Below are 57,443 nucleotides of genomic sequence, written 5' to 3'. Positions count from 1 at the left end.
CCCGTGATCGCGCTGCTGAACGCGGTGGCCAACCGCATCGTGCGGCTGCTGGGCTTCGAACCGGCTGACGAGCTGGCGTCCGCCCGCACGCCCGGTGAACTGGTCTCCCTCGCCCGGCACTCCGCCCGCGCCGGCGCCCTGGAGCAGGACACCGCCGACCTGTTCGTACGCACCCTCTCCCTGGCCGTCCTCACCGCACAGGACGTGATGACCCCGCGGGTGCGGGTCAGCGCGCTCCAGGCCGCCGCGACGGCCGCCGACGTCCTCAACCTCACCCGGGCCACCGGCCTCTCCCGCTTCCCCGTCTACCGCGAACGCATGGACGAGATCGTGGGCATGGTCCATCTCAAGGACGCGCTCGCCGTGCCTGCGCACGAACGGCTGCGCACCCCCGCCGCCCACATCGCCGTACCGGCCCTGCTGGTCCCCGGCACCCTGCCGGTGCAGCCCCTGCTGGAGCGGCTGCGCAGCGAGCAGCCCATCGCCGTGGTCGTCGACGAGTACGGCGGTACGGCGGGCGTGGTCACCCTGGAGGACGTCGTCGAGGAACTGGTCGGCGAGGTCCGGGACGAGCACGACGGGCAGAGCCCGCCCGAACTGGCCGCCCACCCCGACCCCGAGGGCCGCCCGGCCTGGGAGGCCGACGGCGGCTGCCGCGTGGACACGCTGAGCCGGATCGGCCTGACCGCGCCGGACGGCCCGTACGGGACGGTGGCCGGGCTGGTCGCCGAGGTGCTCGGCCGCATCCCCGCGGTGGGGGACACCGTGCCGCTGCCGGGACCCGGCGGCTGGCAGCTGCGGGTGCGCAGCGTCGCCCACCACCGGGCCGAGCGGGTCTGGCTGGTGCGTACGGGGGCGGAGGTGCCGTCGTGACGAGCCTGCTCCAACTCCTCCTTGCCGCTTTCCTGGTGCTCGTCAACGGCTTCTTCGTGGGCGCCGAGTTCGCCCTGGTCTCGGTGCGCCGCAGCCAGGTGGAGCCGCTGGCGGCGCAGGGCTCGGTGCGCGCCCGCCGGGTGCTGACCGGGCTGGAGAACCTTCCGCAGATGATGGCCGCCGCGCAGTTCGGCATCACCGTCTGCTCGCTCACGCTCGGCGCGGTCGCCGAACCCACGGTCGCCAGGCTGCTGGAGCCCCTCTTCCACGCCGTGCGGATGCCCGGGGCGCTGATCCATCCGCTGGGCTACGTCCTCGCGCTGGCCTGCGTGGTCTGCCTGCACCTGGTCATCGGGGAGATGGTGCCCAAGAACCTGGCGATGGCCGCGCCGGAGCGCACCGCGTTGTGGTTCAGCCCGGCGCTGGTCGCCTTCGCCCGGCTGTGCCGCCCCGTGACCGCCGCGCTGGGCGCCTGCGCGCGGCTGATCCTGCGGCTGTTCGGGGTCGAGCCGAAGGACGAGGTGGACGCCGTCGTCACGAGTGCGCAGCTGACCGACCTGGTCGAGGACTCCCGGCAGGCCGGGCTGCTCGCACATGGCGCACACGCCCGGCTGTCCGACGCGCTGGAGCTGGGCTCCCGGCCGGTGACCGACGTCCTGCTCGACCCGGCCGACCTGGTCACCGTCGACCCCTCGATCACCGCACCCGAGGTGGAGGCCCTCACCGTCAGGACCGGCTACTCGCGCTTCCCGGTGCGCGGCGACGGCGGCGGCTTCCCCGGATACCTGCACGTCAAGGACGTGCTCGACCTTGAGGACGGCGACGGCCCGGTGCCCCGGCGCGCCTGGCGGCCGATGACCGCGCTGCGTGCCGAACTGCCCCTGGACGACGCGCTGACCGCCATGCGGGCCGCCGCGACCCACCTCGCGGTCGCCGTCGGGGCGGACGGGCGGGTGCGGGGGATCGTCATGCTGGAGGACGTACTGGAGAAGCTGGTCGGCGAGGTCCGCGACCCGGCCCACCGCGACCCGGCATCCGGCCTCGGCGGAGCACCCGGTGCCGCCCGGCCGAGGCCGCACAGCGGCCCGCCGCCCGCCCGGCGCGGTGCGGCAAAGGAGCCGGAGGCGGCCCTGTACGACGCGCGGGCGCACGCCGCCGCACCCGAGAGCGTGCCGCGCAAGGGCGCCGCCCGGCCCGCCCGGACCGGCCCGGCCGCAGCAGGCCCCTGAGGACAACCCGGAGTTCACCTTCGAGAGTGCCCGCTCGCCGGCCGCGCACGACCGCGCGGACGCGTGCCCCTGCGCCCCGGAGGGCTCTCAGGGCAGGGTGTTCTCCGGCCCGCGGCCGGAGAGCACCTCGCCGTACGCCTGCATCAGGTCGGGCAGCCGCAGCGTCGCCAGGTCGTCGCGCGTCGGCGTGCCCGGATAGCCGGACAGCCGCAGGTCGCGGTAGGCGCAGCTCTTCTCGTACAGCGTCCGCAGGAAGCGCCCGTTGCCCAGCTCGTCGATCCAGCCCTGGTCCACGACGTGGCCGCCGATGCTGCGCAGTTCGTCGAGCGCCTCCGTGTCCCACCTGTCGCCGTTCTCCGCCGCCAGCACCTCGCCGATCGCGGTCAGCTCCAGCGGGCGGTAGCTGGGGAAGTCCACCCGGGTCGTGAAGCGGGAGCCGAGCCCCGGATTGACCGCCAGCAGCCGGTCCATGCCCTCGGGGTAGCCCGCCAGGATGACCACCAGCCGGTCGCGGTTGTCCTCGGCACGCTTCAGCAGCACCTGGAGCGCCTCGTCGCCGTACGCGTCGCCCTTGCTGTACCCCGTGTTCGAGAGGGCGTACGCCTCGTCGACGAAGAGCACCCCGCCCAGCGCCGAGTCGATCAGCTCGTTCGCCTTCACCGCCGTCTGGCCCAGGAACTCGCCCACCAGATCGGCCCGTTGCGCCTCCACCAGGTGGTCACCGCCGAGCAGCCCCAGGGCGTAGAAGGCCCGGCCCAGGATGCGGGCCACCGTCGTCTTGCCGGTGCCCGAGGGCCCGGAGAAGATGAAGTGCCGCTTGGGCGGCTGCACCGGCAGGCCCTGGCCCGCCCGCAGCCGCGCCATGTGCAGCTGCGCCGAGAGCGCCCGCACCTGCCGTTTGACCGGCTCCAGACCGACCATCCGCTCCAGCTCGTCCAGCGCCCGGGCCAGCAGCACCGGATCGGCGGGGCCGGCGGGCAGCCGGTCCGCCTCGGCGCCCGTGTGCAGCAGCGCCGTCCGATCCCGTACGAGATCGGCGTCGGTGCGGGCGGGCTCGGCCGGATCGCCGGAATCCTCCCGCCGCAGCGGGTCACCGCCCGGCACGGACCCCAAGCCGCCGTCCGCGGTCTCCGGGCCGCCCGGCGGCTCCGGCACCTCGAGGATGTCGCCGCCGGGGTCTCCACCGGGGTCACCGCCCGCGTCGGAGGCCGGGTCGCCGCCTGCGTCGGCTCCCGCGTCCCGCAGGTCCTGGCTGCCCGCGCCCGTCAGTGTCATCGCCGCCGCGAAGCCGGAGCCGTCACCGAGGCCGTCGCCCTCGGCGATGGCCGTCAGCCGCGCCGCGGTGTCCATGAACGTCGGGTCGATCCGGTGCACCGCCCGGTACAGCGGCAGTGCCGCCGCGCTGCGCCCGGTGCCCTCCCGCGCCCGGGCCAGCCAGTACCGCAGCTCCTTGCGCTGCGGCTGCTCGCTGCGGCAGCGCATCAGCGCCGCCGAGAGCAGCGGCTCGGCCTGCGTGTACATCTCCAGCCGCACCCGCGCCATGCCCGCGAACAGCCCGGCCTCGATACCCAGCAGCGGATCGTCGACCAGCGGCTCGGTGTGCCGCACCAGCCGGTCCCAGTCCTTGGCGAGATAGGCGCGGCAGGCGTGCAGGAAGCGGGCCTGCTGGTCGGTCTCCACCGGCGGACAGTCGGCCAGCGCCCGGTCCAGCTCGGCCACGTGCCGCCCGTCCAGCCAGTGCGAGGTGTGCGCCAGCAGCAGATCGCGGCCCGTCTCCAGCACCGGCTGCACCCACCAGCCCAGCCAGTACCAGGAGTTGAGCGTACGGCCGTGCCGCTTGCGCTGCTCCCCGAAGCGGTCGCGGTGCTCGTACATCCGCAGCAGCGCCACGGGGGTGTCGGCGCGGAGCGCGTGCAGGCCCAGCCAGCCGTCCGCCATGCCCGGGTCGAGGCGCACCGCCGTACGGAACTCCTCCTCGGCCTGGGTGTATCCGCCGACCGTGTAGGCGTCGACCGCCCGCAGCCACGCCAGATCGGCGGGGGCGTGCAGGCCATGGGCGTCCTGCCTGCCGAAATCCATCACATCCCCCACGAAACGTCCCCCCGATGTCCGCCGACGGCCCTGCGCCCGTCCGCCGGGCCGAAAGCCGGGCGAACAGCCGTACCACGGGCGGGAGTTGCCGTTGGTGATCCGGAACGGACGTGCTCCCGCGCTCCTTCGCATCGTACCTGCGCAGGCGGCGCGGCCGTAGGGTGCCGTGGCGCGCGGGGTCCGGGGGCCGCCGTTACGTGACGGGGTATCAGGAGTGACGGAGGGTGAGGGTACGGCGGGGGCTGCCTGCCGCACGGGGCGGAACGAGGCCCCCGGTCACGGGGGAACGACCGGGGGCCTCGCGCCCGATGCGGCCTGTACAGACCGCATGTTGAGAACGTAAATCCTGTACCGGCCCTCGGTCAAGGTGCACTCCCCGGCCTCCTGGCCGGAAGGGCGGGCGAGGCCGAAGGGATCACCGAGGGTGATCCGGAAGGCCCCTCACCGCTTCCCCCGGGGGCCCGGCAGCACCTCATGCCCCCGCCCTCGCTCGCGCACCAGGAAATCGGCATGCGGAAGCGAGGGGTCGGCCGCGAAATGGCGGGCCTCGGCGCGCCGCCAGCCGTCCCAGAAATCCGCCTGTTCCGGCCCGTCACGCCGCATTCCGCGGGCGTGGGCCGCCGCGGCGGGCACGTCCATCCACAGCAGGGCGGCCAGGAGCGGGCGGAGCGCGCGCCGCCCGGCGCCCACGCCCTCCACCAAGACGGCCCGCGCAGGCGGCAGTTCACCCGTACGAGTGAAACTGCGGTGCTGCCAGTCGTAGATCCCGAAGCGCGCGGTGGTGCCGCGCGACAGCGGTTCGGTCACCTGTGCGGCCAGCCGCTCCGTCCAGTCGAAGAGCGCCCCGTGGCTCGCCAGGTCGTCCAGATGCAGCACCGGCGCACCGCTCAGCGCAGCCGAGAGCCGCGCGGCGAAGGTGGTCTTGCCCGATCCGGCGTGCCCGTCCACCGCGACGAGCCGGACCGGACCGCAGGACGGCGACAGGGCGGCGAGCAGCCGGGCGAGGCCGCCCAGGTCACCGCGATCGCCGAGGTCACCGCGGTCTCCGGCGTCACCGGGGCCGCTGAGGTCTCGGGGGGCGGTCATACCCGCAGCCTACGAGGCCGCCGAGCCCCGCCGGAGGGCAGCGCCATTGGTCGGCCCAATGTCCGTTCGGCCCGGCGGGCGCGCCGGACGTGCCCGGCACTGGCCCCGGAGTCCGGTCAGCGGCAATAGTTGACTCGCCAAGCGAGTCGCTGCCTACCTCCGCCGCACTCTTCGGACTACCGACTGGGGGCTTCACCTCATGACCAGCAGACCAGCCAGGCGCCGCACCGTGCTGGCGGCGGCCCTCGCGACCGCCGCCGCCGGGGCCTCCTCCGCGTCCGCCGCGGACGCGCACACCGCCGGGAACAGGCCGGACCGGCCGAGGAAGGACGACCTCATCGACTACCGCGCCTGGACCACCGCCGGTGACTGGCGGTCGGGCACGCACCGCGGCACCCGCACGGTGGGCGGGGCGCGCGCGGGCATCGTCTTCGGCAAGCCCGCGGGGACGGTCGAGTACCGGGACCCGCACACCGGCCGGAGCGCCGAGTGGGAGTACGCGGCCTGGACCTCGCCGCGCCACGCTCCCGACCAGCCCGCCGGTGAACTGATCGCCTCCTGGAACGCCGCCACCCCCGAGGGCACCTGGCTGCGCGTCGAGGCGCGCGGCACCTACACGAACGGCACCGACACGCCCTGGTACACGCTCGGCGTGTGGACGTCCGGGGACGGCGACACGGTGCCCCGCCGTACCTCCGTGCCGGACCAGAGCGACGGCCGCAGCACCGTGTGGACCGACACCCTCTCGATCGACGACCTCACCGCCGGCGACCGGCTCGCCGGGTACCGGCTGCGCGTGACGCTCTACCGCACGCCCGGCGGCGACGAGAGCCCCACCGTATGGCTCCTCGGCGCGATGGCCTCGGACATCCCGGACCGCTTCGAGGTCCCGGCCAGCGAGCCGGGCGCCGCCAGCGGTGTGGAACTGTCCGTGCCCCGCTACTCGCAGAACATCCACGAGGGTGAGTACCCGGAGTACGACGGCGGGGGAGAGGCGTGGTGCAGCCCCACCTCCTCCCAGATGATCATTGAGTACTGGGGCCGCAAGCCGACCGAGGAGGATCTGGCCTGGGTCAACCCCGACTTCCAGGACCCGCAGGTCTGCCACGCCGCGCGCTTCACCTTCGACTACGAGTACCAGGGCTGCGGCAACTGGCCCTTCAATGCGGCCTACGCCGCCACCTACCGGGACATGCGGGCCGTGGTCACGCGCTGCGCCTCGCTGGCGGACGCCGAGCGGCTCGTCGCGGCGGGCATCCCGCTGATCACCTCGCAGTCCTTCATCGAGTCGGAACTGGACGGCGCGGGCTACGGCACGGCCGGGCACCTGATGACGGTGGTCGGTTTCACCGAGGACGGCGACGTCATCGCCAACGACCCCGCCTCACCGGACAACCCCTCGGTGCGGCACGTCTATCCCCGGCGGCAGTTCGAGAACATCTGGCTGCGCACGAAGCGGTACGACGCGGCGGGCAAGGTCAGGAGCGGCACGGGCGGGGTCTGCTACCTCTACTTCCCCGCCGACCCGGCACCGCGTCAGCGCCGGGTGCTGCGCCGGCTCGGGCTGTGCTGAGCGGCGGGTAGCGGGCGCACGTACCGCCCAACTCGGCGGAGATGGTGGGGGTCTTGGTCTGTACCAAACCATCTCCGCCCCCGTATCCTCGCCCGCAGCCAGTCGCACTCCCCACCCCCACCAGGCTGCGTGCCGGCGCGGGCAACCCGTCGCCCCCTGTCAAGCATCCGGGTGACTCCCCCCCCACTCGCCGCCTCAAGGAGGATCACGGTGAACGTTCGCACCAGAAGCTCGGCAGTTGTCGGCGCCGTCTGCCTCGTCGCCTCTCTGGCGCTGACCACGGCGTCCGCAGACGAGACCGACGTGCCACCTCGGGCGGCGAAGGTCGCGCTGACCAAGGTGGCCACTGCCAAGACCCCCATCGCGGGGGCCGCCGGCCCCCGCGGCACGGTATGGATAGCAGAGCGCGAGGGCACCGTAAGGATTCTGAAGGGCGATCGGCTCAGCGCGCCCGTCCTCGACCTCACCAGCAAGATCAGCACTGCGGGCGAGGGCGGCCTGCTGGGCGTCGCGTTCGACAAGGGATTCCGGCACTTCTACGTCTCCTACACGGATCTCGAAGGCACCAGCACCGTGGACGAGTTCGCCCTCCGGCACGGGAAGATCCGGCCGAGCACCCAGCGCACCGTCCTCACCCAGCCGCAGCCGTACACGAACCACAACGGCGGCGACATCAAGTTCGGCCCCGACGGCTACCTCTACATCGCGCTCGGCGACGGCGGTGCGGGCGGCGACCCGCACGGCAACGGGCAGAACCTCGACTCGCTGCTCGGCAAGATGCTGCGGATCGACCCGAGCGGTGAAAGCGGCGGCAAGCCGTACGCCGTCCCGGCGGACAACCCGTTCGTGGGCGACCCGAAGGCGAGGGACGAGATCTGGGCGTACGGGTTGCGCAACCCGTGGCGCTTCTCCTTCGACTCGGGCACGGGTGACATGTTCATCGGTGACGTCGGCCAGAACGAATGGGAGGAGATCGACCGGGCCCCGGCGGACAGCGAGGGCGGCGAGAACTACGGCTGGGCCCGGATGGAGGGCACCCATCCCTTCCGGGGCGCCACGGAGCCCGCGAACCACGTGCCGCCGGTCCACGAGTACGACCGCACCGGGCTGGCCTGCGCGGTCACCGGAGGATTCGTCTACCGGGGAGCGGCGATCCCGGACCTCCGGGGCCAGTACCTGTACAGCGACTCCTGCGACGGCACCGTCCGCTCCCTGGAGATGGAGGACGGCGAGGTGACGGCTGTCAACGATCTCGGAGTCAACGGCGGCGAGGCCATCTCGTTCGCGCAGGCCGGCAACGGGGAGCTGTACGTGTTCGCGCTCAACGGCACCGTCTCCCGCATCGATCCGGCGTGACGGCCATGACCGGGTAGCCCCCTGCCGACCGGATCACCTCCGCGGACTCCGGCCCGCCTGAGTCCCGCCCCTCGGCGGGACTCAGGCGGCAGGCCGTGCATGCCGTGCGCTCCACCCGCGCGACACCTCGCGGGCTCGACGGTGGACGTCGCGTCCTCGGGCCGTGGCACGGCCACCGCGTCACGTTGTCGCCCGGTAGGTCCCTGTGCCGTCGGCGTCCTCCGCGTAGCGGCCCGGGGTGCAGCCGTACTCCTTCGTGAAGGCCGCCACGAACGCGGAGGCGCTGGCGTAGCCGACGAGGTGCGCGACCCGGGTGACCTGCTGGTCGCCGAGCAGCACGCGCGCCGCCCGGAGCCGCAGCGCGGTGCGCCAGCGCGTGTAGGGGACGCCGAACTCCCGGGTGAAGTCGCGCTGGAGCGTCTTCACGCTGACGTGCAGCCGCGCGGCCCACTCGCGCAGTTCGGTGGGGTCCGCCGGGTCGCGGGCCAGCTGGCGGGCCACGGCCAGCGCCGCGCCCGTACCCCTCGCGTGGTGGGCGACGTAGTCCGCGTCGGAGGTGGCCAGCCCCGCCATGAACCGCTCCCGCGCCGCGAGCGCCTCGCGCTCCGGGCAGCCCGCGCGGGCGATCGCCGTCGTGAGCAGCCGGGCGGCCTCGGGCTCGACGGAGACCACGCCCGCCCGCAGGCCCTCCAGCGCCGGGGGTATCTGGCGCAGGCAGACGCGGTAGACGGCCCCCCGGTCCCCGGCCCGCACCTCGTGCGCGACGGCCCGTTCGGCCCAGAACGCCTCGCCCGCGCCGGTGAAGCGCACCCGCGAGCCCAGCAGCATCGCCAACACGCCGTCCGGTGAGAAGTACAGCTGGTGCAGGAAGTCCTGCCGCCGGCCCGCGAACTCCAGTGCGCCCGCCGCGCGGTAGCGCAGTACGAAGATCCCGTCCGGGCGGCCGAGGCCGTAGCCGAACTCCTCGCAGCGCACGGGATCGGTGCGCCGGTGTCCTGCGACCGCCATGGTGTGACCTCTCAGCGATATCCCTTTGGTTTGAGGTAAGGCTAACCTAAGCCACTGCTCCGCTCCTCAGCCCCAAGGAACCACCCGTGCGACCATCCCCGGCCAAAAGCCTCACCGCCCTCCTTCTCCCGCTGGCTCTGCTCGTCGGCTGCTCCGCCTCCGACGGCGGCGGCAGCAGCGACAAGAAGGGAGGTGCCACCCGCACCTTCACCGCGGACAACGGCAAGGTCACCATCCCCAAGGACCCGAAGCGGGTCATCGCCACCGGCTACGCCGTCCCCGTCCTCATCGAGGCCGACGCCGCCCTCGTCGGCATCTCCGGCTGGGCACGCGGCCGGCCGCTGATGACGGAGAAGGACCGCGCCACCTACGACGATCTGCCCAAGATCGCCGGAGAGACGGCCGCCGAGACCAACTACGAGTCCATCGCCGCGAAGAAGCCCGACCTCATCGTCATCGGCGTCCCCGCGCCCGTCCTCGGCGACGTCGACATGAAGCGGCTGAAGTCCATCGCCCCCGTCGTCGCCATCGGCCCCACCCTGCCCTCCGCCTGGCGCGAGCTGTCGAAGCGGCAGGCCGACGCCGCCGGCCGTCTCCAGCACTTCGAGAAGGCGAAGACCGCCTACGAGAAGCGGGCCGCCGAGCTGAGCGGCAAGTACGACGACGCGCTCAAGGGCCTCGACTTCGGCCACATCGGTTCCTACGGGGACGCCTCCGCGGGCACCTACGCGCGCGAGTACGCCGACGCCTGGGGCACCAACGTCGCCGAGGACATCGGCGTCTCCTACCCCGGCAAGCCCGAGAAGCCCGGCAAGGGCTCGCAGGCGGTCACCGAGACCCCCTCCATCGAGGAACTGCCCGAGAACCTCGGCGACGCCGACGCCATCACCTACAGCGTCGGTCCCGACGGCAAGCCGGGCAAGTCTGTGAGCTACGTGCTCAAGTCCCCGCTGTGGAAGAAGCTCCCCGCCGTCCAGGCCGGCCGCGCCTTCCCCGTGCGGCACACCGAGGCGTCCACCTACTCCTCCGCCCAGCGCACCCTGAGCGCACTCGACAAGGCGCTGGCCCCGCTCCTGGAGAAGGAGTAGCCCGTGTCGGACCGTCATGACCCGCAGGGCCGCGTCGCCGCCCACCACCGCTCGGGGACCGGCCTGGTGCGCGTCCCCTACCCCATCGGGGTACGTGTCGCCACCGTCCTGCGCCGTACCCAGCTCACACCCCGCATGCTCCGCCTCACACTCGGCGGTCCCGGGCTCGACGGCTTCCACAGCTACCAGGCCGACGACCACGTCCGGATCGTCTTCCCCGACCCCGACGGCACCCGCCGCATCCCCGTGCCCAACGACCGTCAGATGCTCGACTGGCCGCGCCCGTTCCCCACCACCCGCAAGTACACCGTCCGCCGCTACGACGCGGAGGCCCGCGAACTCGACCTCGACTTCGTCCTCCACGACGGCGGCGTCGCCTCCAGCTGGGCGCGTGAGGCCGCCGTCGGCGACGATGCCGTGATCGCCGGGCCTCCCGGCGCCAAGGCCTTCCCGCACACCTACGACCACTACGTCCTGGCCGTCGACCCGACCGCGCTGCCGGCCGCCGCGCGCTGGCTGGAGGAGTCCGCCGCGGACGTCTCCGCCGACCTCGTGGTGGAGGCCGACCACGAGTCGGAGCACGACTACCCGCTGCCGCACCGCGCGGGGGTCACCGTCCACCGCCTCGTACGCGCGCAGGGGCGCTCCGCGCTGGCCCGCACCGTCACCGGGCTGTCCCTGCCCGCCGGGCGGTCCTTCCTCTTCGCCGCCGGCGAGGCCGAGGACATCAAGCCGCTGCGCGCCTGGCACCAGGGCCGGCTCGACGCCCTCTTCACCGGCTACTGGAAACGCGGAGTCGTCGGACTTGAGGACTGAGAAACCCGCCGCCGCGCCCGCCGCCCCGCCCGCCGCCACACCTGCGGAGCCCCCCGCGGCCGGCACCGCGCCGGCCGCGGCAGGCAACGGCCCGCGGGCCGTGCTGTTCGCCGCGGCCGTCGCCGCCCTGCTCGCCGCCGCGGGCGCCAGCCTGTGCGTCGGCGCGGGCTCCGTCCCGGCCGCCGAGGTGTGGCGCGCGCTCGCGGGCGACTCCGGCACCGACGCGCGGCTCATCGTCCGTGAGGTACGGGTGCCCCGTACCGTGCTCGCGGTCGCCGTCGGGGCCGCGCTGGGCTGCGCCGGCACCCTGATCCAGACCCTGACGCGCAATCCGCTGGCCGAACCGGGCGTCCTGGGCGTCACGTTCGGCGCGGGCTTCGCCATCACCTTGGGCGCCACGCTCGGCCTCGCCGACCACCAGGCGAGCCAGCTCGCACTCGCCTTCACCGGCTCCCTGCTGGCCGCGGTCCTCGTCTACGCGGTCGGCAGGACCTCGCCCCTGCGCCTGCTGCTGGCCGGTACGGCCCTCAGCTTCGTACTCGGCGGCCTGTCCCTGGGTATGCGCCTGGCCTTCCCCGACGTCCTGGACGGGTACCGCTTCTGGTCGGTCGGGTCGCTGGCCGGACGCGAGCAGCTCTCGCTCACCGCGCCGCTGCTGATCATCGCCCTCGCCCTGGCCTGCTCCTTCCTGCTCACCGGTCCGCTGAGCACCCTCGCGCTCGGCGAGAGCGTCGCGCACGCCCTCGGCGCGCACGTCAACCGCACCCGGATCGCGATCCTCGCGCTGGTCACCGTGCTCGCCGGCACCGCCACCGCCGTCGCCGGGCCCATCGCCTTCCTCGGCCTGATGGTCCCGCACCTCGCCCGCCGCGTCTCCCGGGGCTCGCTGCGCTGGCTCATGGCGTACACCGTGGTCCTGGGGCCGCTGCTGCTGCTGACCGCCGACGTCGCCTCCCGGGTGCTGCTGTCCACCGGAGAGGTCCCGGTGGCCGTGGTCACGGCCTTCCTCGGCGGCCCGGTGCTCATCTGGGCCGTCCGACGGCGCGGGGCGGTGCCGCTGTGAAATCCGCACCCGACCACCTCCCCGCCCCCTTCGTACTGCGGCTCGGCCGCTGCTCGGTCCAGGCCGAACGCCGTACCGTCGCCGTGACCCTGCTGCTCCTCGCCTCCGCGCTGGTCCTGGCTGTGGCCGCGCTGTGCCGCGGCGACTCCTGGGACCCTCCCGCCGAGGTGCTGCGCGCGCTCGCCGGATCGGGCGACTCGGTCATCGTCGTCCGCGAGTGGCGGCTGCCACGGGTCACCGCCGCGCTCGTCTTCGGCGCCGCTCTCGGCCTGGCCGGCGCCGTCTTCCAGAACCTCACCCGCAACCCGCTCGGCAGCCCCGACGTCATCGGCCTGGACGCCGGGTCCTACACCGGCGCGCTCTTCGCCCTCACCGTGCTCGCCGGCACCCCGGCCCAGCTCGCCACCGCCTCCGTGACCGGCGGACTGATCACCGCCGCCGTCGTCTACCTGCTGTCCCTGGACACCGGGCTCAGCGGTCTGCGGCTCGTCGTCATCGGCATCGGCGTCAACGCCGTGCTGACCGCGCTCAACTCCTGGATCGTGCTGCGCGCCGATCTCGACGTCGCCATCGCGGCGACCGGCTGGAACGCGGGCTCCCTCAACGGCGTCGACTGGCACGACCTGCGGCTGTCGTTCCTCGCCATCGGCGTCCTCGCGCTGCTGCTCGCCTTCCTCTCGCACGCCACCCGCCAGGCCGCCCTGGGCGACGAACTCGCCGTCACCACAGGGGTCGGGCTGCGCCCCCTGCGGCTGCTGAGCGTGCTGGCGGGGGTCGGCTGCACCGCCGCGGTGACCGCCGTCGCCGGACCCGTGATCTTCATCGCCCTCGCGGCGCCGCAGATCGGCCGGCGCCTCGCCGGCGCCTCCGGGGTGACCCTGCTGCCCGCCGCGCTGACCGGTGCCGTCCTGCTGCTGGCGGCGGACCTGCTCGCGCAGACGCTGCTGGCCCCCGTCGTGCTGCCGGTCGGTGTCGTCACCACCGCGCTCGGCGGCTGCTACCTGCTCTGGCTCCTCTACAAGGAGGTCACCCGGCCGTGACCGCTTCCCCGCCCGCCACACCCACACCCGCGACCTCGGCCGCGACCTCGGCCCAAGGGGCGCCCCCGCGGCTGACCGCCCAGGGGATCACCCTCGCCTACGGGGAGCGCACGGTGGCCACCGGCCTGAGCCTGGATGTGCCAAGCGGCGCGTTCACCGCCGTCGTCGGCCCCAACGCCTGCGGCAAGTCCACCCTCCTGCGGGCTTTCGTACGCCTGCTGCGGCCGACGGAGGGCACGGTGTCCCTCGACGGCCGGGACGTGCGCCACTGGCGGCCCAAGGCCGTCGCCCGCGAACTGGGCTTCCTGCCCCAGACCCTGACCGCGCCCGAGAACACGCGCGCCCGCCAACTCGTCGCCCGCGGCCGGTACCCGCACCAGTCGCTCCTGGCCACCTGGTCGCCCGAGGACGAGCGGGCCGTGGAGGAGGCGATGTCCGCCGCCGGGGTCGGCGACCTCGCCGACCGCGAGCTGGACAGCCTCTCCGGTGGGCAGCGCCAGCGCGTGTGGATCGCCATGGTGCTCGCCCAGGAGCCGCCCTACCTGCTCCTCGACGAGCCCACGACCTTCCTGGACCTCGCCCACCAGTACCAGTTGCTGGCGCTGCTCGCCCGCCTGCGCGACGAGGGGCGCACGGTCATCGCCGTCCTCCACGACCTCAACCAGGCGTGCCGCTACGCCGACCACCTGGTGGCGATGCGGGACGGCCGCGTCGTCGCCGAGGGTGCCCCCTCCGAGGTCATCGACGCGGACCTGGTCCAGCGGGTGTTCGACCTCCCCAGCGTCGTCGTGCCCGACCCGGTCACCGGCGCGCCCATGGTCGTCCCGACCCTGTGACGCACGGCGGGACGGCCCCCGCGGGAGGAGCGGCCCGCCCAGGTCAGCACATCCGGTAGTCGGCGCGCGTGGAGTTGTACCCGCAGGTGTCCCGCACCGCGCCGCTCGGCTTGCGCAGCGTCGCGCTGTCCTTGTCGTTGTTCCACACGTAGGCCCGGCGCCCCTGGTAGAGGTGACCGGGCGAGGTGGTGCCCCGCCCCGTGTGCACCTTCACGGTCTTCCCGGCGCTGATCCGGTACGAGGGGAAGGTGTACTTGTGCCCGGCCGCGTCCCGCAGCGTGTAGCCCTTCATCTGGAACGCCGCGCCGGTGGTGTTGCGGATCTGCACGTACTCGGCGTTCAGCGACGTGTTGGAGCGCGTGTCACTGCCCGGGCTGTCGTAGTAGATCTTGTACAGGTGGATCGATCCGGCGGCGTGCGCCGGCGCCGTCGGTATCAGGAAGACGCAGGCCAGAGAGGCTGCGGAGCAGGCGACGGCGACAGAGCGGTTGCGGGGCATGGGCATCCTTCACGTCCGGTCCGGAGCCCCCCTCGGGGCCCGGCAGGCGCTCAGACTACGGACGCCGGACGCCGTTCGTTACCGGAACACCATATTTACCGAACATAACCTCCCTCATTTCCCCTCTTCTCCCCACAAGGGCTGTGTGCCCGCGCCCGCGCCGGACGGCGGTGCGAGATAGCCCACATGGACGGGAACGAGCGGATTCCGCTACAACCCTCGGGGCCTGTGGGGGGTCATGTCACCGCCACCCCGCGCTGACATCCCCGAAGGAACCCGCTCATGCATCCCCGAACCAAGACCCAGCACAGACGCCTCCGCCTGCTGGCGGCACTCGGCGCCACCGTCGCCCTCACCTTCACCGCGGCGTGCGGGGGTGACGGGGAGGGCGGCACCAAGAGCGCGTCCCCGGGCTCCTGCAAGAAGGAGATCAAGGCGGCGTACGACAAGGCGGAGAAGGACCCCGAGGCCCCGCAGTCCGAGGAGACGCCCGCGCCCTGCAAGGGCTTCACCGACGCCGAACTCGAGGACATGATGAAGGAGGTCGTCGAGGAGAAGGTGAAGGTCGACGCCGACGAACTCGCCCCCGGCGCCGAGGACGAGAACGGGGGCGCGGAGGACGGCTCCGGCGGCGACGAGCCCGCGACCGAGTTGAAAGCGGGCGAGGTCTACACCTACCCCGACGGTGTCAGCGTCAGCGTGCGCAGCGTCTCCCCGCTCACCGAGTTCGCGGAGTTCGACGACAAGCCCGCGGCGGGACAGACCGGTTTCCGTGCGGTCATCGCCATCGACAACGGCAGCAAGAAGCCGTTGGACATCGACGACCTGTACGTCACCGCCCAGGGAGCCACCAACGGCGGGGACGTGACCTCTCTCTACGTCGAGGCGGGCTCCAAGCAGATGACCGGCCGGGTCGCGGCCGGCGTCAAGACGGAGAAGACCGCCGAGTACGCGATCGACGACAAGTACGGGAAGAAGGTACTGGTCACCGTGGGCCGTTCGACCGATGAGGACTGGACCCTGGAGGACCCGAACTGGACGGCCACCATCGGCTGACCCTGACCTGACCTCGGACGCCTGCGCCCTCGCCGAAGCGGTGGGGGCGCGGGCGTCTCGCGTTCGCCGGGGTGCCGCGGCCGGGGTGCCGCGCCAACTGCCGGGCGGGGCAATCCTGTTCGGGCTGTTCCCAAGCCATGTGACGTGTGCCATTGTACATGTCGCATGGTTTACACCGTGTTCATGTCAAGGTTCGAACCCCCACTCGGGCCGCGCTGGGTGCGGCCTCATCCCGCTGGAGGCGGCTGGTGAGATCGAGAACGGCAACACCACCACGGATCAGAAGACTCTGGGTGCTCGCCCTGATGCTCGCCCTCGGCGCGGGCACGCTGTCCGGGCCCGGCTTCGCGGCTCCCCGCGAGGGGACCGCACGGGAGGCCGCGCGCACCGCACCCGCCGGACTGCCCCCACAGGCGGCTTCGGAGGCGCCCGCGGGCGACCCGGAGCACGTACGGGACAAGCGTCAGAAGCTCAGCGAGCGCGGGCCGCAGACCGCGAGCAAGCAGGCGCTGCGGCAGGACTACGACCTTCCCGCGGTCCCCGAGGCCCGCAAGCGCCCCTCCATGCAGGCGGCCAAGGGCGGCCAGAGCGGCCGGAGCGGCAAGGGCAAGGCGAACGCGGCCGACTGCGACGTCAGCGACTTCACCAGCAAGACGGGCGCCGAACTGGTCGAGCAGATCAAGAAGTCGGAGACGGCCTGCGTCAACACCCTCTTCCGTCTCACCGGTGGCGACGCGTACCACGCCTTCCGCCAGCAGCAGATGGTCAGCGTCGCCTACGCCCTGCGCGACGGTGCCGCGAGCTACCCCGGCGACAGCTCCACCGGCATGCCGCAGATCGTCCTCTACCTGCGCGCGGGCTACTTCGTGCAGTGGTACAACGAGGAGGTCGGCGAGTACGGCCCGGAGCTGCGGACCGCCATCCGCGCCGGACTTGACGCCTTCTTCGCCGCGCCCCGCTCCCACGACGTCTCCGACGCCAACGGCGAGACGCTCGCCGAGGCCGTCACCCTCGTGGACAGCGCCCAGGAGAACGCGCGCTACCTGCCCCTCGTCACGCGCATGCTGGACGGCTACGACAGTTCCTACGACTCCTCGTACTGGATGCTCACCGCCGTCAACAACTCCTACAACATCCTCTTCCGGGGCCACCAGGTGCCCGAGTTCGTGACCGCGGTGACCGCCGACCCCGGCGTCCTGGACACCCTGCACGGCTTCGCCGCCCGCCATCTCGACCTGCTCCGCGGCGACCAGAGCTACCTCGTCTACAACGCGGGCCGCGAGATGGGCCGCTTCCTCCAGTACGACGCCCTGCGCGCCAAGCTCCGGCCGCTGGCCCAGGACCTCCTCGGCAGGACCGCCATGACCGGCGAGACCGCGCAGCTGTGGGTGGGCGTCGCCGAGATGGCCGACTTCTACGACAAGGACAACTGCGCCTCCTACGACACCTGCGACCTGCAGGAGCGGCTGAAGACGGCGGCATTGCCCGTCGAGCACACCTGCAGCGACAGCCTCCGCATACGGGCCCAGGAGCTGACCTCAGGGCAGCTCGGCGAGGCGTGCGCCAGCCTGGCGGGCCAGGACGAGTACTTCCACGGCATCGCCAGGGACAGCGGCCCCGTCGCGGGCGACCGCAACACCTCGCTGGAGGTAGTGGCCTTCGACTCCAGCCGGGACTACCAGACCTACGCCGGAGTGATCTTCGGTATCAACACCGACAACGGCGGCATGTACCTGGAGGGCGACCCCTCGGCGGCGGGCAACCAGCCGCGGTTCATCGCCTACGAGGCAGAGTGGGAGAAGCCGGACTTCCAGATCTGGAACCTCAACCACGAGTACACGCACTACCTCGACGGCCGCTTCAACATGCACGGCGACTTCGAGGCGAACGTCTCGACCCCCACCATCTGGTGGATCGAGGGCTTCGCGGAGTACGTCTCCTACTCGTACCGCAACCTCCCCTACGAGGCCGCCCTCACCGAGGCGGGCAACCGCACGTACGCGCTGAGCACCCTCTTCGACACGACGTACGACGCGGACCAGACCCGCGTCTACCAATGGGGCTACCTCGCTGTCCGGTACATGCTGCAGTCGCACCGGGGCGAGGTGGACACGGTGCTGGGCCACTACCGGGCCGGTGACTGGGACGCGGCGCGCAACCACCTGACCAACAGCATCGGTTCGCGCTACGACGCCGACTGGTACAGCTGGCTGGCCACGTGCGCGGAGGGTGACTGCGGCGCGTAGCACCAGCGGGCACACCGCGCGAAGAGCCGGTGTCAGGGCGGGCCGCGGAGACCTCGTCTCCGGGGCCCGCCCTTCCGCGTACGGGGGGCGCGGGGGAGCGCGCCGGGGAGGAACAGAAACGTCACATTGTACACTTGGGCTCCCGCCAGACATGGAGGCAGCGCATGGAGACCCGCAAGCCGCGCAAGCTCGTCTCCGTCCAGGAGCACCTGCGCGACCAAGTCGCCCATGAGCTGCGTGCCGCGCTGATCGCGGGTGAACTGCGCCCGGGGGAGATCTACTCCGCGCCCACCCTCGCCGCCGAGTACGGAGTCTCGGCCACGCCCGTGCGGGAGGCCATGCTGGACCTGGTGCGCGAGGGCCTCGTGGAGGCCGTCCGCAACAAGGGCTTCCGGATCACCCAGATCACCGAGCGGGATCTCGACGAGTTCACCGAGATCCGCTCCCTCATCGAGATCCCCACGATCGGCCGGATCACCGAGACGGCCGCCCCCGAGGAGCTGGAGGCGCTGCGCCCGGCGGCCGACGAGATCGTGGCCGCCGCCCGCAGGCACGACCTCATCGGTTACCTCGAGGCCGACCGCCGCTTCCACCTGGCCCTGCTCTCGCTCGCGGGGAACGCGCACCTGGTCCGCGTCGTCAGCGACCTGCGCAAGCGCTCCCGGCTCTACGGGCTCACCGACCTCGACCAGGAGGGCGTGCTCGTCGACTCCGCCAAGGAGCACACCGCGCTGCTGGAGGTCATGCTCAGCGGCGACGCGGAGGCGGCGCGGGCGCTCATGCGCCACCACCTCCACCACGTCCGCTCGCTGTGGGCGGCCGACCAGGAGCGCGCCGCCGAGCCGCCCCGCCAGGCGGGTGCGCCGGGCTGAACCTGCGGGGGCGACGCCCGGCTCGCGAAGGGGACCGGCGCCGCGGAAGGCTGCCCTCCCCGGGCGGCCTCCCGCCCGGGACGGGGGTGCCTCAACCCGCCAGCAGCGTCCCCATCCACTCCTCGACGCCGTCCGCGGTGCGCGGCAGCGCGCCGGACATCAGGCGGGAGCCGTCGGCGGTGATCACCAAGTCGTCCTCGATGCGGATGCCGAGGCCGCGCAGCTCCGGCGGCAGCGTCTCGTCGTCCGGCTGGAGGTAGAGGCCCGGCTCCACGGTCAGCACGTGCCCCTCGGCCAACTCGCCGTCCAGATAGGTCTCCGCGCGCGCCTTGGCGCAGTCGTGCACGTCGATGCCGAGCATGTGGCCGCTGCCGCAGAGGGTGTAGCGGCGGTAGAGATCGCTCTCGGTGGCCAGTGCCTCCTCGGCGGAGACCTTGAGGACCCCCCACTCGCGCAGACCCTCCGCGAGCACCCGCATCGCCGCGCGGTGGAAGTCGCGGAAGGCGGCGCCGGGCCGCAGTGCCGCGATGCCGGCGTCCTGGGCGGCCAGCACCAGTTCGTACGCCTCGCGCTGGGCCGGCGTGAAGCGGCCGGAGAGGGGCAGGGTGCGGGTGATGTCCGCGGTGTAGAGGGTGTCGGTCTCCACGCCCGCGTCCAGCAGGAGCAGTTGGCCGCCGTCGAGCGGGCCGTCGTTGCGTATCCAGTGCAGCACGCAGGCGTGGGCCCCGGCGGCGGCGATCGTCTCGTAGCCGGTGCCGTTGCCCTCCGTCCTGGCGCGGAGGTTGAAGACGCCCTCGATCCAGCGCTCGCCGCGCGGGTGGCGCAGGGCCTGCGGGAGCGCGCGCACCACGTCCTCGAAGCCGAGGGCGGTGCTGTCGACCGCCAGTTGCAGCTGTGCCGTCTCCCACTCGTCCTTGACCAGGCGCAACTCGGAGAGGACGGAGGCGAGTTCGGCCTCGCGGTCCGGCCCGTGCACGCCGGGGGCCGCATCCAGCAGCGCGTCCACGGCGGTGTCCAGGCCCGTCAGCGCCCGGGTGGGCGGCTGGGCTCCGCGGAGGAGGGCCGCCAGGTCCGCCGCGTGCCGGCACTCGATGCCGGTCAGCTCGGCCGCCTCCGCCAGGTCGGGGCGGCGGCCGACCCAGAACTCGCCGTAGCGCCGGTCGCGGTAGAACTCGCCGCTGTCGCGCGGCGAACGCGGGCGCACGTAGAGCAGCGCCTCGTGGCCGGCGGGGCCGGAGGGCTCCAGGACCAGCACGCTGCCGGGCTGGTCCTCGCCGGTGAGCCCGGTCAGCCAGGCGTAGGCGCTGTGCGGCCGGAAGCGGTGGTCGCAGTCGTTGGTGCGGACCTTCAGCTGCCCGGCGGGCAGGATGAGCCGCTCGCCGGGGAAGTGTGCGGAGAGCCGCGCCCGCCGCCCGGGGGTGACCGCGTACGAGGGCACCCGCACGCCGCCGGGCAGCGGCGAGGGAGCCCAGGCGGTGGCCATGAAGGCTTCCAGCTCGGGGGAGACGTCCAGATCGTGGCTGCCGGTGTGCAGGCGGGTGGCGGGTTGCGTCACAGTTCCTCCTGGTATGGGTGCCCTTGTGCAGGGCGGCGAGGGAGCAGTGGAATTTTACATTACTATTTCATTGCATTATGAATCTAAATGCCAGTATCCGTCCTCCCCGGGCGCGCGGGTCACGGAAAGCGAGCACGCGGCTGCTCTGGATCACCTCAACCGGCTAACCTGGTAGAGAATTTGACGACCTGGCACCCACCGCGGCGGTGTGCGGCGGGAGGGAGAGCGAGATGACGGACCCGCGCGGCTGGATGCGCGCCGCGGCCAGACCTCCGGTCGACCTGCACACCGACCGGGCGCACGCGGCGCGCGTCTACGACGTCCTGCTCGGCGGCAAGACCCACTACCCGGCGGACCGTGAGGCGGCCGAGCGGGTGCTGACCGCCGTGCCCAACGCCGCCCTCGTCGCCCGCCAGAACCGCGCCTTCATGCACCGGGCCGCCCGCTTCCTGGCCGAGCAGGAGGGCATCAGGCAGTTCCTGGACATCGGGACGGGCATACCCACCTCGCCGAACCTGCACGAGGTCGTGCAGCGCTCCGCCCCCGCCTCGCGCGTCGTCTACGCCGACAACGACCCGATCGTGCTGGTCCACTCCCGCGCCCTGCACCAGAGCGGCGAGCAGGGGCGTACGGCCTACCTCCAGGGTGACCTGCGCGAGCCCGAGGCGATCCTGGGCAGCCGGGAGCTGGGCGAGACCTTCGATGCGGACCTCCCGGTCGCGGTGACCCTCTGCGCGGTGCTGCACTGGCTGCCCGTGGAGCAGGAGGCGTACGGCATCGTCGAGCGCATCGTCCGCGCGCTGCCCCCGGGCAGCTGCCTCGCGCTGACGCACCTGACCGACGACTTCGCCGTCGAGGCCATCCAGCAGGTCACCGAGGGCATGGAGGCCGACGGATCGCACCTGTACGCCCGGAGCAGGCAGGAGGTCCTGCGCTTCTTCGACGGCCTGGAGCTGATCGACCCCGGCCTCCAGGCCGTCCAGGACTGGCGCCCCGACCCCGTGGACCTGGGCGCCGACGCGCTGGGGCCCACCGACATCCCGCTGTACGCGGCGGTGGGCCGCAAGCGCTGAGCCCCGCGGTCCGCCGCCCATCCAGGCACCGACGTGCCGAGACCACACGACGCGGCACGACCGCAGGAGAACGCAGGAGTGGTAATGACCGCCATGAGGCAGCCGGACGGCGAGCCGCACCTGGGACGCTACCTGGGGCGCCCGGAGACAGGGCCGACGGTGGTGCGCATCGTCCTGGGGGCGCGGCTGCGCACACTCCGGCAGGCGTGCGGCATCAGCCGGGAGTCCGCGGGCAAGGTGATCCGCGGCTCGCACGCCAAGATCAGCCGCCTGGAACTGGGCCAGGTGAGCTTCAAGCAGCGCGACCTGACCGACCTGCTGACCCTGTACGGGGTCTGCCTCGCCGCCGAGCGGGAGGAGTACCTCGCGCTGGCCCGGCAGGCCAACACCCCCGGCTGGTGGCACCAGTACAGCGACGTGCTCGCCGACTGGTTCGCGCTGCACATCGGCCTGGAGGAGGCGGCCTCGCTCATCCGGACCTACGAAGTCCAGTTCCTGCCCGGCCTGTTGCAGACGGAGTCGTACGCCCAGGTCGTCACCCGCCTCGGCTACCCGGACGCCGCCGAGCGCAAGATCGAGCGGCTGGTCGAGCTGCGGATGGAGCGGCAGCGGCTGCTGAGGCGGCCGGGGGCGCCCAAGGTGTGGACGGTGGTCGACGAGGCGGTGCTGCGCCGACCGTTCGGCGGCACCGAGGTGATGCGCGCCCAGCTGCGGCACCTGCTGGAGGTGATCGAACTGCCCAGTGTCACCCTCCAGTTCGCGCCGTTCAGCGTGGGCGCCAACGCGGCGGCCGGATCGCCGATCACTCTCCTGCGGTTCGCCGAACCGGATCTGCCCGACAAGGTGTACCTGGAGCAGCTGACCGGGGCGGTCTACCTCGACAAGCAGGAGGACATCGACCAGTACACCCTCATCATGGACCGGCTGTGCGCGGAGGCCGAACCTCCCGAGCAGACCGGCCGGTTCCTGCGCGCACTGCTGGCGGAGCTGGGCTGACCCGGGCGGTGGGCCGCCGCGCCCGGACGCTCCGCACGCGGGCCCCGGGCTACTTCGCCGAGGCGTAGCACTCCACCACCGCCGTGCTGAAACCGAACCGCACCGGCGTGTCCCCGAAGGCCGCCAGCCCCGCCCGCTCGCCCGCCGCCCGCACGGCCTCGGCGACCTGCTCCGCCTCCTCGGCCGGACAGTGCACGATCACCTCGTCGTGCTGGAAGAACACCAGCTCGGCGCGCATCCCGGCAAGCGCCTGCCGCAGTGCGGCCAGCATCAGCACGGCCCAGTCGGCGGCGCTGCCCTGCACCACGAAGTTACGCGTGAAGCGGCCCCGGGCCCGCGCCCCCGCCCCGCCGCCGTACGGCGCCTCCCGGGCCGCGCCGTACCCGCCCTCGCCGCTCGCGTCCCCCTCCCCTCCCTCCTCGTCCCCGGCGCCCGCCGGGGGACACGTGCGGCCCAGCCACGTACGCACCAGGCGCCCCTCCTCGCCGGCCCGCGCCGCCTCGTCCACGTAGTCCACCGCTGCGGGGAAGCGCCGCCGCAGCGCGGCCAGATTCCGCAGGCCGTCCCCGCTGGTCTGGCCGTAGACGGCGCCCAGCAGCGCGAGCTTGGCCTGCTCGCGGTCGCCGGAGAACGCCCGCTCCGAGAGCACCGTGTACAGGTCGCGCCCGCTGGCGGCCACCTCCATCAGCCCCGCATCGCGCGAGACGGCCGCCAGCACCCGGGGCTCCATCTGGTCGGCGTCGGACACCACCAGGCGCCAGCCCGGATCGGCCACCACCGCGCGCCGTACGACCTTGGGGATCTGCAGCGCCCCGCCGCCGTTGGTCGTCCAGCGCCCGGACACCGTGCCGCCCGGCAGGTACTCGGCCCGGAACCGGCCGTCGCGCACCCACGCGCGCAGCCAGCTCCAGCCGTGCGCCGTGTAGAGCCGGTAGAGCTTCTTGTAGTTCAGCAGCGGGGCGACCGCGGGGTGGTCGATCTCGCGCAGCTCCCAGGCGCGGGTGGAGGTGAGCGGGTGCCCGGCCCGGGCGAAGGCCCGCAGCACGTCGGCGGGCAGGTCGGGCCGCACCCGGGCCCCGGGCCCGAACGCCCGCGACACCTCCTCGGCCAGCTCCGCCAGACGGCGGGGCTCGCCGCCGCCTCCGTACCGCTCGCCGAGCAGCTCAGCGAGCAGCTCCCGGTGCACGTCGGCCCGCCAGGGCACCCCGGCCCGGCTCATCTCGGCGGCCACCAGCGTGCCCGCCGACTCGCCCGCCAGCAGGAGCCGCATCCGCCCGGGGTGCCGGGCCGCCGCCGTACGCTCCAGCTGCGCCGCGTACACCTCCAGCAGTGCGCCCATCGGGTCCACCCCCTCGGGCAGCGGCACCGGCCCGGCCTCGAAGAGGGAGGGCTGCGGGTCCGCCTCGCGGGAGACGGGCGCCGGATCGCGGGGGACCGGGAGGCCGTGCAGCCGCGCGCGGGCGGCGGGGAGCGAACGCGGCTCGCCGGCGTACCCCTCGTGCCCCAGCAGCAGGTTCTCGGCGGCCTCCACGTCCAGGCAGCGCTCCACGCGCAGGCCGGCGCTGAGCAGTCGGGGATAGAGGGCGGCGGTCGAGCGCCACACCCACCGGCCCACCGACGGGCGCGCACGCACCGCCGCGACCGCCGACTCCTCCGCGCGCACCGGCCCGGCGGGGGCGCCCCGCGCGTCCAGCGGGCAGACCAGGGCGCGCCCGTCGGCGGACTCGGCGAGCGCCCAGCGCACCGCGTCCGCCGACGCCTGGCCACCCGTGTCGTCCGGCATGCGACCGAGTGTGCCATCCGGGTCCGACAACCCGGCGACCTGGCCTTTTGGGCACGAAGGGGCGGGGACCGGCGGCGCCCGGCCCCCGCCCCGGTGCACGGCGTGGTCAGCGGATGGACTTGATCAGTTCGCCGTCGCTGGTGTCACCGCTCAGCTCCCAGATGAACGAGCCGCCCAGACCCTCACTGGCGGCCCAGGCGGTCTTCTCGCCCAGGGTCTGCGGGGTGTCGTAGCTCCACCAGTTGCTGCCGCAGTGGGCGTAGGCGGTGCCCGCGACGGTGCCGGTGACCGGGCACTTGGCCTTCAGCTCCTTGTAGTCGTCGATTCCCTGCTCGTATTTGCCCGGCGCCGGCCCGGTCGCCGTGCCGCCCGGTTCGGACTGGGTCACACCGGTCCAGCCGCGGCCGTAGAAGCCCAGCCCCATCAGCAGTTTCTGGGCGGGTACGCCCGCCTTCTTGAGTTTGGCGATGGTGTCGGTGGTGTTGAAGCCCGACTTGGGGATGCCGTCGTACGCCTTCTGCGGGGAGTGCGGGGCGGTGGGGCCCTGCGCGTCCCAGGCGCCGAAGTAGTCGTAGGTCATCGCCAGGTACCAGTCGACGTACTGCGAGGCGCCGCCGTAGTCGGTGGCGTCGATCTTGCCGCCGTCCGAGGCGTCGGCGGTGATCGCGGCGGTCAGCAGCTCGTTGCCGCCGAACTTCGCGCGCAGCGCCTGCATGACCTTCCCGAACGCGTCCGGGCCGCTCTCGTCACACGTCAGCCCGCAGGCGTTGGGGTACTCCCAGTCGATGTCGATGCCGTCGAAGAGGCCGTCCCAGCGTGCGTCGTGCACGAGGTTGTAGCAGGACTCGGCGAACGCCTGGGGGTCCTTGGCCGCCTCGGTGAAGCCGTTGGACCAGGTCCAGCCACCGAAGGACCAGAGGATCTTGAGGTCCGGGTGCTTCTTCTTCAGCTTCTTGAGCTGGTTGAAGTTGCCGCGCAGCGGCTGTTCCCAGTTGTCCGCCACTCCGTCGACGCTCTGGTCGGCGGTGTACGCCTTGTCGGTGGCCGCGTAGGCGTCGCCGATGGTGCACTCGCCGCCCTGGACGTTGCCGAAGGCGTAGTTGATGTGCGTCAGCTTGTCCGCCGCGCCGGAGGTGTCCACGTTCTTGGCGTGGTAGTTGCGCTGGTAGACGCCCCATTCGGTGAAGTAGCCGACGACCTTGCCGGCCGCCTTGGTGCCCGCCTGGCCGGCCGCCGCGGGCTGCTGGGCAGGTTTGTCCGCCGCCGTCTCCGAGGCGCCTGCGGAGGGGCCGGCGGCGAGCAGTCCGGCGGCCAGGGCCGCCGTGCACGCGGTCCCGAGGGTGCCGAACAGCGCGCGCCGCCGAGGGCGACCGCTTCTGCGTGAGAATCCGAGCATGACTCTCCTTGGTGGGGGTGATGTGGGGGTGTGGAGGAGGGAGCATCGGTCGGAGTGCCGCGATCATTGGCATGAACGCGACGTGTCATCGATGGGCACGCTAGAAGGACTAGACCACTGCGTCAATGGTGCGGACCAATGCCCGTTCCTCTGGGTGATCGGTTCGCTCCGCGATTCTGGTGACGCGGTGCCCCGTATCGGGCATACTCCAGAAAGCCGCAGCCGCTGGTCAGCCGCCGTTGGAACCCGACGGCGCGAGCACCTCGGCAGGGGCAGCGAGGACCCCGGCGACGGACGGCACCCCGTGTCCGTCACCGCAGCCCCGACACGAGGAGAGCGCCCCCATGCCCGAGTTCGGTCCCCAGCCGGTGGAACGCCAACTGCCCACCGAGGAAGCGCAGGACCTGCTGTCCCTCGTGCGGGAGATCGCCGCGCGGGAGATCAGGCCCACCGCGGGCGAGGACGAGCACACCGGCCGTTTTCCCCGCCAGGTCTTCACCCTGCTCTCCGAATCGGGCCTCCTCGGCCTCCCCTACCCGATGGAGTACGGCGGCGGTGACCAGCCCTACGAGGTCTACCTCCAGGTCGTCGAGGAACTGGCCGCGGCGTCGCTGACCGTCGGGCTCGGCACCAGCGTGCACACGCTGGCCTGCCACGCCGTCGCCGAGTTCGGCACCAAGGAGCAGCGCGCCGCCCACCTGCCCGAGATGCTCGGCGGCGGGCTGCTGGGCGCGTACTGCCTCTCGGAGCCCGCCGCCGGATCGGACGCGGCGGCCCTGCGCACCCGCGCGGTCCGCGACGGCGGCGACTGGGTCCTGGAGGGCACCAAGGCGTGGATCACCCACGGCGGCGTCGCCGACTTCTACACCGTCCTCGCGCGTACCGGCGAGGAGGGTCCGCGCGGCATCAGCGCCTTCCTGGTCCCGGGTGACGCGGCGGGTCTGACCGCCGCGGCCCCCGAGCGCAAGATGGGGATGCGGAACTCGCCCACGGCCCAGCTGCACTTCGACGGCGTCCGAGTGCCCGGCGACCGCCTCCTGGGCGACGAGGGGCAGGGCTTCGTCGTCGCGCTGGCCGCACTGGCCTCCGGTCGCCTGGGCATCGCCGCCTGCGCCGTCGGACTGGCCCAGGCCGCGCTGGACGAGGCGCGCGCCTACCTGCGCACCCGTGAGCAGTTCGGCCGCCCGCTGGCCGACTTCCAGGGGCTGCGGTTCATGGTCGCCGACATGGCCACCCAGATCGAGGCCGGCCGCAGCCTGCTGCTGGCCGCCGCCCGGCTGCGCGACGCCGGGCGCCCGTTCGCCCGGCAGGCCGCGATGGCCAAGCTCTTCTGCACGGACGCCGCGATGCGGGTTGCCACCGACGCGGTGCAGCTCCTGGGCGGCTACGGCTACACCGTCGACTTCCCCGTGGAGCGCTACCTGAGGGAGGCGAAGGTCCTCCAGATCGTCGAGGGCACCAACCAGATCCAGCGCATGGTCATCGCCCGCGACCTGCTCGGCCCCGAAGCCCGCTGAGACCCGCGCGGGGGGCAGCAGAGGCGCCTGCCGTGCTGTGCCTGCCAATGTAATGCCCCCTCCAGGTTTTTGGCGCTTACCGAGGAGGGCTTGATGGTTCCGGAACTGGTCAGGCTCTGGGTGGCCGGCTGGGCGGTGTCACGCGGCACGCCACGGCCGGTCGAGCAGCCCTGGGGGTTCTGTGTCGAGGTGGATGCGCCCGGCCACGTCGCACGCCGCGTACTGCCCCACGCCCACGAGGCGGCCGTACGCCAGGCCGCCGCCTCGGTGACCACGCCGCACACCTGGCTCAAGGTGCCCGAGGAGCCGTCGGCGGGCTGCACCGCCTCCACGTACAGCCGCGACGGCGTCCTCCACGTCCGGGCGTACGACGCGGCCGGTGAACGCGCCGCCACCGGGCAGCTGACGCTCGTCGAGGACGCAGGCCTGGGAGTCCCGGGCGTCACCGACGAAGGACGCGCGCTGTACGAGACGCTGGGCCGGCAGTGGCACGCGCCGCTTGCGGCCTGCGCCTACCTGCCCCGGGAAGTGCCCGCGCTCTGACAGCTCCCGCTGTCACCCGCCCTCTCGTTCAGCTCCCCGCCGCCTGCGCCGCCGCAGCGCGCCGGGGCCCGCCCGCGTGCGAGAACGGCTGCATCCGCCAGTCCAGCCCCTGGGGCAGGGTCAGCAGCGCCGCGACGTCCTCGTCCTTGGCGCCGCCCTCGCCGTCGGCGGGCCGGGCCTCCGACGAGGCCCGCCCGGTGCCGGGGCACACGGTCAGACCGAACGGGTCCCAGCGGGTCGGGCACAGCGCGTGCTCGGGCAGCTGCTCCTCGTCCGCGAAGAGCGCGATGGGCTGGGCGCACTCCGGGCAGTTGACCCGGACTATCTCGTAGGTGTCGTACTCCTCGGCGGCGCCGGTGGCGGCGACCGGGACCGTGTCCTGTGCACGACTGGTGGACGGCGTCTTCACGCTGCGCATGCCATTCCCCCTCGGGTGAACCGGTCCGACGACTGGGCCCGGCCACAGCAAGCACTTCCCGTCGTGCCACGCGCATAATCGCCATGCTCCCCAGGGCACGGGCGCATCGATGTGGCGTTGCTCACACCCCGCGCCCGTTCGTGCCTCCGAACGGACGCCAGCTGTGCCGGAGTGCGCCCGGCACAGTAAGTTGACGTGCTGTGGAAGACCTGGATCGGCACATCGTGGAACTGCTCGTCAAAGACGGCCGGATGAGCTACACCGACCTGGCTAAAGCCACCGGCCTGTCCACGTCGGCCGTGCACCAGCGGGTGCGCCGCCTGGAGCAGCGCGGGGTCATCCGGGGCTACGCGGCCATCGTCGACCCCGAGTCGGTCGGCCTGCCGCTGACCGCGTTCATCTCCGTCAAGCCCTTCGACCCCAGCGCGCCGGACGACATCGCCGAGCGGCTGGCCGAGGTGCCCGAGATCGAGGCGTGCCACAGCGTCGCGGGGGAGGAGAACTACATCCTCAAGGTGCGCGTCGCCACCCCCATCGAACTCGAGCACCTGCTCGCCCGCATCCGCTCCCTCTCCGGCGTCTCGACCCGGACCACCGTCGTCCTCTCCACGCCCTATGAATCCCGGCCGCCGCGCGTCTGAGGCGGACCGGGCCGGCCGCGCCCGTGGCCACCCCCGGCGCCGCTCCGCCCTGGCGCGGGGCAGACTGGGCGGGTGCCGCCCAGGCCGGGCGGCACCGCAGCGCCCGCGCCGCCGTCGGCACGGGCGCGGAGCGAGCCGATCCGATACCGCGAGGCAGCCGCCGTGAACGACCCCACCACCCAGACGGCCGCCGAGCGGCCCCGTACCGTCCTGCTGCGCGGGGGCGAGGTGCACAGCCCCGCCGACCCCTTCGCCACCGCGATGGTCGTCGAGGGCGGCACCGTCGCCTGGGTCGGCTCCGAAGGCGCGGCCGACTCCTTCGCCGACGGTGTGGACGAGACGATCCGGCTGGACGGGGCCCTCGTCACCCCGGCATTCGCTGATTCCCATGTGCACACTACCGCAACTGGCCTGGCGCTCACCGGTCTTGACCTCGCCCCCGCGCGGAGCCTCGCCGACGCGCTCGCCCGGGTCCGCGACCACGCCGCCGCCCGCCCCGGCGACCGGGTGCTGCTGGGCACCGGCTGGGACGCGACCGCATGGCCCGAGCGGCGCCACCCCACCCGCGCGGAACTGGACGCCGCCACCGGCCGCCGCCCCCTCTACCTCACCCGGGTCGACGTCCACTCCGCCCTGGTCACCACCGCGCTGCTCGACCTCGTGCCCGGGATCACCGACCTGGACGGCTACCGGCCGGACGCGCCGCTGACCGCCGACGCCCACCACGCCGCCCGCGCCTTCGCCCACGGCACCCTCACCGCACAGCAGCGCACCGAGGCCCAGCGCGCCGCGCTGCGCCGGGCCGCCGAGGTCGGCATCGGCTCGCTCCACGAGTGCGCGGGACCGGACATCTCCAGCGAGGACGACCTCACCGGCCTGCTGGCCCTCGCCGCCGAGGAGGCCGGCCCACGGGTCACCGGCTACTGGGCCGAGTTCGTCACTTCCGCGAAGGACGCCGCCCGGGTGCGGGCGCTCGGCGCGCTCGGCGCCGCCGGCGACCTCTTCGCCGACGGCTCGCTCGGCTCCCGTACGGCGCACCTGCACGCGCCGTACGCGGACGCCCCGCACACCGGCAGCTCCTTCCTCGACTCCGCCGCGGTCGCCGCCCACGTCGCCGCCTGCACCGAGGCCGGACTCCAGGCGGGCTTCCACGCGATCGGCGACGCGGCCGTGGGCACTGTGGCCGAGGGCGTGCGGGCCGCCGCGGAGCAGGTGGGGCTGGCCCGCGTCCGCGCCGCCCGGCACCGGGTCGAGCACGCCGAGATGCTCGGTCCGCAGACCATCGCCGCCTTCGCCGAACTCGCCCTGACGGCCTCCGTGCAGCCCGCGTTCGACGCGGCCTGGGGCGGCGACGGCGGTATGTACGCCGAGCGCCTCGGCGCGGCGCGCGCCGCCACCCTCAACCCGTACGCCGCCCTGCTGCGCGCGGGGGTGCCGCTCGCCTTCGGTTCGGACAGCCCGGTGACCGCGCTGGGGCCGTGGGACGCCGTACGGGCCGCCGCCTTCCACCGCACCGAGGAGCACCGCATCTCCGTGCGCGCCGCCTTCACCGCGCACACGCGCGGCGGCTGGCGGGCCGTCGGCCGCGACGACGCGGGGGTGCTGGTGCCGGGCGCGCCCGCCGACTACGCCCTCTGGTCGGCCGGCGAACTCGTCGTGCAGGCCCCTGACTCCAGGGTGGCGAACTGGTCCACCGACCCGCGCTCGGGCACCCCCGGCCTGCCCGCCCTCGCACCGGAGGGCCAACTGCCCGTATGTCTGCGGACGGTGGTCTCCGGCCGTACCGTGTACGCGCGGCCGAACGGATGACGGCGCGCTGCTCCATACCGCCGAACGATGTGCTCACCGGCCTGTCGCACCTGTGGTGCACCCTCGGCACTGACCTGCTGATTTAGCGAAACACCGCAGGTCAAAGGGCTGTTGACAGGCGACGCCGGTGGGCGGGTAGGTTCGGCGGAGTCCACCACAGGACGTCCGACCGGCAATTCTCCGCGCAGTCGTCGAACGCCGCTGGGCCAGGGGGTGGTGCGTCGCACCGGCACACCACCGCTGGGAGCCAGGTCCAGCGCCCGCGGCACGGGGGCGGAAGGTTTCAGCCGGTCGGCTGGTGCGACCCGGGCGGGGCCCGGATGCTCAGTAGACAACGGCTTTCGGTCGACCCGCAGCCAGCGGGTCCCAGGTCGGCCCGAAGGGCACCGGGCCCCCACCCGCAGTCCTCGGAGCTGCTCGCTGAGGGGGCCACCGGCATCGGCCGGTGGCCCCCTCAGCGAGCAGCTCCCACGGCCTCGCCCGAAGCCGTCCTCCAGTAACGGTTGCGCCCACCCGTGGTCCGCGGTCCGCCGAACCCGTTGTAACGTCACCACATCACCGCACGCCCTGCAGGAAGGCCGACCGTGCCATCGGGCCCTGACACCACCGCCGTACCCGCTCCCGGCGGCCCGGCCGCCGACCCTCCGGACAGTCGCGCGCACCGCTCCGCCGACGGCGCCTCCGGCAGTCAGGACACCCCTCGCGGGCCGGACGAGCCGGGCGGGCGGGAAGGACCCGAGAGCCCGGCGGCGGAAGGCGAGGACGCCATATCCGGCACCGAGCCCGGCCGAGGCGGCACCACCGGTGACACGCGCCCGGGGCGCGCCCGCCGCACGGCGGACCTGATCCGCCGCGAGGCACCGCGCACCGCGCTGGCCGTCGCCGCCGGGATCGGCCTCGCCCTGGCCTTCCCGCCGGTCGGCGTCTGGCCGCTCTCCCTGGCCGGGGTCGCCGCTCTCAGCCTGCTCACCCACGGGCGCACCGCCCGCCAGGGCGCCTGGAGCGGATTCGCCTTCGGCCTGGCGTTCTTCCTCTTCCTCCTCAAGTGGCTCCGTGTGGTCGGCTGGGACGCGACGTTCGGCCTCAGCGTCATCCAGGCCCTCTTCGTATGCCTGCTCGGCGCCGGGCTGGCCGTCACCTCCCGGCTCCCCGCGTGGCCGCTGTGGGCGGGCTGCCTGTGGGTCGCCGAGGAATGGGCCCGCGACCGGGTGCCGTTCGGCGGCTTCCCCTGGGGCCGCCTCGCCTTCGCCAACGCGGGCTCTCCCCTCACGCCGCTCGCAGCCCTCGGCGGCGCACCGCTGGTCACCTTCGCAGTGGCCCTCGCGGGCGCGCTGCTGGGTGCGGCGGCGCTCGCCGTCTGGCGGCTGCGCCGCGCCGTCCTGGCCTCGCGCGCGAACGCCGTGCCGGTGCTGAGCACCGTGGCGCTGGCCGCGGCCGTCATCGGCGCCGGAACCTTCGTCCCGGTGCCCACGGCCGCTGCGGACACCGTCGACATCGCCGTCGTGCAGGGCAACGTGGAGAAGCCCGGCATGGACTTCCTGGGCCGTCCCATGAAGATCCTCAACAACCACGTCGAGGCGACGCTCGACCTCGCCGCCGACGTCAAGGCGGGCCGGAAGCCGCAGCCCGACCTGGTCATCTGGCCCGAGAACGCCTCCGATCTGGACCCGCACCAGCATGCGGAGGCCAGAGCCCGGATCGACGAGGCGGTACGCGCCATCGGCGTCCCCGTCCTGGTCGGTGCGCTGGTCGACCACCCCACCAAGGAGGGGTACGTCGAGAACCAGGGCATCGTCTGGGACCCGCAGACCGGCCCCGGCGCCTCGTACACCAAGCAGCACCCGGTGCCCTTCGGCGAGTACGTGCCCTTCCGCGACCAGCTCAGCAAGGTCATCACCCGGCTCCAGCGGGTACCGCGCGACTTCTACCCCGGTGACCGCGCGGGGGTCCTCCAGGTCGGCCCCGCCAAGCTGGGCGACGTCATCTGCTTCGAGGTGGCGTACGACGAGATCGTCCGCGACACCGTCAACGACGGCGCCCGCGCGCTGGTCATCCAGACCAACAACGCCACCTACGGGCGGACCGGGCAGCCCGAACAGCAGCTGGTGATGTCCAAGCTGCGGGCCGTCGAGCACGGCCGCTCCGTCGTCACCGCCGCGACCAGCGGCATCAGCGCCGTGGTCGCCCCGGACGGCACCGTCCTCCAGCAGACCGAGGAATTCACGCGGGACGTGCTCACCGCTAAGCTTCCCCTGCGCGACGACACCACCATCGCCGACCGCGTGGGCGCCGCTCCGGAATGGGTACTCGCGCTCGCGGGTGTCCTGTCCTGCGCCGGGGCCTGGGTCCTCGGCCGCCGGACGCGCGGCGAAGAGGGCCAGGCAGAGGGGCAGCGGCAGTGACTCACGGCGGAGAACAGCGGCAGTACGGGCCGCTCGGCACGGTGCTGGTCATCATCCCGACGTACAACGAGGCCGAGAACGTGAGGCCGGTGGTCGAGCGGGTGCGCGCCGCGGTGCCCGAGGCCCACGTACTGGTCGCGGACGACAACAGCCCCGACGGCACCGGCAAGCTGGCCGATGAGCTCGCGGCCGAGGACGAGCAGGTCCAGGTCCTGCACCGCAAGGGCAAGGAAGGGCTCGGCGCCGCGTATCTGGCGGGCTTCCGCTGGGGCATCGACCACGGCTACGGCACGCTGGTCGAGATGGACGCCGACGGCTCCCACCAGCCGGAGGAGCTGCCCCGGCTGCTCACCGCGCTGCGCGGCGCCGACCTGGTGCTCGGCTCCCGCTGGGTACCCGGCGGGCGGGTGGTGAACTGGCCCAAGCACCGCGAGTACATCTCGCGTGGCGGCAGCATGTACTCGCGCGCCCTGCTGGACGTGCCGCTGCGGGACGTCACGGGCGGCTACCGCGCCTTCCGCAAGGAGACCCTGGAGGGTCTGGGCATGGACGCCGTCGCCTCTCAGGGCTACTGCTTCCAGGTCGACCTGGCCCACCGGGCGGTGCGCGCCGGATACCACGTCGTCGAGGTCCCCATCACCTTCGTGGAGCGCGAGCGCGGCGACTCCAAGATGAGTAACGACATCCTGGCCGAGGCGCTCTGGCGGGTCACTGCGTGGGGCGTGGAGGGCCGGGTGCGCAAACTTCTCGGCCGCAGGCACACTTGATGACATGAGCAACGGCGCACCGTACCCCTACGAGCCCCCGCCCGGGAACGACCGGCCGACGGGCACCCCGCACGGCTCGCGGCCCCGTCCGCGCCGCTCGCGCGCGCGTACCTTCGTGCCTCTGGGGATCGCGGCCTGGGCCGTGCTGGAGATCTGGCTGCTGATGCTGGTGGCGGACGCCGCGGGCGGGCTGACCGTCCTGGCGCTGCTCGTCGCGGGCTTCGTCCTCGGTTCGGTGGCGATCAAGCGTGCCGGGCGTCGTGCCTGGCGCAACCTCTCCGAGACGCTCCAGCAGGGTGCTCCGGGCGGCACCGCCGGGGCGGGCGGCGGCACGAGCGCGGGGCGCAGCGGCGGCAACGCCTTCGCCATGCTCGGCGGGCTCCTGCTGATCATCCCCGGGCTCGTCTCGGACGCGCTCGCACTGGTGTGCCTCTTCCCGCCCACCGCCGCGCTGCTGCGGCGCGGCGCGGAGCGGCTGCTGACCCGGGGGGAGCTGGGGGAGGCGGTCCGGCAGGCGCGCAGCGCCGGCGAGCGGACCCGCATGCACCGGCCAAACGGCAAGGTCGTACAGGGCGAGGTCATCCGCGAGGACGAGCCGCCCGCCGGCTGAGGCGCCCGCGCGTCGGCCGCCGGCCTGCCCCTGACCGCCCCGCCCGCTGCCCGGCGGCCCATCGGCCTCGCCCGGCCCGCGGACGCGGCGGGCGGAGGTGAGCGGGGCAGCGGACATGGCGAAGCCCGGCACCGCCACACGGCGGCCCCGGGCCTCCGCCGGCGCTCTTCCGGGCGCCGGCCCTGACAACTCGCTGAGCCTCGCCGCTAGGCGGACTTGCGCTTGCTGTCGCGCGGATGCACCGCGATGTTCATCGTCCCCGAGCGGAGTACCGCCAGCCGTTCGGCCAGCACTTCCTCAAGCTCCTCTCGGGTCCGTCGCTCCATGAGCATGTCCCAGTGTGTACGCGCGGGCTTACCCTTCTTCTCCTCCGGCCCCTCGCCATCCACCAGGAGGGCCTGTGCGCCGCATACCTTGCACTCCCACTCCGGCGGAATCTCGGCCTCAACCGAGAACGGCATCTCAAATCGATGGCCGTTCTGGCATGCGTACTCCACGGCCTGGCGTGGTGCCAGGTCGATACCGCGGTCGGTCTCGTAGCTGGTCACCACGAGTCGCGTGCCGCGCAGAGCTCGCTCACTCATGAATCGTGCCTCCCGGGCTTGTCGCCCACAGGACAGGTGTCGCTGTCGTCGTCATCCGGTCAACGTCCGGTCGGCGGTGAAGATTCCCGTAGTGGGACATGCGTCGCCCGTCGTGCCGCCCCTCCTTGTTACCCACCGGCGCCTGGTTTGTCACATCTGACAGGAGATGTCACCCCGTGTTCGCGCCCCTCTGGCGCTCCGTAGCGGTCCATCCGGCGAGTCGCAGGCGTACACTACCGGCCCCGCGCCGCAGGTTCTAAATCCGGTCTGAGCCGGGACCGCCCGGTACTCCGCCGGACGCGCCCTCCGGGCCGGGTGCGGAGCCCGCGGAGTCCGGCTCCTGACCGGCCCCGTTCCGTGCCGAGCGGGCCACCACGGAGGAGGCCGCGTCCGGCGGGGCGGGCACCGCGAACACGCGCAGGAAGAACTGCGCCAAGGGGCCGATCGCCAGCGCGTACAGCACGGTGCCCACCCCCACGGAGCCGCCCAGTGCGATGCCCGCGACCAGCACCGCGATCTCGACGCACGTGCGCACCAGCCGGATCGACCGGCCGGTCAGGCCGTGCAGACCGGTCATCAGCCCGTCGCGCGGGCCCGCTCCGAAGCGTGCCGAGATGTACAGGCCGGTCGCCACCCCGTTGAGCACCACGGCGCCCACCAGCAGCGGAATCCGCACCCCCAGCACCTCGGGCTCGGGCAGCAGCCACAAGGCGGCGTCCATCGACAGGCCGACGACGAAGACGTTCGAGACCGTCCCCAGGCCCGGACGCTGGCGCATGGGGACCCACAGCAGCAGGACCACCGCCCCCACGATCACCGAGACGAGGCCGATGGACATCCCGGAGTGCCGGGAGATGCCCTGGTGCAGCACGTCCCACGGGTCGAGCCCGAGGTCGGCCCGCACCATGAGCGCCGCGCTCGCTCCGTAGAGCACGAGCCCGACGTACAGCTGCACCAGACGGCGAGTGAGGCGTGAGCCGGAGGCACCAGGCCGCGGCTCCCTGGCTCCGGAGCCCTGCAAACTGGACAAAAGTAACCCCCGCTTCGTGGTGTGGACTGCCGCATGGCAGTCTGGTGGTCATATTCAGGCCAGTTCCATGGCCAATTCGCGGAAGGTGGACTGACCCGATGGCTCAGTGGACAGCAGTGGTCGGCGCCCGGCAGCTCGCCCGCCTCCTCGGCACCCAGCACCCGGGGAGCGCGGCGCGGCCCGGCGGCGCAGGCGCCGGCCACGCGCTGCGGACAGCGACGCTCCCGCGCACCGCCGCTTCCGCCACCGGCGGGCCCCGGCGGGCCCCGGCCTACCGCTCACTCGCCGACGGCATCCGCCTGCTCGTCCTGGAAGGCCGCGTCCCGGTCGCCGCCCGGCTGCCCGCCGAACGCGAACTGGCCGCCGCCCTGTCCCTCTCCCGTACGACGGTCGCCGCCGCCTTCGAGGCGCTGCGGGCCGACGGCTTCCTGGTCTCCCGGCGCGGCGCCGGCAGCTGGACGGCCGTACCCGACGGCGGCCCGCTGCCCACCGGCGGCCTCGAACCCCTGCCGCCGGAAGCCGCCGACACCATGATCGACCTGGGCTGCGCGGCCCTGCCCGCCCCCGAGCCCCACCTGACCCGCGCCTTCGAAGGGGCCCTGGCGGAACTGCCGCCCTACAGCCGTACGCACGGCGACTACCCCGCCGGGCTGCCCGCGTTGCGCGCCGCGGTCGCGGAGCGCTACACCGCCCGCGGCGTCCCGACCATGCCCGAGCAGATCATGATCGCCACCGGTGCCATGGGCGCCGTCGCCGCCCTGTGCCGCCTCTTCGCCACCCGGGGCGAACGCGTGGCGGTCGAGCACCCCTCGTACGCGAACATCCTCGAACTGCTGCGCCAGACCGGCGCCCGCCTCGTCCCGGTGGCCATGGGGGAGGGGCTCACCGGCTGGGACCTGCCCGCCTGGCGCCAGGTGCTGCGCGACTCCGCGCCCCGCCTGGGATACGTCGTCGCCGACTTCCACAACCCCACCGGGGCGCTGGCGGACGAGGAGCAGCGCCGCGGACTGGTCACCGCCGCGCGTGCCTCGGGCACCGTGCTCATCGCCGACGAGACCATGGCGGACCTCCCCCTCGAGCCCGGACTCCGGCTGCCCGCCCCGATGGCCGCCTTCGACCCCGGCGGCTCCACGGTGGTCACCGTCGGCTCCGCCAGCAAGAGCATCTGGGCCGGCCTCCGCATCGGCTGGGTGCGCGCCGCGCCCGAGATGATCCGCCGCCTGGTAGCCGCCCGCGCCTACGCCGACCTCGGCAGCCCCGTACTCGAACAGCTCGCCGTCGCCGGACTGCTGACGGACGGCAGCTGGCAGGAGGCCGTCGCGGCACGCCGCGTGCGCGCCCGGGAGAACCGCGACGCGCTCGTGGCGGCGCTGCGCCACCGCCTGCCCGAGTGGGAGTTCACCGTCCCCTCGGGCGGGCTCACCCTGTGGGTGCGCACCGGCGGGCTCTCCGGATCGCGGATCGCACAGGCGGGGGAGCGGGCCGGGGTGCGCGTCCCGGCGGGCACCCGGTTCGGCGTCGACGGCGCCTTCGAGGCATTCGTCCGGCTGCCCTTCACACTGGCCGGGCCACTGGCCGCAGAGGCCGCGGCCCGGCTGGCCGACGCCGCGGACCTGGTACGCACCGGCTCCGCCACCTTCGCCGACACCCCGCGCAGCTACGTGGCGTGAGGCCGCGCGGCTACGTGGCCCGCGGCGCGCCGGAGCGCTCCGGCAGCAGCGCGAGCACCGCCTGCCGCTGGCCCTCGCTCGTCGCCTCGTCGTGCGGATCGGGGGTGGCAGGGACCTGGAGCCGCAGCACCGGGCCGCCGCCGAGCCGGGCGTACCCCCGCCCCGGCGGCGGGTCGGGCACGGGCGTCGTAGGCGGCGACTCGCCCAGCACGGCGCGCACCCGCTCGTGCGGCACGGCGCCGAGCACCACCCGCGCGCGGGTGTGGGCGCGCACCGCCTGGAGGAGACCGTCCGCGCTCTCCAACTGCTCCGCCACCGTGACCGTCACCTGCGCGGCCCGGCCGTGCCGCAGCGGGATCTCCAGCAGCTCCTGCGGATCGGCCCGGCCCTCGGCCCGCGCCAGCTGGCTCAGCACCGAGGGCCGGTCGACGACCAGCCACAACGGCCGCCGCGCGTCCTCGGGTACGGGCCGCCCCGCCTGGCGCGCGGTGCTCGCCGCCAGCAGCCGCCGCTCCGTCTCCCGCGCGGCCCACTCCAGCGAGGCCAGCGCGCCCGCCGGTGACGTCTCCACCGCCAGCACGCCGCGCCGCCCCGCCAGGCACCCGAACTCGCCCGAGCCGCCGGCGTCCACCACGAGAGCGTCGCCGTGCCGCAGTGCCTGGAGCAGGACCGAGCGCAGCAGGGTGCTGACACCGCTGCCGGGGTCGCCCAGTGCCAGCAGGTGCGGTTCCGTCGAGCGCGGTCCCGTACGCCACACCACCGGGGGCACGTCCCGTGAGCCCGCGCCGTTGACGACCGGCAGCGTGCGGTGCACCTCGGAGGGGTCGGTGAAGCCGAGCACCGTCTCGCCGGGGCCGGTCACGAAGGGCTGGGCGCAGATGTCGGTCGGCAGCGGGGGCGGCACCGTCAGCTCCAGCCGGTTGGACTCCTCGTCCCAGTGGAACCGGTACTCGCGGCCCCGGCCCGCCTTGGCGCACAGCAACTGCTCCACACGCAGCCGCTCCGGGGCCTCGCCGTCCCGGAAGTAGGCCGGATAGCGCAGCCGCAGCCGCACCAGGCGGCCCGACGCGCCGAACGCGAACTCCTCGAAGGAGCGGGTCCATTCGCCGTCGTGCGCGTACAGGGGATGCGGGCTGGGGTCCTGCGGCAGCGCGAAGTACGGCACGAGCGCCTCGTAGAGGGCCTGGAGCCGCGCCTGCTCCTGCCGGCCCGGGCCCGTCTCGGCCGGGGTGCGGTCGCGGCCGTGCCAGCCCGCGGCGACCGCCAGCGCCACCGCGGCCAGGGGCGGCCCGTAGGGCATCAGCCACAGGGTGAGCAGGACGGCCGCGACCAGGCACAGGAGCGGGCCGCGCCGTTCCTTGGGGGTGCCCGCCCAGCGGCCCCGCGCCGCCGCGGCGAGCCGGGCGAGGCCGCGGCCGATGGCGACCAGCGGCCGGAGCACGTCCAGCACGCCGGCCGCGCCCGGCTGCGCGGGGCGGCCCCGGCGCGCGGCCTGCGCACCGCCGTCGCCCCGTCTGAGTGCGCCGGGCAGCGCTCGCAGGCCCACGCTGAAACCTCCTTCGTCCCGTCAGGGACCTGGGGCCTGCCGTGTGGATCGTGCCGGGCTCGCGGGGCCTGGGGCCTTACCCGGCGCGGTCCACACGGCAGACGCTAGAGCTGGATGCCTCCGAGCAGGCCGGCGAAGCTCTCGCTGCCGGCCTTGATACTCGGCGCGATCGCCGTCCCCGCCAGGAAGAACCCGAAGAGGGAACAGACCAGGGCGTGCGAGAGCTTCAGTCCGTCCTTGCGGAAGAACAGGAAGGCGATGATGCCGAGCAGTACGACACCCGAGATGGACAGGACCATGGCCACTCCTGAGGTGAGGGACGTTCACCATGAGCTGTTCCACCATCACAGAAAGTATCGTACGGAATAAAGAGGCAATTGGGTGATTTGCAGACAGATTCCTCTCGTTCTGGTGCTCGGACCGCGTCGGGGCGCGGGGTGGGTGGTGTCCGTCAGTGCTGGTCGACCCGGGTGCCGCGCCGGGTCTCGGGCGATGCCGTCGTGCGGGAGCGGTAGCGGGCGCACGGGGTGTCCAGGGCGAAGCGGCCGTGGCCGAACGCCGCCACGATCAGGAACGCCCAGCAGAACATCACGGCCGCCTCGCCCGCGTTCTCGAGCGGGAAGAGCGCGTCGGCCTGGTGCTTGGTGAAGTACGCGTAGGCCATCGAGCCCGAGCAGATGACGGCCGCGCTCCGGGTGCCGAGCCCGACCATGACCATGGCGCCGCCGATGATCTGGATCGCTGCGGCCCACCAGCCCGGCCAGGCACCGAAGTCGGGGACGGTGCCGGTCTTGGGGCCGCCGAGGACGTCGAACAGGGTTGCCGCGCCACGGCAGGCGAACAGCAGTCCGACGACGATGCGGAAGAGGCCGAGGATGATTGCTCTGTTCTGTTCTGTGTCGAGGCCAGTTGCGGCCGTCCTCGATATTTCTCGCATGTTCTGCTCCTGGGGGGTGGGGACGGAGAGCGTCTGCGATGCGCATCAGTTGGTCTAGACCTAATGGCAAAGTAGTGAGGCGTTGTCGTGGTGTCCATACCGGCGGCGGAGGATTGTTTAGATTTCACCGATGTTTGCCGACTGCCGCGCAACTCCCCTGCGGGCGCCGCCGGTTGTGCCCGGGTTTGGCGGACTGGGCGGGGTGGCGCGGCCGTACGGCGTGCCGCCGGGTGATCTCCGTTGCTCGGCGCCGGGGTTGTGTGCCGAGTGGGCACCGAACGGACGCACGATCTTCATGTTGAGGTGTGCATGACTGGGGAAGAATGCTGGGTACCGATCACCATCTACCCGCGTAGCGCCCGGAGTGCGGCGCGCAGACGCGGGACTTACGGGAGAGGACCCCCCCCACATGCTCGTCCCTCGCCTCAACCGCCGCACGACCCTGGCCGTACTGGCCGTCTGCGCCCTGGCCGCAGGCGGCACGGCGCAGCTCCCGGCAGCCGCCGCGGACACCGCCGCACCCCCCGCCCGCGGCACCTACGACGACGCGTACTACAAGGACGCCGAGGGCAAGACCGGCCAGGAACTCAAGGACGCGCTGAACCGCATCATCAGCGAGCAGACGACGCTCTCCTACGACCAGGTCTGGGACGCGCTGAAGGCCACCGACAAGGACCCGGCCGACGCCGGGAGCGTCATCCTGCTCTACAGCGGGGAGTCGCGCAGCGCGGACCGCAACGGCGGCGACGCCGACGACTGGAACCGCGAGCACGTCTGGGCGAAGTCCCACGGCGACTTCGGCACCGCGCCCGGCCCGGGCACCGACGTCCACCACCTGCGCCCCACCGACGTGACGGTCAACAGCACCCGCGGCAACAAGGACTTCGACGCCGGCGGCTCCGAGGTCGACGAGGCGCCCGGCAGCCGTACCGACGAGGACTCCTTCGAGCCGCGCGACGAGGTCAAGGGCGACGTCGCGCGGATGATCTTCTACATGGCGGTGCGCTACGAGGGCGGCGCCTTCGCCGACCTCGAGGTCAACGACGACGTCGGCAACGGATCGGCCCCGTACATGGGGCGGCTCTCCGTGCTGTCGCAGTGGCACCTCCAGGACCCGCCGGACGACTTCGAGAAGAACCGCAACGAGGTCATATACGAGCAGTTCCAGCACAACCGGAACCCGTTCGTGGACCACCCCGAGTGGGTCGGCGAGATCTGGCCCGCAGGCATGCGCTGACCGGAAGCCCCGGACCCGTCCCGCCCGGAGCCCGGGCCCGGGCCCGAGCAGGCCGACGGGTGACCGGTGCGGCATCCCCGCCGCACCGGTCACCCCCCTCCGGTCACGGCCCCGCCTCCCGCGCGCGCTGACACCGGCCGCAAGAGCGGGCCTGCGGCACGACCTCCAGCCGCTCCCGCCCGATGGCCCGCCCGCACGACTGGCAGCCGCCGTACCGCCCGCGCTCCATCCGCTCCAGCGCCGCGTCCACCTCTGCGAGCACCATCCGCGCGGACGCCACGAGCCGGATGTGCACCTCCGCCTGACCCACCGCCGCCCGCTCCCGCTCCCGTACGGACCGGTCCTGCGCCGCCTGCCCCCACTCGCGCAGCTGGTCCAGCCGGAACCGCCGCTGCTCCTCCAGCCCGGCGCGCAGCGAGGCCAGCGCCTCCCGGCCGAGCCCCGCGTCCTTCGCCGCCCGCACGCCCGCCGCCTCAGCGGTACGCGGCCCGTACCGGCTGCGGCGTCCCGGGGCATACGGCGGCCGGGCGGCCCCGGCCTCGGCCGGGGCCGGTCCGCCGGGGCGTACGCCTCGCGTGGGGCGGGGGACGTCGAGGTGCATCGCGGGACCTCCTCGCGGTCGGCTGCCAAGCGTGCACCGGCGCGCCCCTGGGGCGCCATCCGTGCCGGCACCCATCTTCGGCCGGTACCAGCCCCCGCCGGCCGCCGCCGAGCCGGGACCGGCACCGCACCCCGGCAGGGCGGTGGCCCATAGTGGAGGGTGGCGGACGATCGAGGAGGCCCCGCACACCGTGTCCCTGTTCTGGCGGATCTTCGGGCTCAACGCGCTGGTCCTGGGCGGGGCCACGGCCGTGCTCCTGTGGGCGCCGGTGACCGTCTCGGTGCCCATCCTGCTCACCGAGGCCGTCGTCCTGGTCGGCGGGCTGGGAGTGATGCTCGTGGCGAACGGCGCCCTGCTGCGCGTCGGCCTCGCCCCGCTGGACCGCGTCACGCGGCGCATGACCACCGTGGACCTGCTGCGCCCCGGCCACCGGCTCGCCGTCACCGGGCACGGCGACGTGGCCGCCCTGATCCGCACCTTCAACGAGATGCTCGACCGGCTGGAGCAGGAGCGCGCCACCAGTACCGCACGCGCCCTCTCCGCCCAGGAGGCGGAACGCCGCCGGATCGCCCAGGAACTGCACGACGAGGTGGGCCAGAGCATGACCGCCGTCCTGCTCGAACTCAAACGGACGGCCGACCGCGCCCCCGAACCGCTGCGCGGCGACCTGCGCCAGGCCCAGGAGACCACCCGCGAGAGCCTGGAGGAGGTCCGGCGCCTGGCCCGCAGGCTCCGGCCCGGCGTCCTGGAGGACCTCGGCCTGGCCAGCGCCCTGACCGCGCTGACCACCGACTTCTCCGCACACACCGGGCTCCTGGTGCACCGCCGCTTCGCACCCCGGCTGCTCGGGGTGGGCCAGGACGCGGAACTGGTCCTCTACCGCGTCGCGCAGGAGGGCCTGACCAACGTCGCCCGGCACGCCGACGCCTCCCGCGTGGACGTCGAGCTACTGCGCGACGGCCGGGCGATGAAGCTCCGCATCCGGGACGACGGCCGCGGCCTCGGCGACTCCCCCGAGGGCGCCGGCATCCGCGGCATGCGCGAGCGGGCCCTGCTCATCGGCGGCGACCTGAACGTCGGACCGGCCCCCGGCGGCGGTACCGAGGTCTCCCTCGCCGTCCCGGCCCTTGAGGGGGAGGCATAACCCGTGCCCGCTACCGACAGGACCCGCATCCTCCTGGCCGACGACCACGCCCTGGTACGCCGGGGCGTACGTCTCATCCTGGACGGCGAGCCCGATCTCCACGTCGTCACCGAGGCCGGCGACGGCGCCGAGGCCGTCGAGAAGGCCCGCACCCACGACATCGACCTGGCGGTCCTCGACGTGGCGATGCCGCGCATGACCGGCCTCCAGGCCGCCCGCGAGCTGGCCCGGCTGCGGCCCGGGCTGCGCATCCTCATGCTCACCATGTACGACAACGAGCAGTACTTCTTCGAGGCGCTCAAGTCCGGCGCCTCCGGCTACGTGCTCAAGTCGGTGGCCGACCGAGACCTGGTGGAGGCGTGCCGGGCCGCGATGCGCGGGGAGCCGTTCCTCTACCCGGGGGCGGTCACGGCGCTGATCCGCAACTACCTCGAGCGCGTACGGAGGGGCGAGGACGTACCGGAGCGGGTGCTCACCGCCCGCGAGGAGGAGATCCTCAAGCTCGTCGCCGAGGGGCACTCCTCCAAGGAGATCGCCGTCACCCTCCACATCAGCGCCAAGACGGTCGAACGGCACCGGGCGAACATGCTTCAGAAGCTGGGCATGCGCGACCGCCTCGAACTGACCCGCTACGCCATCCGCGTCGGGCTGATCGAGCCCTGACCGAAGGGCTCTCGGTGTGTCGGCCCCGCACGAGGTGATGGCACCATGAGCCGTGGCGGCACATCCCGTGCCCGCCGCACCCGCACCGCGACATGGCGGTCACCGCAGGAAGGAGGGGGCATGGCCCGGCGCACCCGCACCGCCGCCGCGCCCCTCCGGCGCGGCGGCACCGTGGCGCGCCTGCGGTGGCTGGCCGTTCTCACGGCGCTCCTGTGCGCGCTGTTCCCGGCCACCCAGGCGCAGAGTCTCGCCGCGTCCGCGTCCGCCGCGGTCCCGGGCGCCGCGTCCGACTTCGGCACCGGCGCACCGCAGGCCGACGACGCCTGCGACGACCTGTGCGCCGCCGTCCCGCGTGCCGTCCGCGACAGCACACCCGAACGCCACCTCGCCCATCCCGCGGCCCCCGTCGCCCTCACCGGCCACGCCTCGTACGGCCCGCCCCCGCACCGGGACACCCTCGCCGACACCGACAGCCGCGCCGAACGCCTCCAGTACGCCGGTCCGCGTACCGGCCGCGCACCTCCCGCTCCCGCAGGCAGCTGACCCCACCCTTTCCCGTCGCGCCGGCACCCCCGCCGCGGCATGCCTGCTGGAGACCCCATGACCCGTGCCACCCGACTGCGGGCGCTGCTCGCGCTGGCCGTCGTCGCCCTCTCGGGCTACCTCGCCCTCAGCCAGTCCCCCCGCCTCGGCCTCGACCTGCGCGGCGGGACCCACATCGTTCTGGAGACCCGGGACTCACCGACCACGAAGGCCGGGCGCGAGGCGACCGACCGCACCCTGGAGGTGCTGCGGCACCGCGTCGACGCCCTGGGCGTCAGCGAACCGAACCTGGTCCGCTCCGGGGACGAGCGCATCATCGTCGAGCTGCCCGGAGTGCAGGACCCGCGCGAGGCCGCGGAAGTCCTCGGCCGTACCGCACAGCTCAGCTTCCACCCCGTGCTCGGCGCCGCCGGGCCCGCCGACGGCACGGGCAAGGACGGCACGGGCAAGAAGGGCACGGGCAAGGACGGCGAGGCCACCGGCCCCGGCTCCGAGCAGGTCCTCACCGACGAGTCCGGACAGCGCGTACGGCTGGGCCCGGCCGCGCTCACCGGCGGCGGGGTCGAGAGCGCCGAGGCCCTGATCGACCAGCAGCGCGGCGGCGGCTGGTTCGTCTCGGTCGACCTGCGCGGCCAAGGCGAGCGGGACTGGGCGCAGCTGACCGGCGAGGCCGCCTGCGCGCAGCCGGGCGACGTGCAACGGCGCGTGGCCATCGTCCTGGACAAGAAGATCATCTCCTCTCCGCAGGTCGACCCCTCGGTCGCCTGCGGCACCGGCATCACCGGCGGCGAGACCCAGATCACCGGCAGTTTCAGCCAGCAGGAGGCGAAGGAGCTGGGTCTGCTCATCAACGGCGGCGCCCTGCCCGTGCCCGTCGAGGTGATCGAGCAGCGCACGATCGGGGCGACCCTCGGTGACGAGGCCATCGAGGCCAGCGCCCGCGCGGCCGTCATCGGTGTGGCGCTCACCTCGCTGTTCATCGTGGGCGTCTACCGCCTGCTGGGCGGCCTGGCTGCGCTGGCCCTCGCCTGCTACGCCCTGATCTCCTACGCCGCGCTGCTCGCCGTCGGCGCCACGCTGACCCTGCCCGGCCTGGCCGGATTCGTACTCGCCATCGGCATGGCGGTGGACGCGAACGTACTGGTCTTCGAACGCGCCCGCGAAGAGTACGAGGCCCGGCGCGGCAGGCGCGCCAGGAGGCTGTCCACGGCGCTCGACTCCGGGTTCCGCAACGCGCTGAGCGCCATCGCCGACTCCAACATCACCACCCTGCTCGCCGGGGCCCTGCTCTTCTTCCTCGCCTCCGGGCCGGTGCGCGGCTTCGGCGTCACCCTCTCCCTGGGCGTGCTCGCCTCCATGATCAGCGCACTTCTGATCACCCGCGTCCTGGCCGACTTCGCGGTGCAGCGCCGGGCCGTCGCCGCCCGGCCCCGCCTCACCGGCATCGCCGGGCCGGGCCGCGTACGCCGTTGGCTCACCCAGCGCGCTCCCGACCTGATGCGCCACCGGCGCCGCTGGCTGGCCGCCTCGGCCGCCACCCTGGTCCTGGCCACCGGCGGGCTGCTGGTACGCGGGCTGGAGTTCGGCGTCGAGTTCACCGGTGGACGGCTCGTCGAGTACACGACCAGCAGCCCCGTCAGCGCCGAGGCGGCCCGGGACGCCGTCGCCGAGGCGGGCCACTCGCGCGCGGTCGTGCAGACCTCGGAGGACGGCGGGGTCTCCGTACGGGCCGGGGAGCTCTCCAACGCCCAGGAGGCCCGGGTCCATGAGGCCCTGTCCGAGATCGGCGGGAAGACCGAGAAGACCAGCGACGAGATGATCGGCCCCAGCCTGGGCGACGAACTGCGGCGCAACGCCCTGATCGCCCTCGGCGTGGCCCTCGCCGCCCAGCTCGGCTACCTCGCCGTGCGCTTCCGCTGGACCTTCGCCGCCTCGTCCGTGGCGGCCATGGCCCACGACACGCTGATCCTGCTCGGCGTCTTCGCCTGGCTGGGCAAGCCCGTGGACGGCGTCTTCCTGGCGGCGCTGCTCACCGTGATCGGCTACTCCGTCAACGACTCGGTCGTCGTCTTCGACCGGGTGCGCGAGCTGTGGGCGGCCGACCGCAAGTCCCCCTTCGCCAAGGTCGCGAACAGCGCCGTGCTCCAGACGCTCCCACGCACCGTCAACACCGGCCTGGGGGCGCTCTTCGTCCTCGGCGCGCTCTTCGTCCTCGGCGGAGACACGCTGCGGGACTTTGCACTGGCGCTGCTGATCGGCGTCGTGGTGGGCACCTACTCCTCGATGTTCACCGCGGCGCCGCTGGCCATCGCGCTGGAGGCCCGCAGCAGCATGCCGCCGCCGCGCCCCGGGCGCTCCACCCGGAGCCGCAAGGGCTCGGACGGCGGCAGCCGGCCGCGGAGCCGGACGGCGGACGGGCGGACGCGGGAGGACAACGGCGCCCGGGTCTGAGGCGGCAGCCCCGAATCCGCTTGAGCGGGGCCGGGCCGGTCCGGATCTTCCGGGCCGGCCCGGGCCGCTCCGTCCCGGCCCGGAACCGCCCCGGTCCGCGACATCGCGGCTCCGCGGACCGGCTTCCGGCACCGCCGGGCCGGGCCGTGCTACATTGGTTCCAGTTGCAGTTGTGGTTCCCATGGATTCTTGTGTGCGCCTGCTGGTTCTGAACCTTCAGGCGCATTTTTGTTTTCCCGGTGTTTTCTCCGGTCGGGTGATCATCGCAACGCCCCGGAGCGCGCAAAGTGCGCGTTCCACTTCCCCGAAGGAGAATGACATGGCTACAGGCACCGTGAAGTGGTTCAACGCCGAAAAGGGTTTCGGCTTCATCGCGCAGGACGGCGGCGGCGCCGACGTCTTCGCCCACTACTCCAACATCAACGCGCAGGGCTTCCGCGAGCTGGCCGAGGGCCAGAAGGTCGAGTTCGACGTCACGCAGGGCCCCAAGGGCCCGCAGGCCGAGAGCATCAACCTCATCTGATCCCCGGCGCGGCCCAACCGCGCGACACGGGCCCGCACCAAAGGTGCGGGCCCGTGCCTGTGCCCACCGCGTGACCGACGGCGGCGGGCGGACATCTCCGGTCCGGGGAATCCGCCGCCGCCCGAGGCGGGTACTTTCAGCACCACCGGTCGAAGCCCGGCCGCCGGAACACTTCCGGCTCCGCTTCGTATCCCACTCCTAAACCGGTTCGTTCTTGCGATTCCATGTGCGGCCAGCTGCCGCCGGGACCTCCTCGACACGTGCCGTCCCGAGGAAGGTTCGCATGAACCACCGTTCCCCCCGTACCAATGACCGCTTCTCGCGCCAGCCGCTCAGCGGCCGAAAGCGCCCCCGCCCGCAGGGCCAGAACCCTGGCCGCGGCCAGGGCGGTGGCCAGGGCCGCGGCAGGCCCGCAGCCGGCGGCGAGTTCGCGCTTCCGGTCAGCACCACCCCCTCGCTTCCGGCGGCCGAGTCGTTCGCCGAGCTGGACATGCCCGCCCCGCTGCTGGCGGCCCTCAGCGCGAACGGCGTCACCGCTCCGTTCCCCATCCAGGCCGCCACCCTGCCGAACTCGCTGGCCGGACGCGACGTCCTGGGCCGGGGCCGTACCGGCTCCGGAAAGACCCTCGCCTTCGGCTTGGCCCTGCTGGGCAGGATCAGCGGCCGGCGCGCCGAGCCCCGCCGCCCCCTGGCGCTGGTGCTCGTCCCCACCCGCGAGCTGGCCCAGCAGGTCACCGATGCGCTCACCCCGTACGCCCGCGCGGTGCAGCTGCGCATGGCCACCGTGGTCGGCGGCATATCCATCGGGCGCCAGGCCGGCGCCCTGCGCAACGGCGCGGAGGTCGTGGTCGCCACCCCCGGGCGTCTGAAGGACCTGATCGGCCGGGGCGACTGCGCGCTGGACCAGGTGTCCATCACCGTCCTGGACGAGGCCGACCAGATGGCCGACATGGGCTTCATGCCGCAGGTCACCGCGCTGCTCGAGCAGGTGCAGCCGGACGGCCAGCGGATGCTCTTCTCCGCCACGCTGGACCGGAACGTCGACAAGCTGGTGCGCCGCTTCCTCTCGGACCCGGTCGTCCACTCGGTCGACCCCTCCGCCGGGACGATCACGACGATGGAGCACCACGTGCTGCACGTCAGCGAGGCCGACAAGAACGCCGCCGCCATGCACATCGCGGCGCGCGACGGCCGGGTGATCATGTTCATGGACACCAAGCACGCCGTGGACCGGATGGCCAAGCGGCTGCTGTCCAACGGCGTACGGGCGGGCGCGCTGCACGGGGGCAAGTCCCAGCCGCAGCGCAACCGCACCCTGGAGCAGTTCAAGAACGGCCACGTCACCGCGCTGATCGCCACCAACGTGGCCGCCCGCGGCATCCACATCGACGGGCTGGACCTGGTCGTCAACATCGACCCGCCGACCGACCACAAGGACTACCTGCACCGGGGCGGACGCACCGCCCGCGCCGGGGAGTCCGGCAGCGTGGTCACCCTCGTACTGCCCAGCCAGCGCCGGGAGATGACCCGCCTGATGGCCGCCGCCGCGATCACCGCCCACACCGTGCAGGTGCGGCCCGGTGACACCGAGCTGACCCGCGTCACCGGTGCCCGGGAGCCCTCCGGCGTCCCCGTCACGGTCACCGCGCCCGCCCCCGAGCGGACCGAGCGCGCCAAACGCTCCGGCAGCCCCAGCCGTGGCCGCCGCAGCCGTTCGGCCCAGGCGCGCCGCAGCTCCTCGGCCCGCGCGGCCGCACCGCAGCGGCCGGCCCCGCGCAGGGCCGCGCCCGGAAGCTGACCCGTGGGGGAAGGCGGCACGGGGGAGCGCGGCCCGTTCGACCTGCTCGTGTGCCCGCTGTGCGGCGGTGTGCTCCGGCCCGCGGGCGCGTCCCTGCGCTGCGCGGACCGGCACACCTTCGACGTCGCCCGGCAGGGGTACGCCGGGCTGCTGACGGGCGACATGCGCGTCGGGAGCGCGGACACGGCCTCCATGGTCGAGGCGCGGGAGAGCTTCCTGCGCGCGGGCCACTACGCGCCGCTCGCCCGGCGGCTGGCAGCGCTGGCCGCGCCGCTGTGCCCGCCCGGCGGTGCGGTCCTGGACGCCGGAGTCGGCACCGGCTACTACCTGGCCGCGCTGCTCGACGCCGTTCCCGGTGCGGCCGGGCTCGGCCTGGATGCCTCCAAGTACGCCCTGCGCCGCGCCGCCCGCGCCCACCCGCGGGCGGGCGCGGCGACCTGGGACGTATGGAGGCCGCTGCCGGTGCGGGACGGCGCGGTCGACGTGCTGCTCAACGTCTTCGCCCCGCGCAACGGCCCCGAGTTCCGCCGGGTGACGCGCCCCGGCGGAGCGCTCGTGGTGGTCACGCCCAACGCCCGGCATCTGGCCGAACTGCGGGACCGGATGGGCACGTTGTCGGTCGACGCCGACAAGGAGGAGCGGCTCCGGCGTACGCTGGCCGACCACTTCGGGCCCGAGCACACCGAGACGCTGGAGTACCCCCTCACGCTGCCCGCCCGCGACGTGCGGAACGCGGTGGCCATGGGCCCCTCCAGCCACCACCTGGGCGCAGGTGAGGCGGCCCGCCGGGCCGAACTGCTGGAGGGCTCCCTCGAGGTGACCGCCTCCTTCACACTCTCGGTCCACCGACCGCTGTGAACTGAACCACAACCCTTTGCCCGTTTCGCGTGTCTCACCTGACAGCCGAAGCGCATGGCCGGCGTCCCCTCGTCCCTGGCGGACGGAGGGGTGACCAGCGCGGTGCCAGGCGCCTCGGTGAGATCTCACAGGTCACATGTCACATGTGACGCCGAAGAGAGAAGGGGGAACCACCATGCGTTCACGCAGGATCGCCATCGCGGCCATCGCCTGTGCCTTCGTCCTGGTCCCGGCCGGGACCGCGGCGGCGGGCAGCGGACCGGCTCCGGCACCCTCCGAGCGCAACACGCCCAAGTCCACCGCGCCCTCGGCCGAGGGCAATCCGAAGAGTGCCAAGGCGCAGGGCGCCGACGTGTGCCCCGACGCCTATCAGATCGGCGGCACCGCCGCCATCAAGCGCGGAGGCGTGCAGATCGCGTCCGTCAAGCAGTTCTACTCGCCCAAGTGCAAGGAGAACTACGGCTACCTGTGGGTGTGGGAGAGCTTCCGCCAGAAGGAGGACGACTACGACGTCAGCGTCGGGATCTACAACTACGACACGGACGGGACCGCGGGGAAGCGCACCTGGCTCGACAGCAACGGCCAGGAGTACTGGTCGCACGGCACGGCCACGGTGGCCGACTGCACCTCGGCGCTCGGCACCCTGCGTCCGGCCGGTTCTGCGGTGACTTATCAGGGAGTCAGCGCCAAGCGCTGCTGAACGAAGTGCCGTACAAATGAACGAGATTGCCCCGGTCATTCGCGAATGACCGGGGCAATCTCGTTCATCCGCGTACGTGCGGGCCAGGGCAGAGGCACCGATTTCGCCATCCGGGTGTTGAACACCTCAATTGCGCGGCATACAGTTGGCTTCGCGAGTCGTCCGGTCGCTGAATCGGGTCAACTCGCTCAGAGATCAGGTGGGTTGCCGTCACTACAGGGGTGTGGCGCGGCCTTCGCCGCACGTCCTCGTCCGCTTGTTCGGCAGCGTCGGGATTCCCGGAGGCCGCCCATGGCGCGTATCGTCGATGTTGTCAGCTTCCTTCCCGAACGAGTGGTGCGGAATGACGAGTTACCGGCTGAGGCCGGTACCGGCCCGATGGAAGCGCACGAGTTCTTCGCAGGCGTGGCCGAACGCCGCTTCGCCTCACCCGACTACACCTCTGCGGAACTGGGCACCGCCGCTCTCTCCAAGCTCTTGCAGCGAAACGGCGTGCGGCCGGGGGAGATCGATCTGCTCATCTGTTCCGCGCAGTTCAACGACGTCTTCTCGCCCGGTATCGGCACCGCGGTCCAGCACGCGATCGGCGCGGACTCCGCCGCCGTACTGCACGTCGAGAACGGCTGCTGCTCCTGGATTTCCGCTCTCGACGCCGCCCGCTCGTACATCGGTTCGGGGCGCTACCGAACCGTCGCCGTGGTCACTGTCACCAACTTTGTCTCCCGGCTCGAGGAATTCCAGCTCTCCCCGGAATCCCGGGTCCTCGGCGACGGCGCCTCCGCGACGCTCCTGGTCGCCGGGAGCGCCGAGGACACCGGAGCCGGGGGCGGCGCCGTGCTCGCCGTCCATGAGCGGGCCCTCGGCCAGAACTGGGGCGCGCTGCGCGTGGAGCCGGACGAGGTGGACGGCGTCAGCCTGCCGTACTGGGCGCGGGCTGCGGGCCCCTTCACGGTCAAGTTCAGCGAGAAGATGCTGATCAGGCTCTGGCAGGCGGCCATGGAGCAGCTGCCGCGTGCGGTCTCCGCAGTCCTCGGCGACGCGGGGCTCAGCGCCGCCGAGGTGTCGTGCCTGATCACGCATCAGCCCAACACGCGCTATCTCGCCGAATGGCGGGAACGCTGCGGAATCCCGTCCGACAGAGCGCACGACACGCTGGCGTCCTACGGCAACATGTTCCACAGTTCGCTGCCGGTGACCTTCGCCGACGCGCTCGAGAAGAAGCGGATATCCGCCGGTGACGTGATCGCTTTCGCCACTTTCACGCACGGCGGGGAAATGGTGTCCGCCATGGTCTGGCGCTGGACAGGCTGACCGGCCGACACCCCGGCCGCGCCACACGGCGGCGGTTCGTCCGCTCCGGTGGTTTCCTCCGCGCCCTCCGCGCCCGACCTTGCGACCTGCTCAGTGACCGTCCCAGTATCGGTGAGGAGAAAGCGTGAAGAGTTGGACGCCGGACGAATCGGGTCTCGCCCAGAACTACCTGCTGGACCGGTCGGATCTGGCCGGTCTCGAACTGGTCCGGAACGAGAACACGACACAGGACGACATGGTCGCGTTGATGCGCGCCCGTACCAAGGAGAGTTACCCGCACGCGGAGGTGTACGGACGGTTCTGCTCGCTTTCCGAGCACATCGCCGTCCCGTACGATATGGCGTTCGAATATTGTGCCAATGCCCGCTCGCTGGAGGAATGGACGTACAGCATCCGCGAAGCCGTGCACCTCGGCGGCGGGCTGTACCGGGCGCGCGAGATGATCCAGCCGGACACCCAGATCTACTTTCGCGCCGACTCCCAGAAAGGGCCCGAACAAGGAGTCGTGGTCTACCCGTGCGCCTGGGATCAGGGCCACGAACTGTGGATGCGCTATTACCTGACCCTCATCGATTCGGCCAAGGTCCTGGGCACACCGGGCACCGTGGTCCTGTGGACCAATTGCCGGCATCCGTACTACGACCGCGCCACCACGCCCGTACCCGCGTACATCGAGGAGGGCCGGTCGCGCACCGACCGCATGTGGGTGGGGGACATCTGGCCGATGTTCCACGCCGGCCACTCCATCGAACTGGGCAACCTCAAGAAGATCCTCGAACACCGCTTCCAGGCCGGCTGACCTCCGCCGTGAGGGGACACCGTGCGGACAGCTGACGCGCTCGTCACCACGCTGCGCGATCTGGAGACCCGCTATCTCTTCGGAGTGAGCGGAGCCAACATCGAGCACGTGCACGATGCGGTCCACCGGCTCGGCGGAGGCAGGCTGGAGTCTGTGCTCACCCGCCGCGAGGACGGCGCCGCGTTCATGGCCGACGCGCGGGCCCGCGTGCACCGGACCCTGGGCGTGTGCTGCTCGACGTCCGGCGGCGGCATGCTCAACCTCGCCGCCGGGCTGGCCGAGTCCTACGCGGAATCCGTGCCCGTGCTCGCCCTGGTGGGCCAGCCGCCCGCCGCCCTGGACGGACTCGGCGCCTTCCAGGACGCCTCCGGCATCGGCCACAGCGTCGACGCGGCCGGGCTGCTGGAGTCCGTCACCAAGAAGACCGTCCGGATCGGTGAACCAGCCCTGTTCTGGGAGCAGTTCGAGGACGCGATCCGTACGGCGCTCGCCCGCCGCATGGGACCCGTCGCCCTCTTGCTGCCCCGGGACCGCTGCCTGCTGGACGTCGGACCGCGGCCCGCGCACTGGCCGCGGGAGCTGTGCGCCTTCCGCGAGGCCCAGCGAGGAGACCCGGGCGACGTCGCCGACCTCCTGCTCCGGCTGCGCGAGGCCGCCGCCCCGCTGCTGCTGATCGGCCACGGCCTGCGCCGGTCCAGCGACCCTCGGGCGGTGCTGCGCTTCGCCCGGCGGGCCCGCATTCCGGTGGCCACCACCATGGGCGCCCGCGCCGAGTTCCCCAACGGTGATCCGCTGTACCTGGGCGTGATAGGCGCTGGAGGCCACCCCTCCGCCGCCTCCTACGCGATGCACGACGCGGACCTGGTCGTGGCCGTCGGCACCGGGCTGGGCACGATGACCAGGGCCGCGCTGCCCGTCTGGGAGGCGGCCAAGGTTGTCGCCGTCAACGTCGACCCGGCCCCGCTGCTGAGGTCCGCCGCCGCCGGGAGCGCCGTGACCGGCGACGCGGGCGCCGTCTTCGAGCAGCTGAACGCCCTGCTGTCCGCGGCCCCGTTCACCGCCCCTCCCCTGGAGGGCTACGAACTGCGCAGATTCGTCCCCCGGCTTGCCGAGCCCCTGCCCGGCACCTCCACGGGCGCCGCTGACGGACTGTTGCAGAGCGAGGCGGTGGCACTCCTGGACGGGCATCTGCCCAGCGGCGGGCACCTGCTTTTCGACGCGGGGAACTGCAGCGTCGCGGCGATGCACTACTCCTCGGTGCCGCCGGGATCGACCTCCACCATCGCCCTGGGCATGGGCGGCATGGGCTACAGCCTCGGTGCCGCGCCGGGCGCCCAGCTCGGCGCCGCCGAAGGTGTCCGTACGGTGGTCTTCTGTGGCGACGGCGCCTTCCTCATGTGCGGCCTGGAGATCCACACGGCCATCGAGCTGGGCCTGCCCATCCTCTACGTCGTCTTCAACAACGGCATGCACGGCATGTGCGCCACCCGCCAGCAGACCTTCTTCGGCTCCCGGATCGAGGCCGTCGGCTACACGCCCGCCGACGTCACCGCCGTGGCCCGGGGGCTGGGTACGCCCGACCGCCTGTGGACCGGCCGCGCGGCCACGGCCGGTGAGCTGGCCGAAGCCCTCGCCGACCAGCTGCGCCACCAGCGGCTGCCGGGCGTGCTCGAACTGCGGCTCACCCGGGAGGAGGTCCCGCCGTTCACGAACTTCCTCCCGGCGGACGAGCCGACGTACCGCGTGCACCGGCCCCCGCACTGCCCGCGCCGACGCCCGGGCCGGTGGGACCGCCATCCGCACCGGCACGGACCACCGGACCCAGGAGCCGCCCGATGACCGAACGCGATCTCGACCTGGCGGGAATCACCGACCCCGGCTTGCGCGCCGCCTACGCCACCAGCACCGCCCTCTTCCGGGCACGCGGCAGAGGCAGGTTCAGCGCGCACTACCTCTTCCCCCGCGCCAAACGGCCCTACCTCGACGCCTTCTTCGCCTTCGTCACCTACGTCGACGACATCGTCGACGACTCCGCGCGCAGCATCGCGGTACGGGCGCAGCGCCTCACCGAATGGGAACGCGCCTTCCACGCCCGCGCACGGGACGAGGGGGCGCCCACCCCGGCACCGCACGCCTCCGGCGACGAGCGGGCGGACGCCGCACTGGCCCGCGCCCTCGTCCATGTCATGCGCACCTGGGACCTGCCGCTCCACCGGGTCCCCGAATACCTCGAGGGCCAGCGCCGCGCCCTGACGACGACCGCGTACGCCACCGGCGAGCAGCTCGACCAGTTCATCCAGCCCGTCACGCTCCTCCCGGCCGTGTGGGTCAACCAGATCTTCGAACCGCAGCGACCAGAGGCCGAGGAGCTGTGCCGGCGGACCATCACCGCCTTCCAGCTCCTCGACTTCCTCTGGGACATCCACGAGGACCTGGAGCTGGGCCGCCTCTATCTGCCCGACGAGGACCTGACCCGGTTCGGGCTCGACCGGGAGCGCCTGGAACAGCTCGTCGGCAGCGGTCAGGCCGCCCGGCCGCTGCGCGCGCTCGTACGCTTCGAGATCGAGCGTGCCAGGGCGCACCTGGACGCGGGCCGCGACTGGCCCCGCACGCTGCACCCGACCTCCCGTACCTTCCTGCGGCTCGACATCGGGACGCACGACCAGATGATCACTGAACTCCTGCGCAACGACTGCGAGTTCTTCAGCAGACCCCGCAAGGGCATGGGATTCTTCTCCGCCCGGGTGGTCCCCCGCACGCTGCGGGCCGTCGCCCGCGCCGCCCGCATCAACCGGCTGGCCGAGCAGCGCGGTTACCGCCCGCCCCCGCCCCACCCCGCGACGTCGGCCGAGAGTTCGTAGGGGAGCGCCCGTGGAACGCTCAGCCGTCATCTGCGGCCTCGGCGCCTGGGTACCTCCGCACGTCGTCACCAACGACATGCTCGCGGCCGAACTGGACACCTCCGACGAGTGGATCAGGGCGCGTACCGGCATCCGGCGGCGGCACGTCGTCGCCCCGGGGAGCAACACCGGCGACCTGGCCGTACGGGCGGGGCGGCGAGCGCTGGACTCGGCGGGACTGGCCGCCGTCGACGCCGTCGTCCTGGCCACCAGCAGTCCGGACCGGGCCTGCCCTGCCACGGCGCCCTCGGTCGCCACCCGGCTCGGGCTCACCGGCGCCGCCGCGTTCGATGTGGCGGCGGTGTGCACCGGGTTCGTCTACGCGCTGGCCACCGGTGCGGGGCTGATCGCCTCGGGGGCGGCGAGTACCGCGCTGGTCGTCGGCGCGGACACCTTCTCCACCCTCACCGACCCGGCCGACCGCGCAACCCGAGCCGTCTTCGGGGACGGAGCGGGTGCGGTGGTGCTGCGAGGCGGACGCGTGGCGGAACGAGGCGCGGTGTGCGCCGTCGACCTGGGCAGCGACGGCACAGGTGCGGAACTGATCACGAAGACGGCCGGGCACTACTTCCGGATGGACGGCCCGCGGGTGTTCATGCGGGCGGTGCAGCGGATGGAGCAGTCGGTGCGCTCCGTGCTGGGGCGGGCGGGCTGGGACCTCCAGGACATCGACCTCCTGGTGCCTCATCAGGCCAACAGCCGGATTCTGGACGCCTGCGCGGGCCGGCTCGGGCTGCCCGCAGCACGTGTGGCGCGGCATCTGGGCGAGGTGGGCAACACGGTGGCCGCTTCCATCCCGCTCGCGCTGGCCGACGCCGCGGCGGCACGGCGGCTGCGCGCGGGGCACCGGGTCGTGCTCACGGGCTTCGGAGGCGGCCTCACCTGGGGGTCGGTCGCGCTGAGCTGGCCCGAGGTGCGCGCGATCCCACCGACCACTGCCGGAGAGGCGGAAGCCGTCGGCGACCGAGAAAGCAGTGTTCCACCGCACACCCGAGAGTGAGGACATCGAGGATGAGCACCCTGGCGGCTCGGATCAGCGCACTGACGCACCAGCACTTTCCGGGCAAGGCCGAAGTACTGCACGGCGGCGGCTCGTTCAGGGCCGCGGGCCTGGACTCGCTGGGCGTGGTGGAATTCCTGTTGCTGCTGCAACGGGAATTCGGCGTCCCCTTGGACGGCGACGAACTGTCCCTGGACTCGACTCTGGCGCAGGCACGGCAACTCCTGCTGGCCAAGGGTGTATCCGCCTGAGGACACCCTCTGGTCACGCGGAGGGGGCTCGTTGGGGTTTGAGGCCGTCGAGGGTGATTTTGATGTAGTGGTGCCAGTTGCCGGTGTCGCGGTGGACGATGGCGGTGAGTCCGCAGGTGAGGGGGAGGATGTCGGTGGGGTCGATGTCGGTGCGGATGGTGCCGGTGTGCTGGCCTTTGGTGATGAGGGCGGTGAGTTCGGTTTCGAGGTCTTTGCGGAGGGGGCTGGGTGGTTTCTGGCTGCCGAGGTTGGTGTCGGTGAGGGCGGTGGCGAAGCCGCGGTCGCGGGTTTCTACTTCGGCGATGCGGGTGAGGAGGAGGTGGAGTGCTTCGAGGGGTTCGGCGTTGTTGTGGCTGATGGTGCGGTAGTAGGTGAGGATTTCGCCGAAGCGTTGTTGTGAGGCGGTTTCGACCATGTCTGCTTTGGTGGGGAAGTGGCGGTAGAGGGTGCCGATGCCGACTTCGGCGTGGCGTGCTACTTCGTCCATGGAGACGTGGGTGCCGTGTTGGGTGAAGAGGGTGCGGGCGGCGTCGAGGATGCGGGCGCGGTTGCGTTCGGCGTCTGCTCGGCGTCGGCGGGGGTGTGTTTCGGTGGGGTTGGGTGTGGTGGTGGGTGTGCTCATACGGAACCTCCCTCCGCTTCACTCTACTATGCG

The 57,443-nt window shown here is 73.0% G+C and carries 52 protein-coding genes (1 of these 52 running past the window's edge); 37 read left to right on the top strand and 15 right to left on the bottom strand.

Annotation, left to right across the window (positions count from 1 at the left end):
• Positions 1-873, top strand: the 3' portion of a protein-coding gene (locus H299_RS0127680; RefSeq protein WP_027751065.1) for a hemolysin family protein. The gene continues 456 nt to the left of window position 1, outside the view; the window shows 873 of its 1,329 coding nt (coding positions 457-1,329); its start codon lies beyond the left edge, outside the window; its stop codon occupies positions 871-873.
• A complete protein-coding gene (locus tag H299_RS36670; RefSeq protein ID WP_051262926.1) occupies positions 870-2,102 on the top strand; it encodes a CNNM domain-containing protein in 1,233 nt (410 codons plus the stop codon). The genes H299_RS0127680 and H299_RS36670 overlap by 4 nt, the downstream gene beginning before the upstream one ends.
• 87 nt (positions 2,103-2,189) lie before the next feature.
• Here H299_RS36670 and H299_RS0127670 read toward each other — a convergent pair whose 3' ends face one another.
• A complete protein-coding gene (locus tag H299_RS0127670; protein ID WP_199782515.1) occupies positions 2,190-4,181 on the bottom strand; it encodes an AAA family ATPase in 1,992 nt (663 codons plus the stop codon).
• A 453-nt stretch (positions 4,182-4,634) separates the two neighbouring features.
• A complete protein-coding gene (locus H299_RS0127665; protein ID WP_486587460.1) occupies positions 4,635-5,279 on the bottom strand; it encodes a uridine kinase family protein in 645 nt (214 codons plus the stop codon).
• A 199-nt stretch (positions 5,280-5,478) separates the two neighbouring features.
• On the opposite strand from H299_RS0127665, the gene H299_RS0127660 reads away from it, so the two are divergent.
• Together H299_RS0127660 and H299_RS0127655 are read left to right on the top strand one after the other, a co-directional pair.
• Complete coding sequence (locus H299_RS0127660; RefSeq protein WP_027751062.1) at positions 5,479-6,852, top strand: peptidase C39 family protein; 1,374 nt, start codon at positions 5,479-5,481, stop codon at positions 6,850-6,852.
• A gap of 210 nt (positions 6,853-7,062) precedes the next feature.
• A complete protein-coding gene (locus H299_RS0127655; protein ID WP_027751061.1) occupies positions 7,063-8,208 on the top strand; it encodes a PQQ-dependent sugar dehydrogenase in 1,146 nt (381 codons plus the stop codon).
• Between the two features lie 180 nt (positions 8,209-8,388).
• On the opposite strand, the gene H299_RS36660 is transcribed toward H299_RS0127655, so the two are convergent.
• Positions 8,389-9,216, bottom strand: coding sequence for a helix-turn-helix transcriptional regulator (locus H299_RS36660; RefSeq protein WP_486587459.1), 828 nt, complete (start codon positions 9,214-9,216; stop codon positions 8,389-8,391).
• A gap of 86 nt (positions 9,217-9,302) precedes the next feature.
• Between H299_RS36660 and H299_RS0127645 the strand changes: the two genes are divergently transcribed.
• The 5 genes from H299_RS0127645 to H299_RS0127625 all read left to right on the top strand — a co-directional run bounded on the left by H299_RS0127645 (position 9,303) and on the right by H299_RS0127625 (position 14,059).
• Positions 9,303-10,304: an ABC transporter substrate-binding protein gene (locus H299_RS0127645; protein WP_027751060.1), complete on the top strand. Its 1,002-nt coding sequence runs from the start codon at positions 9,303-9,305 to the stop codon at positions 10,302-10,304.
• A gap of 3 nt (positions 10,305-10,307) precedes the next feature.
• A complete protein-coding gene (locus tag H299_RS0127640; protein ID WP_027751059.1) occupies positions 10,308-11,120 on the top strand; it encodes a siderophore-interacting protein in 813 nt (270 codons plus the stop codon).
• 100 nt (positions 11,121-11,220) lie between these two features.
• The gene (locus H299_RS0127635; protein WP_027751058.1) at positions 11,221-12,183 is read left to right on the top strand and encodes an iron ABC transporter permease; all 963 of its coding nucleotides are present in this window, start codon (positions 11,221-11,223) and stop codon (positions 12,181-12,183) included.
• A gap of 35 nt (positions 12,184-12,218) precedes the next feature.
• Complete coding sequence (locus tag H299_RS0127630) at positions 12,219-13,223, top strand: iron chelate uptake ABC transporter family permease subunit (protein ID WP_027751057.1); 1,005 nt, start codon at positions 12,219-12,221, stop codon at positions 13,221-13,223.
• A gap of 71 nt (positions 13,224-13,294) precedes the next feature.
• Positions 13,295-14,059 (top strand): ABC transporter ATP-binding protein, encoded by a 765-nt coding sequence (locus H299_RS0127625; protein WP_027751056.1) that lies wholly within the window; start codon positions 13,295-13,297, stop codon positions 14,057-14,059.
• 43 nt (positions 14,060-14,102) lie between these two features.
• On the opposite strand, the gene H299_RS0127620 is transcribed toward H299_RS0127625, so the two are convergent.
• Positions 14,103-14,558 carry a lamin tail domain-containing protein gene (locus H299_RS0127620; RefSeq protein ID WP_027751055.1) on the bottom strand — a complete coding sequence of 152 codons (456 nt, stop codon included), beginning with the start codon at positions 14,556-14,558 and terminating at the stop codon, positions 14,103-14,105.
• Between the two features lie 282 nt (positions 14,559-14,840).
• Between H299_RS0127620 and H299_RS0127615 the strand changes: the two genes are divergently transcribed.
• The 3 genes from H299_RS0127615 to H299_RS0127605 all read left to right on the top strand — a co-directional run bounded on the left by H299_RS0127615 (position 14,841) and on the right by H299_RS0127605 (position 18,732).
• Positions 14,841-15,614, top strand: a complete 774-nt coding sequence (locus H299_RS0127615) for a hypothetical protein (protein ID WP_027751054.1) — start codon at positions 14,841-14,843, stop codon at positions 15,612-15,614.
• A gap of 305 nt (positions 15,615-15,919) precedes the next feature.
• Positions 15,920-17,860: a collagenase gene (locus tag H299_RS36655; protein WP_078513143.1), complete on the top strand. Its 1,941-nt coding sequence runs from the start codon at positions 15,920-15,922 to the stop codon at positions 17,858-17,860.
• A 164-nt stretch (positions 17,861-18,024) separates the two neighbouring features.
• The gene (locus tag H299_RS0127605; protein ID WP_027751053.1) at positions 18,025-18,732 is read left to right on the top strand and encodes a GntR family transcriptional regulator; all 708 of its coding nucleotides are present in this window, start codon (positions 18,025-18,027) and stop codon (positions 18,730-18,732) included.
• Between the two features lie 91 nt (positions 18,733-18,823).
• Here the strand turns inward: H299_RS0127605 and H299_RS0127600 are convergent, their stop codons facing one another.
• A complete protein-coding gene (locus H299_RS0127600) occupies positions 18,824-20,287 on the bottom strand; it encodes an aminopeptidase P family protein (RefSeq protein ID WP_027751052.1) in 1,464 nt (487 codons plus the stop codon).
• 230 nt (positions 20,288-20,517) lie between these two features.
• Between H299_RS0127600 and H299_RS0127595 the strand changes: the two genes are divergently transcribed.
• The gene (locus tag H299_RS0127595) at positions 20,518-21,360 is read left to right on the top strand and encodes an SAM-dependent methyltransferase (protein WP_027751051.1); all 843 of its coding nucleotides are present in this window, start codon (positions 20,518-20,520) and stop codon (positions 21,358-21,360) included.
• 84 nt (positions 21,361-21,444) lie between these two features.
• Positions 21,445-22,356: a Scr1 family TA system antitoxin-like transcriptional regulator gene (locus H299_RS0127590; protein ID WP_027751050.1), complete on the top strand. Its 912-nt coding sequence runs from the start codon at positions 21,445-21,447 to the stop codon at positions 22,354-22,356.
• 49 nt (positions 22,357-22,405) lie between these two features.
• Here H299_RS0127590 and H299_RS0127585 read toward each other — a convergent pair whose 3' ends face one another.
• Positions 22,406-24,139 (bottom strand): bifunctional 3'-5' exonuclease/DNA polymerase, encoded by a 1,734-nt coding sequence (locus tag H299_RS0127585; protein ID WP_027751049.1) that lies wholly within the window; start codon positions 24,137-24,139, stop codon positions 22,406-22,408.
• Between the two features lie 106 nt (positions 24,140-24,245).
• A complete protein-coding gene (locus tag H299_RS0127580; protein ID WP_037761083.1) occupies positions 24,246-25,535 on the bottom strand; it encodes a glycoside hydrolase family 18 protein in 1,290 nt (429 codons plus the stop codon).
• Between the two features lie 344 nt (positions 25,536-25,879).
• Here H299_RS0127580 and H299_RS0127575 point away from each other — a divergent pair, with 344 nt between their 5' ends.
• Together H299_RS0127575 and H299_RS0127570 are read left to right on the top strand one after the other, a co-directional pair.
• Positions 25,880-27,052 carry an acyl-CoA dehydrogenase family protein gene (locus H299_RS0127575; protein ID WP_027751047.1) on the top strand — a complete coding sequence of 391 codons (1,173 nt, stop codon included), beginning with the start codon at positions 25,880-25,882 and terminating at the stop codon, positions 27,050-27,052.
• A gap of 93 nt (positions 27,053-27,145) precedes the next feature.
• On the top strand, positions 27,146-27,595 hold the full coding sequence (locus H299_RS0127570; RefSeq protein ID WP_027751046.1) for a hypothetical protein: 450 nt from the start codon (positions 27,146-27,148) through the stop codon (positions 27,593-27,595).
• A 28-nt stretch (positions 27,596-27,623) separates the two neighbouring features.
• Here H299_RS0127570 and H299_RS36650 read toward each other — a convergent pair whose 3' ends face one another.
• Positions 27,624-28,013, bottom strand: coding sequence for a hypothetical protein (locus H299_RS36650; protein ID WP_051262924.1), 390 nt, complete (start codon positions 28,011-28,013; stop codon positions 27,624-27,626).
• Between the two features lie 200 nt (positions 28,014-28,213).
• Between H299_RS36650 and H299_RS0127560 the strand changes: the two genes are divergently transcribed.
• The 5 genes from H299_RS0127560 (at position 28,214) to fxsA (ending at position 34,242) form a co-directional block, all read left to right on the top strand.
• Positions 28,214-28,654 carry an Lrp/AsnC family transcriptional regulator gene (locus H299_RS0127560; protein ID WP_027751045.1) on the top strand — a complete coding sequence of 147 codons (441 nt, stop codon included), beginning with the start codon at positions 28,214-28,216 and terminating at the stop codon, positions 28,652-28,654.
• 162 nt (positions 28,655-28,816) lie between these two features.
• Positions 28,817-30,463 (top strand): amidohydrolase family protein, encoded by a 1,647-nt coding sequence (locus tag H299_RS0127555; protein ID WP_027751044.1) that lies wholly within the window; start codon positions 28,817-28,819, stop codon positions 30,461-30,463.
• Positions 30,464-31,047: 584 nt separating this feature from the next.
• Positions 31,048-32,865, top strand: a complete 1,818-nt coding sequence (gene lnt / locus H299_RS36645) for an apolipoprotein N-acyltransferase (RefSeq protein ID WP_037761082.1) — start codon at positions 31,048-31,050, stop codon at positions 32,863-32,865.
• Positions 32,862-33,632 carry a polyprenol monophosphomannose synthase gene (locus tag H299_RS0127545; protein WP_027751043.1) on the top strand — a complete coding sequence of 257 codons (771 nt, stop codon included), beginning with the start codon at positions 32,862-32,864 and terminating at the stop codon, positions 33,630-33,632. Before lnt ends, H299_RS0127545 begins: the two co-directional genes overlap by 4 nt.
• A gap of 4 nt (positions 33,633-33,636) precedes the next feature.
• Positions 33,637-34,242 (top strand): FxsA family membrane protein, encoded by a 606-nt coding sequence (gene fxsA, locus H299_RS36640; RefSeq protein ID WP_037761080.1) that lies wholly within the window; start codon positions 33,637-33,639, stop codon positions 34,240-34,242.
• 206 nt (positions 34,243-34,448) lie between these two features.
• Here fxsA and H299_RS0127535 read toward each other — a convergent pair whose 3' ends face one another.
• Together H299_RS0127535 and yczE are read right to left on the bottom strand one after the other, a co-directional pair.
• Positions 34,449-34,826: an RNA polymerase-binding protein RbpA gene (locus tag H299_RS0127535; RefSeq protein WP_027751042.1), complete on the bottom strand. Its 378-nt coding sequence runs from the start codon at positions 34,824-34,826 to the stop codon at positions 34,449-34,451.
• Positions 34,827-35,082: 256 nt separating this feature from the next.
• Positions 35,083-35,781, bottom strand: coding sequence for a membrane protein YczE (gene yczE, locus H299_RS36635; RefSeq protein ID WP_486587458.1), 699 nt, complete (start codon positions 35,779-35,781; stop codon positions 35,083-35,085).
• A 173-nt stretch (positions 35,782-35,954) separates the two neighbouring features.
• Between yczE and yczR the strand changes: the two genes are divergently transcribed.
• The gene (yczR, locus tag H299_RS0127525) at positions 35,955-37,526 is read left to right on the top strand and encodes a MocR-like transcription factor YczR (RefSeq protein ID WP_027751041.1); all 1,572 of its coding nucleotides are present in this window, start codon (positions 35,955-35,957) and stop codon (positions 37,524-37,526) included.
• Between the two features lie 10 nt (positions 37,527-37,536).
• Here yczR and H299_RS36630 read toward each other — a convergent pair whose 3' ends face one another.
• From H299_RS36630 to H299_RS36625, 3 genes are all read right to left on the bottom strand, one after another.
• On the bottom strand, positions 37,537-39,072 hold the full coding sequence (locus tag H299_RS36630) for a hypothetical protein (RefSeq protein ID WP_106965881.1): 1,536 nt from the start codon (positions 39,070-39,072) through the stop codon (positions 37,537-37,539).
• Positions 39,073-39,176: 104 nt separating this feature from the next.
• Positions 39,177-39,371 (bottom strand): hypothetical protein, encoded by a 195-nt coding sequence (locus H299_RS0127515; protein ID WP_027751040.1) that lies wholly within the window; start codon positions 39,369-39,371, stop codon positions 39,177-39,179.
• A 152-nt stretch (positions 39,372-39,523) separates the two neighbouring features.
• Complete coding sequence (locus H299_RS36625) at positions 39,524-40,009, bottom strand: DoxX family protein (RefSeq protein WP_051262923.1); 486 nt, start codon at positions 40,007-40,009, stop codon at positions 39,524-39,526.
• A gap of 409 nt (positions 40,010-40,418) precedes the next feature.
• Between H299_RS36625 and H299_RS0127505 the strand changes: the two genes are divergently transcribed.
• Entirely contained in the window at positions 40,419-41,246 is an 828-nt protein-coding gene (locus tag H299_RS0127505) for an endonuclease (protein WP_027751039.1), read from the top strand.
• Positions 41,247-41,349: 103 nt separating this feature from the next.
• Here the strand turns inward: H299_RS0127505 and H299_RS0127500 are convergent, their stop codons facing one another.
• Positions 41,350-41,847, bottom strand: a complete 498-nt coding sequence (locus tag H299_RS0127500; RefSeq protein ID WP_486587457.1) for a TraR/DksA family transcriptional regulator — start codon at positions 41,845-41,847, stop codon at positions 41,350-41,352.
• Between the two features lie 190 nt (positions 41,848-42,037).
• Here H299_RS0127500 and H299_RS0127495 point away from each other — a divergent pair, with 190 nt between their 5' ends.
• The 14 genes from H299_RS0127495 (at position 42,038) to H299_RS36605 (ending at position 56,788) form a co-directional block, all read left to right on the top strand.
• A complete protein-coding gene (locus tag H299_RS0127495; protein WP_027751037.1) occupies positions 42,038-42,991 on the top strand; it encodes a HAMP domain-containing sensor histidine kinase in 954 nt (317 codons plus the stop codon).
• 3 nt (positions 42,992-42,994) lie between these two features.
• Entirely contained in the window at positions 42,995-43,654 is a 660-nt protein-coding gene (locus H299_RS0127490; protein WP_027751036.1) for a response regulator transcription factor, read from the top strand.
• A 120-nt stretch (positions 43,655-43,774) separates the two neighbouring features.
• Positions 43,775-44,197, top strand: a complete 423-nt coding sequence (locus H299_RS0127485) for a hypothetical protein (RefSeq protein WP_027751035.1) — start codon at positions 43,775-43,777, stop codon at positions 44,195-44,197.
• Positions 44,198-44,254: 57 nt separating this feature from the next.
• Complete coding sequence (gene secD, locus H299_RS36620; protein ID WP_078513098.1) at positions 44,255-46,648, top strand: protein translocase subunit SecD; 2,394 nt, start codon at positions 44,255-44,257, stop codon at positions 46,646-46,648.
• 319 nt (positions 46,649-46,967) lie between these two features.
• Entirely contained in the window at positions 46,968-47,171 is a 204-nt protein-coding gene (locus tag H299_RS0127475; RefSeq protein ID WP_027751034.1) for a cold-shock protein, read from the top strand.
• Between the two features lie 283 nt (positions 47,172-47,454).
• Positions 47,455-48,969, top strand: coding sequence for a DEAD/DEAH box helicase (locus tag H299_RS0127470; protein ID WP_027751033.1), 1,515 nt, complete (start codon positions 47,455-47,457; stop codon positions 48,967-48,969).
• Between the two features lie 42 nt (positions 48,970-49,011).
• Positions 49,012-49,827 (top strand): putative RNA methyltransferase, encoded by an 816-nt coding sequence (locus H299_RS0127465; protein WP_486587481.1) that lies wholly within the window; start codon positions 49,012-49,014, stop codon positions 49,825-49,827.
• A gap of 175 nt (positions 49,828-50,002) precedes the next feature.
• A complete protein-coding gene (locus tag H299_RS0127460) occupies positions 50,003-50,527 on the top strand; it encodes a hypothetical protein (RefSeq protein WP_027751031.1) in 525 nt (174 codons plus the stop codon).
• 378 nt (positions 50,528-50,905) lie between these two features.
• Complete coding sequence (locus H299_RS0127455; RefSeq protein WP_486587456.1) at positions 50,906-51,838, top strand: 3-oxoacyl-ACP synthase III family protein; 933 nt, start codon at positions 50,906-50,908, stop codon at positions 51,836-51,838.
• A 124-nt stretch (positions 51,839-51,962) separates the two neighbouring features.
• Positions 51,963-52,637 (top strand): hypothetical protein, encoded by a 675-nt coding sequence (locus H299_RS0127450; protein ID WP_037761078.1) that lies wholly within the window; start codon positions 51,963-51,965, stop codon positions 52,635-52,637.
• Positions 52,638-52,658: 21 nt separating this feature from the next.
• Positions 52,659-54,476, top strand: coding sequence for a thiamine pyrophosphate-binding protein (locus tag H299_RS36615; protein WP_078513097.1), 1,818 nt, complete (start codon positions 52,659-52,661; stop codon positions 54,474-54,476).
• Complete coding sequence (locus tag H299_RS36610) at positions 54,473-55,498, top strand: squalene/phytoene synthase family protein (RefSeq protein ID WP_051262921.1); 1,026 nt, start codon at positions 54,473-54,475, stop codon at positions 55,496-55,498. Before H299_RS36615 ends, H299_RS36610 begins: the two co-directional genes overlap by 4 nt.
• Before the next feature lie 10 nt (positions 55,499-55,508).
• Complete coding sequence (locus H299_RS0127435) at positions 55,509-56,537, top strand: beta-ketoacyl-ACP synthase III (RefSeq protein WP_027751028.1); 1,029 nt, start codon at positions 55,509-55,511, stop codon at positions 56,535-56,537.
• An 11-nt stretch (positions 56,538-56,548) separates the two neighbouring features.
• A complete protein-coding gene (locus tag H299_RS36605; protein ID WP_037761076.1) occupies positions 56,549-56,788 on the top strand; it encodes an acyl carrier protein in 240 nt (79 codons plus the stop codon).
• Between the two features lie 13 nt (positions 56,789-56,801).
• On the opposite strand, the gene H299_RS0127425 is transcribed toward H299_RS36605, so the two are convergent.
• Positions 56,802-57,410 (bottom strand): TetR/AcrR family transcriptional regulator, encoded by a 609-nt coding sequence (locus H299_RS0127425; protein WP_027751027.1) that lies wholly within the window; start codon positions 57,408-57,410, stop codon positions 56,802-56,804.
• Positions 57,411-57,443: the final 33 nt, after the last annotated feature.

It is taken from the genome of Streptomyces sp. CNH287 (genome assembly GCF_000424825.1).
Note: the sequence above shows the minus strand (reverse complement) of the source record. Positions and strands in the feature narration are given on the sequence as shown.

Excerpts from the sequence above, each read along its gene's own strand:
- H299_RS0127570 (WP_027751046.1), top strand. The coding sequence starts at position 27,146 with ATGGTTCCGGAACTGGTCAGGCTCTGGGTGGCCGGCTGGGCGGTGTCA.
- H299_RS0127535 (WP_027751042.1), bottom strand. The coding sequence starts at position 34,826 with ATGAGTGAGCGAGCTCTGCGCGGCACGCGACTCGTGGTGACCAGCTAC.
- H299_RS0127590 (WP_027751050.1), top strand. The coding sequence starts at position 21,445 with ATGACCGCCATGAGGCAGCCGGACGGCGAGCCGCACCTGGGACGCTAC.
- H299_RS0127670 (WP_199782515.1), bottom strand. The coding sequence starts at position 4,181 with ATGGATTTCGGCAGGCAGGACGCCCATGGCCTGCACGCCCCCGCCGAT.
- H299_RS0127505 (WP_027751039.1), top strand. The coding sequence starts at position 40,419 with ATGCTCGTCCCTCGCCTCAACCGCCGCACGACCCTGGCCGTACTGGCC.
- H299_RS0127500 (WP_486587457.1), bottom strand. The coding sequence starts at position 41,847 with ATGCACCTCGACGTCCCCCGCCCCACGCGAGGCGTACGCCCCGGCGGA.
- H299_RS0127615 (WP_027751054.1), top strand. The coding sequence starts at position 14,841 with ATGCATCCCCGAACCAAGACCCAGCACAGACGCCTCCGCCTGCTGGCG.
- H299_RS0127425 (WP_027751027.1), bottom strand. The coding sequence starts at position 57,410 with ATGAGCACACCCACCACCACACCCAACCCCACCGAAACACACCCCCGC.
- H299_RS0127605 (WP_027751053.1), top strand. The coding sequence starts at position 18,025 with ATGGAGACCCGCAAGCCGCGCAAGCTCGTCTCCGTCCAGGAGCACCTG.
- H299_RS0127660 (WP_027751062.1), top strand. The coding sequence starts at position 5,479 with ATGACCAGCAGACCAGCCAGGCGCCGCACCGTGCTGGCGGCGGCCCTC.
- H299_RS0127665 (WP_486587460.1), bottom strand. The coding sequence starts at position 5,279 with ATGACCGCCCCCCGAGACCTCAGCGGCCCCGGTGACGCCGGAGACCGC.
- fxsA (WP_037761080.1), top strand. The coding sequence starts at position 33,637 with ATGAGCAACGGCGCACCGTACCCCTACGAGCCCCCGCCCGGGAACGAC.
- H299_RS0127455 (WP_486587456.1), top strand. The coding sequence starts at position 50,906 with ATGGAAGCGCACGAGTTCTTCGCAGGCGTGGCCGAACGCCGCTTCGCC.
- H299_RS0127475 (WP_027751034.1), top strand. The coding sequence starts at position 46,968 with ATGGCTACAGGCACCGTGAAGTGGTTCAACGCCGAAAAGGGTTTCGGC.
- H299_RS0127580 (WP_037761083.1), bottom strand. The coding sequence starts at position 25,535 with ATGCTCGGATTCTCACGCAGAAGCGGTCGCCCTCGGCGGCGCGCGCTG.
- H299_RS36650 (WP_051262924.1), bottom strand. The coding sequence starts at position 28,013 with ATGCGCAGCGTGAAGACGCCGTCCACCAGTCGTGCACAGGACACGGTC.
- H299_RS0127620 (WP_027751055.1), bottom strand. The coding sequence starts at position 14,558 with ATGCCCCGCAACCGCTCTGTCGCCGTCGCCTGCTCCGCAGCCTCTCTG.
- H299_RS0127575 (WP_027751047.1), top strand. The coding sequence starts at position 25,880 with ATGCCCGAGTTCGGTCCCCAGCCGGTGGAACGCCAACTGCCCACCGAG.
- H299_RS0127460 (WP_027751031.1), top strand. The coding sequence starts at position 50,003 with ATGCGTTCACGCAGGATCGCCATCGCGGCCATCGCCTGTGCCTTCGTC.
- H299_RS36610 (WP_051262921.1), top strand. The coding sequence starts at position 54,473 with ATGACCGAACGCGATCTCGACCTGGCGGGAATCACCGACCCCGGCTTG.
- yczR (WP_027751041.1), top strand. The coding sequence starts at position 35,955 with ATGGCTCAGTGGACAGCAGTGGTCGGCGCCCGGCAGCTCGCCCGCCTC.
- H299_RS36660 (WP_486587459.1), bottom strand. The coding sequence starts at position 9,216 with ATGGCGGTCGCAGGACACCGGCGCACCGATCCCGTGCGCTGCGAGGAG.
- H299_RS0127595 (WP_027751051.1), top strand. The coding sequence starts at position 20,518 with ATGACGGACCCGCGCGGCTGGATGCGCGCCGCGGCCAGACCTCCGGTC.
- H299_RS0127585 (WP_027751049.1), bottom strand. The coding sequence starts at position 24,139 with ATGCCGGACGACACGGGTGGCCAGGCGTCGGCGGACGCGGTGCGCTGG.
- H299_RS36605 (WP_037761076.1), top strand. The coding sequence starts at position 56,549 with ATGAGCACCCTGGCGGCTCGGATCAGCGCACTGACGCACCAGCACTTT.
- secD (WP_078513098.1), top strand. The coding sequence starts at position 44,255 with ATGACCCGTGCCACCCGACTGCGGGCGCTGCTCGCGCTGGCCGTCGTC.
- H299_RS0127515 (WP_027751040.1), bottom strand. The coding sequence starts at position 39,371 with ATGGTCCTGTCCATCTCGGGTGTCGTACTGCTCGGCATCATCGCCTTC.
- H299_RS36625 (WP_051262923.1), bottom strand. The coding sequence starts at position 40,009 with ATGCGAGAAATATCGAGGACGGCCGCAACTGGCCTCGACACAGAACAG.
- H299_RS0127485 (WP_027751035.1), top strand. The coding sequence starts at position 43,775 with ATGGCCCGGCGCACCCGCACCGCCGCCGCGCCCCTCCGGCGCGGCGGC.
- H299_RS36655 (WP_078513143.1), top strand. The coding sequence starts at position 15,920 with ATGCTCGCCCTCGGCGCGGGCACGCTGTCCGGGCCCGGCTTCGCGGCT.
- H299_RS0127470 (WP_027751033.1), top strand. The coding sequence starts at position 47,455 with ATGAACCACCGTTCCCCCCGTACCAATGACCGCTTCTCGCGCCAGCCG.